Genomic DNA, 57,671 nt, shown 5'->3' with positions numbered 1-57,671 from the left:
TGTTAGTTGTGCTGATTTGCATTACGGCATGTAGCAAAGAAATTGATAACTGGAACTATCCCACTTCGGTTATATCGGGTCAATTCCTTTATAAGGGGCAACCTCTGCAACTAATGGGAACTGCCTCGGATGTTACGGGGACAAATATGCTTCAACTAAATCAGGTTGGACCAGAAAAGTGGGATGTCGGGTATATTAAAATGTTTGGCAGAGAAGATGGTACATACACTATCAATACATTTGATGGGGATTACTATCTAGTAATTACACCCGGTAAAGGCCCTTGGGTTACCAATAAAGATACATTGCGTTTTTCATTAAAAGGAACTAAAACTAATGTCAACTTTGAAGTTACACCTTACTTTTGGTTATCTAATTATGCCACTGAGGTCAGTGATTCCACTTACAAAGCAACATTTAATTTAGAAAAAAATGTTTCAACAGCTGTATTGGAAAAAGTAGTAATATATTTGGGCGTCACGTCAATTGTTGATAATACTTCCAAAGTATATGAAAAGGCATTTACTAATTTATCTGTTGGTAATAATAGTATTTTCCTTGATTTAAAAACACTTACAGCATCTCAAAAGGTTACTTTATCCAAAACAGGATTTATATATGCACGTATAGGAGTTAAGACTGTCGGAGTAACTGACCTTCTTTATTCAAAGACCCTAAAGCTACAGCTTTGATAATTATGATTAGCATATTAATTCTGCATAAAGAGACTGTCCGAAAAGGACAGTCTCTTTTGTTTATCTAATTTTATGTAATTATCGTTTAAGATACGGGGTACAAAAAATACAGCTTATAAAAAATTATTTTCCTTGTTTTATCATCATCTCTAAACTCCAATTAAACGTAGCTCTACTTTTACTTTAGAATTTCCTGATTGGATAGAGAAGAACTAGACTCGATATTTTTTGGAACATATTAATTAAAAATAATATAAAAAAAGTTATATCATGATTTTTGTTAGTGTTTTGCCATTTTCTTAATAATATATTTATTGACAATTTGTTTTTTACTTATTGGAATCTTAATTATAAAAGCATTTAATTGTGTAGTAAAACTGTTGAAAAATTTACTATTCTATTATTTGTTAAACTAATTTTAATAATGACCACGCAAGACAATCTACTATTATTAAGCCAAGAAGCACTAGATATTCTGATAGATCCTGTTTGTATATTGGATTCAGAATGTACCTTTGTTTTTTTTAATAAGGCTTATACTGTTTTTTTTAAAGAATTGTATGGTTATTTCCCCGAAATCGGAAGCAAAAGACTTACAGATACTGATACTTTATTTTCATCCGTTGCACCAACTAATGTTAGCAGGGGCTTGAGTGGAGAAAGGTTTAAAACTACACATGAAGCTAAAGGCAAATACTACGAGTTTTATATTAATCCTGTTTTTAATTCTAATCAAATTGTAACCCATCTTATCATTTATTCCAAAGATGTTACTGAAAAAGAACAACTGATTCGAAAGGTATATGAACAAGAAGAAAAATATCAATATGTGATTGAAAATGTACATGAAGTGCTTTTTCAAACAGATATTGTAGGGAATTTGACTTTTTTAAATAAGGCTTGGGTAGATATTTTGGGTTATAATATTGAGGAATCTAGTAGTAAGCCTTTTTATGCATTTTTGCATCCTGATGATATAAAAAAAAATATATTACTTTTTAGGTCCTTAGTCAACCAACAAAAAACTTCTTGTTCTCACATCGTTCGTTTTATTAGTAAGACTAATGAAATAATATGGATTAAGGTTTTTATTAGTCTTTTAATGAATGAGAAAAAAGAAGCTATAGGTACAACAGGTACCTTAAGAGATATTACTAATGAAAAATCAAATGCACATTTTAGCGAGTTACTATCAAGTAATGTGCGTGATTTAATTTGTATTTGTAATCTTCAAGGTCAATATCTATATGTATCTCCTTCATGTAAGGAGGTATTGGGTTATGAACCCAAAGAACTAATTGGTAAAAATGTGTATGATTATTTTTACCCTGAAGATATTGAAGGTGTACAAAAAAAACATGAACGTTACCTTTTAGAAGGTAACATGGAATCATTAATAGAGTATAGATTCCTTAAGAAAACAGGAGAATATGTTTGGATGCAAACATCTTATAAAATGTTTTTTGATGAATATAACCTTGAAGATAGAATAGTTAGCTCGAGTAGAGAAATAACCTTGAAGAAAAAAGCTGAAGAAAGTATGATGAATGCTCTGAAAAAAGAAAAAGAGTTAAATCAACTAAAAACTAGGTTTGTGGCCATGACGACCCATCAATTTAAAACACCACTTTCCACTATTTCTTCATCAGCTGAAATTATAGAAATGTTTCTTGAAGAACAGAAAGATAATCCTATTAAGGAAAAGATTAAAAAGCAACTTAATACTATCCACACTGAAATTATTAGTATCACTAATTTGATGAACGAAACACTGTTTTTAGGCAAAATTGAAGATGAAAATAGGGATGTTCAAAAGATGGAAATAGATTTAGTTTCTTTGATATATTATGGAATTGAACGACAAAATAGACATCAAAAAGATGGTAGAAAGCTAGTTTTCGAACAAATCGGAAAACAAAGAAAGGTATTAGCAGACCCTCAACATTTAGAACATATAATTGACAATTTGTTATCCAACGCTTTTAAATATTCTCCGAAATGTGAAAGCCCGATAATAACATTATGTTTTAAAGAAAACGAATACGTAATTGAAGTAAAAGATTATGGTATTGGTATTCCAATAAATCAACATAAAAAAGTTTATACATCTTTTTTTCGGGGTGCAAATGTTGGGGGAATTAAAGGCACAGGTTTAGGATTACTGATTGTCCATAACTTAGTGAAAATGAATGGAGGAGAAATTACTTTTGAAAGCGAAGAAAATGTTGGCACAACTTTCCGCATAACTTTTCCCTATTCTTAATTGAAAATATCAAATCTCCATTAATCCATAGTAATTTCTAGCTATGGATTTTATTCTTATAAAATCTCTTTCAAAATTTGGAAGATATGGAAGTGGATGCAGAGCAATTAGATGTTGTGTCACGAGAAACAAGTGAAACACTCCTCCTATTATCAAACCTCATAATCACGATGGGAATGTTTTTATAGAAGGTTAGAACTCTAATCTCATGTAAACTTTAAAAATTTAAACGTATATATCATACCGTACATATGCACTTTATGTTTTTTTATACATTAAACTTTTTTAATAGCAGATAGTCTTGTGCAAAACGCAAATTTCCTAGTCAATAATGAGAAAGTTACTAATACGTAATTACTAAAATTATATTTTTAGACAGTACTGGACAATACGGTGCTACTATTTATTTTACCGAATAATGGTTATTATTTTATTTGTTTGATTTAAAATAATGGTCATTATTTTAAATATTTACTATATTCTCTTATATTTGTAAGGGAAATGTAGTACATTGATAAAGACGAATCTATGTTTAGAGAAAAGATAAACGAATTAGCCAATTGGAAAATAAAGCTGTCAAGAAAACCCCTTGTGCTAAATGGAGCTAGGCAAGTCGGAAAGTCTTGGTTGGTTCAAAAATTTGGAGAGTCGTATTTTACAGGAAAAGTAATTACCCTCAATTTTGAAAAAAGGCGAGATTTACACATCATTTTCAAGCATAATTTTGATGTAAACAGAATACTTCTAGAACTTGAATTTGCACTTGGTATCAAGATAGATATTACGAATGACCTGCTTTTTTTTGATGAAATTCAGGCTTGTGCCGATGCATTGGGAAGTTTGAGGTATTTTTATGAAGATAAAAAAGAATTACATCTTATTGCGGCAGGTTCACTATTAGACTTTGAATTTAGGAATCAGCCTTTCCCAGTAGGGCGGGTAGATGTGATGAGTCTAACACCCATGACTTTTTATGAGTTTTTGTTGGCTCGGAAAAAAGACTCAATCGCTAACATTCTTAATGACAAACCTACTATTTTGCCAGAGGTTGTAACAAGTATTTTGAATGAAGAAATCAATAATTATTTCGTCGTTGGTGGAATGCCCGAATGTGTACAAAGCTTTGTGAATAATCAGAACTTTAACGATGTCCAAGAAATTCAAGATAATTTGTTATACGCTTACGAGCAGGATTTCAAGAAGTATAAGCCCACTGTAGATGGAGATGCGCTGAATGATATTTTAGAAAAAAGTGCTTCCCTAATAAGCAATCAGATTATCTATACACATTTATCTGACCGTTTTTCAAGCCCTACCATCAAAAAAGGCGTAGAAGTATTACGAACTGCTCGTTTATTAAATGCCGTTCAAAATGTATCTATTGCTGGTCTACCGCTTAGTCCGTCTGGCAAACAATTCAAATTATTTCATCTTGACATTGGTTTATTATTGCGAAAAAGTAAGCTGTCTTTTCAAGATATTTACTTAAAAAAGAACCTCACTGCTGCTTTCAATGGCATGTTAGCAGAACAATTTGTGGCACAACAAATGATTGCTTCGCAAAAAGAAGAACTCGTTTATTGGGCAAGAACCAGTCCAGGAAGTAGTGCTGAAGTAGATTTTGTCATTGTAAGAGATGGCAAAATAATCCCGATAGAAGTAAAGTCTGGAAGAAGTGGTTCTTTAAAAAGCTTACATTATTTACTAGAACATCATCCTCATATTTCACAAGCCATCATTTTTTCAAACGCTCCATTTGGTATTCAGGAAAAATTATACTTCATACCTATTTACTGGGCAGGGAAAGTACAATTCCCCTTAGTTTAAAAGTGTTTGAGAAACTATTATTCGCTCTATGAGCATTGACATTTTAAGCATAGTCCTTGACTGTTTTTAATTGTAGTGGATGGTTAGTGCGTCTCAATTGATGAAGGGGAAACGCAATTAATCTCTTTTCATAAAGTGCATTTAAACGCACATTTTGCATATTATCAAAAATAATTTTGTATTTTTATACTAATAAACGCATTATGATGCACAAATGGATAAGCAAACTTTAGGAGAACAAATAAAAAACAGGCGTAAAGTATTAAAGATACGCCAAGAAGACTTAGCAGAAATCTCGGCTGTTGCTTTGCGAACAATTGTATCAATTGAACGCGGAGAAGGAAATCCATCTTTAGAAACATTGTTGAAATTAGCAGAAGTATTAGGGATGGAATTACAACTGAATGTAAAACTATGAGAAAGGCAAAGGTTTATTTTAAAGGAACTCCTGCGGGAATTTTAGCAGAAGATAAAAACGGATTTGTATTTAGATATGAGGATGATTACTTCCTACATTCGACGTTCAGACCTATAAGTATGACTATGCCCAAAAGCCAACAAGTGTATCACCATCCTACTCTTTTTCCAGTTTTTTTTAATATGCTCCCTGAAGGAGCAAACAAAGCAACACTTTGCCGTTTACTAAAGATTGATCAAAATGATTTTTTTGGATTATTACTTGCCACCGCTCAATATGATACTATAGGAGCTATAACCGTTATTCCTATTTATGAATAATTTAGATTTAAAATATTGCCCCTCTACCCTCAAAGAAGGATTTGATTCCTTTTCTCCGTTGGCCTTACGACGCCTTTTTAATGGTAAAAAAATAAGTCATTATCTACCCTTTTCTTTAAATTCACCAGCCGAAAGTACCTTTAAAATTCAACGAATTTCTATTTCGGGGGTTCAGGAAAAAGTATCTCTCTTGTTAGATAAGCATAAGCTTCGCTTGGTTGAAGTTAGTGAGCATGGACAGTATATTTTAAAACCAATTCCTAGTAGTCGTTTTAAAGCAATTGAAGAAATTCCAGCGAATGAACACCTGACAATGCAAATAGCCAGACAGGTTTACAAAATAGAAACAGCAGAAAACACAATGATGTTTTTCCCTGATAATCAACCTGCTTATCTGACCAAACGATTTGATTATCATTCGGATACTACTAAATTGATAGTAGAAGATTTTGCCACGTTAGCTGGAAAATCAAGTATTAAAGGTGGAAGCTCAATGAAATATGAGGGTAGTTATGAAGAGATGGCAATGCTCGTGAAAAAATATGTAGTGGCTTACTCAATTGAGATGGAAAAGTTTTTCCGCTTAGTATTATTCAATTACCTGTTTTCTAACGGGGATGCTCACTTGAAGAATTTTTCATTGATAGAAAGCCTTAATGGAGATATGATTCTAGCTCCAGCCTATGATTTGCTTTGTACTCGTTTACATGTGAATGATGACGATATGGCAACAGCCGACGGTTTATTCTCGGATGATTTTGAAACAGAATCTTTTAAAGAAAATGCCTTTTATACTTATGACGATTTCATGTGTTTCAGTAGTAAAATTGGAATAAATGAAAAACGAGCGAAGCAAATCATCACTTTTTTTCAAAAAGATTATCCGCTTATTCATCAGCTCATTAAACATTCGTTTCTGTCAGAAGAGAGTAAAATAGTTTACACTAATTTATATTTTAATAAATTAAGGCGCTTAAACTATCTGTATTCAAAGCACTAAAAATTAACACAATCATGCTAATATTCAAGGATATTTATACTATTTATGGATAGTTGTGATAATTATCAGTCATATTTCATAGAATATTTCATGATAGCACTAACAACTAATTCAAACGTTAGCGGACGAATGATGTATTCTATAATGCATGGCGTTAACGTTTTTTCAAAATTTGGCAAGGCCTTCGGAGATGAAATAACGATTGTATTATTAGAAAAAGCTAATTTTTCTAATAATACAATCATCTCTTGAGGTGGACTTTCAACACTAATAAATAATAAATCCACAGGCTTTTCATGCAGGAATTTCTCTACATCATCAAATGAACCAGACCATTCTCTTTTTAGGAAGGTTATCCTGTCAAGATAGTCTATCAATTGGTTTTCTAAAATTGTATTTTCGTATAGGATTCCGTAGCTGTCCATTCTGTAATTAAAATTTAAAAGAGTAAGTTTTCTATCATCTTGTCACGATAGTAATAGTAGTACTTCCTGACTTAAAGTGTAAATTGATATTTGAATAATGATTATTATTAAGGGTAGAAACAGTTTTTTTTGCAAGATTTAGTTTTGAATTTTTCATAGTTTTTGCTGTTTGAAAGGTTATATATTTAATGATGACACTAAATAACACAAAACCGCAAAAGCAATGAAAAAAATTAGAGCAACTAGGTACTTGCTTAGATAAAGTAGGTATTAAAGGAAGACAAACTAGACCAATTCTAGTTGTAGCTCGACAAAAAAAGTTTGTTTTTTGTTTTCTATTAATAACTTATACTTATCTGGATAAAGTAATTCTAGCCTTTTTTTGACATTAAACAACCCTATTCCTCCTTGTACTTCTTCGTGCATGATATGAGTCGGTTTGCTATTTTCAACACTGAGAATGACGGTTGATTTTTTCATCCTAAAATCAATTTTTACCCACGAAGCCTTCCCAGTATTACTCACCCCATGTTTGAATGCATTTTCTACAAATGAAATAAAAATCAGTGGGGGAACTTGATAATTACCAAAATCACCATCCATCGTAAGTGTGATATTCACCCTACTTTGAAAACGAATCCGCTCTAGTTCGGTATACTGTTGAATAAATTCTACCTCACGTTTTAAAGATACTTTTTCGCTCTCTGTTTCATAAAGTGTATAACGCATTAGTCCCGACAATCTTACTATAATATTGGCAGCGGTCTCGTCTTTTTCAACGATAAGTGAGTATATACTATTGAGTACATTAAAAAGGAAATGAGGATTAACCTGCGATTTTAAGAAGTTCAGTTCAAGGTTGAGGTTATCACGCTGTAGTGAAATCGTTTTGTTACGAGAAGCAATAATTATTTTGACGAATTTTACAATCAGCGGGGGGAGAATCGGTAATGTTTCATTGTATATATGGATAAAAAATAATTTAGAGAAAAGAATTGACCCCATCAATCCGCCTTCATTAATCATGTTGGCATATCGCTTATAATAAAGTGAAGTCTCAAAATTATTACTAACGGTCTCAAACATATAATAGGAAATTACCGAGTCTAGAAAGAACATAATGCCTATTCCTATCAAAAAAAGAACCCATCTATTCCCTTTCATGACAAGCGGGAGCAATAGATAGGCAATTATATAATAAGCAAACATTGATTTAACAACCAAGAAAACAGTATGTACTAAGGCCGCTTTAGGATATTCCCATCCAGCAAGATTAAAGCCAAAACTAGAGAGAATAAGGGCAGTAATAACCCAAAATATTACATGAGTCCAGATACGTGCCGAGGGGGAATAGAGTGAAAAATATACTTTTGCTTTGTCTAAAAAACTTTTATTCATCTTGTATAATGGATATAAAATAAACAAGTCGATTTCGTCAATACAAGTTGAGAAAAATAATTTTCTGGCTTGTATTAATAAAATCGACCGTCAAATGTTTTCTTGATAAATACCAAGTTATCATAAACCTTCTACTAAATCAAGGTTTTGCTTTTAAAGTATTCTTTCAGGCTCTCTCGATAGCTACTACCAATATCTAGCTTCCTATCGTTAGACATTTCAATCATGTTGCCTTCAATACTTTTCATGGCTGCTAAGGAAATAATAAAAGAACGATTGATGCGTAAAAATTTTGATTTAGGTAATAATTGTTCAATACGGGTCATCGTCATGTATATGACGATAAACTTTGTTTTGGTATGTATCTTCAGATAATCCTTCATCCCTTCAATGAAAATAATTTCATGGGGATAAATTTTCACGAGCTTTTTATCTTGCTTTACTAAAAGATATGTTTCTTCTTCTGATTCCTCTTTGTTAATGTCTTTGCCTTCCAAAGAAACAGTGGCTTCTTTAGGCTCAGGAGCAACAGTGGCATTGTTTTTCTTATCAATCATCCGTTGCTGAATCTTATTGATTGCCTTTAAGAATCTATCAAATGGAAAAGGTTTTAATAAGAAATCAGCCACATCGTGTTCGTAACCTTCTATAGCATGATAAGAGTAAGCAGTAGTAATAATAATCTGTGGACGAGTATTGGTAAGTGATTTTAAAAATTCTAATCCAGTCATTTCTGGCATATTAATGTCTAAAAAAATAATATCTGGCTTTTTTTCATTAATCATCACAAGTGCATCCATTGCTGTAAAACACTTTCCCACACATTGTAAATATGGAATTCTATTTACAAATTTTTCAATGAGTTCTTGTGCTAAGAGCTCGTCATCAACAATTAAACAGGTTAATAAATTTTGCATAACTATTTATGGAATAATAATCAAATATAGCAATAATAGGTGTTAAATGCAAAAAATACTTTATTAATTGAGAATCCGTGTGCCATCTTGCTATCTATTAAAATTTCCTCCAGTAAAACGACTCAATAAACTTTTTTCATCTAGCATCACTTCTGCTGTTCCGATAAGGTAATATTGAAGCGGAATTTTTTTTCCATTGGTAGTATTCATCCCGTTCGTTAGTTCAACAGATGCTCTATAATTGTTATCAATAGCATACGGCACTACGGCGGTTATCTTCCCTTCTAAATAGCCAAATTCATTAACAGGATAGGGGTCTAGTTTTATTTGTACCCGTTGCCCTACTTTAATCTGCCCAACGCCTTTTATGGGTAATGACAATTGTACACGATAACTAGACATAGCAGGCGTTACTATGATGGTTGATTTATTAGGGTTATTGTCAGTAGCCCTTAGTATTATCACACGTCCTGCTACAGTAGATACTTCATAAAATTTCTCATTGGTCTGTACATTATTTTCAATAAATAATGTATCTCCTTTTTTAACAATCTGAGAATCAACGACAGTCAATTTATACTCCAATGGTGGCGTTGCCATCCATGATACTTTTTTAGGTTGTATCGTTGTTGTTATCAGGGCGTTTGCCTGAGCAACATCTGGATAACTAACCCAATATGAAGTAAGAATGAATACAAACAGGATTGAGAATAAGACAGTAATACCCCATCTAACAATCCAATGTGGAACAAGCCCGATAATTTCTTGAATCTCTTCGCTCCTGAGTTCGAAACTGCTACTTTGCTCTGGCATGGTTAATTAATAGTTTATGATAAATATTATTGCTATGCTGTTTCTAAGTCTAATTGATTTTTGACTAACTCATAATAATACCCCTTTTGTGAGGCTAGCTCTACATGGGTTCCTTTTTCTCTAATTTCGCCATTTTCCATGACAATTATCTGGTCGGCATTTTTTACGGTACTTAGTCTATGAGCAATGACGACGACGGTTCTACCATGAAAGAATTTTTCTAGGTTCTCCATGATAATATTTTCATTGTTGGCATCCAAAGCACTGGTAGCTTCATCAAAAAATAAGTAAGTTGGATTTTTATAAACAGCTCTAGCAATGAAAATACGTTGTTTTTGTCCGCCACTAAGCCCCGAACCTGTGCTACCAATTTTGGTGGTAAAACCCAAAGGAAGTTTGCGTAAATAGTCTTGAATATTGGCCACTCTGACGGCATTTATCAATTTCTTCTCGTCAATTTTTTCTCCATCTACCGCAATGTTTCGGGTAATAGTATCTGAAAAAATATAGCCATCTTGCATCACAGTCCCACATTTTTTTCTCCATTCACGTGCCGACAAATCGTTCAAATCGTTGCCATTCACCAATATTTTGCCATTGTTTGGTGGGTAAAATTTCAATAACAACTTCAATAGCGTAGTTTTTCCACTACCGCTTGCACCCACGATGGCAGTTACTTTTCCTGCGGGAATATGTAAATTAAGGTTTTTGAGAATCAAAGGGCTTTGCGAACTTCCATACCTAAATGAAACATCTTCAAGGGTTATTCCTTTTCGAGCGTTAATCATTCCATTTAAAATTTTGCCTTCGCTAATTTCTTCTATGAAATACGTTTGATCTTCAAAACTATCATCAAGCTCGCTTGAAAATATTTTACCCATCAATTGCTCTTCATCTGCCTCTTCATCGGGGCGATTATGAATTTCTGCCAATCGGTCCAAGCTTATTTGGGCATCCTGAACGCTTCTCATAAATTTAATAATCTGTGTAAGAGGGGCATTCAACTGTCCAATAATATAAGAAATACTAAGCATTACCCCTAAAGTAATATGGTTGTTCATTACTTCTGATGCCACCATATACGAGATAATGATATTTTTTAGCTGGGTCAGAAACGTTGAACCTACTTCTTGATATTGTTCAAGAGACAAGCTTTTGATATTGATTTTGAATAATTTAGCTTGGATTCTTTCCCATTCCCATCTACGCGCTTTTTCGCAGTTATTCAATTTTATTTCCTGCATACCCGTAATCAATTCATAGATACTATTCTGATTTTCTCTTAAACTCTGAAATCGTTTATAGTCTAAATCTTTGCGTTTTTCTAAAAAAAGTACAACCCAAATAATTGAAGCAACACTCCCAGCTGCAAAAACAACTAATATAGAGGTACTATAAATCCCTAATATTATCGAGAAAATAATGAGGTTAATAAACGAGAATAATGTCTGAAGGGTTGAACCCGTCAAGAAAGACTCTATCCTATGGTGGTCATTAATCCGCTGAGAAATATCTCCCGTATTTTTTGATTCAAAATAACTAATGGGTAATCTCATTAGTTTTAGTAAAAAATTGGAAATAATAGACACACTCATCCGAGCATTGATGTGTAACAAAATCCAATTTCGAATCATATCAACGGCCATACCACCCAGAAAGAGAAGTAGTTGGGAAATTAATATCAGTTTTATAAATTGGTGATTTTGCCGCTGAATACCGTAATCTACCATGCTTTGTGTCAAGAAAGGGAAAATCATTGACAGTAAACTGCCGAACAGCATTCCAAGGATAATTTGAACCAAGTATTTTTTGTAGGGAGTCATGTATTGAAACAGGAACTTGAATCCCATCGACTCCTTTTGTTTTTCCTCAACAGTTTCGTAGAATTGATTAGTCGGTTCTAATAGTAAGCTCACTCCTTTATTGTCGGAAGTACTGACCCACGATTTCATAAAGTTTTCCTTATCAAGCCACACTAAACCGTGGGCTGGGTCTCCTAATAAAATCCTATCCGAATTATTTTTAGAAAAGGGTAACTTAAAGTTAGGGCGTTTCATATCATAAAGCACCACAAAATGCTCTTGATTCCAGTGAAGAATACAAGGCTTGGGTACTTCGTCAAACAATTGCTCGTAAGAAAGTTTAGCTCCGAGGGTTTTGAATCCAATTTTTTCGGCTGCCTCACTAATTCCTAAAAGACTGACTCCTTGGCGTGTAATAAAAGAGTTAGCTCTAAGGAAATCAAGCGGATAATCAACACCATAATAAGCTGATATCATCTTGAGGCAAGTAGGTCCGCAGTCCATATAGTCGAGCTGACGATAAAATTTATATTTGCTGCTGGCTATCATAAGTTCAAGTTTTTTAAATGTTATTATACTTTAATTCTTCAAATGACAGATAAGTAAGCTCGCTCTCCTCAACAAATTCAATAGGCAGGTAATCAAGTACTTTGTTCTGAACATGAGTAATCAATTTCATTAAATCCAGACAGTACACTGAAGGATTATCAAAACCGTTATGTTTGCTATAGCGATGAGCCACGAACCCTCCCCCACATACTTCCACAATCGGACAAGCTTGGCATTTTGAACATAAGTTGTCATGGCCATTGATATATCTTTGTGCAAGGTCATCTTCCAAAGATTCCTCTAACGTATGTGTATGAATGTTATAACCCTTTTTGGTAAAGCCATCACCACAAACTTTAAAAGAGCCTGTTACCTCAATAGAACCATCGGTTTCAATGGTTAAAAATTCAGCTTTTCTATTTCCAATGTATTCAAAGCCCTCATCAATACCAATGATGATTTTCACGAGTTGTTCAAAAAAGATAATCTGTGGTCCATTGGTATTATCAGAGAACCACAAATCAAAAAGAATAATCAACCAATCTGCGTATAGTGTCCTATCATTTATACCATCCGCATAACCCAGAGGAAGTTTTTCATAAGAGCAGTCAGGTAATAAAAAATCGATTAATTGAACCTTATATTCTTTCAAAAAATAAAAGAATTTTTCTGCATCTGACTGAATATTAATGACCGACAAAACTCCAGGGATCTTATGAAGATAAGCCGACTCAGAGGCAACCTTAAACCCTTGCATGACTGAATGAAATGAGCCATTCCCACTGTGGTTTATTCTATATTTATCATGGCTCTCTTCATAACCATCAATGCTGATACCTATCTCAATTTTTAGTTCACTAAATACTTTGCACCATTCTTCAGACAACAATATTCCATTGGTTTGGATAGCAAAAAAAAGCTTAGTCTGGATAGGAAGCTTTTCTTTTGCTTGTGCTACAAAGTATTTATAAAATTCCTTTGAAATAAGCATAGGCTCACCACCGTGAAATATAAATTCAAACGTCTTTAAATCATTTGTTTCACAATGCAATCCGACTTGTTCAATAACTTTATCAACTGTATCAATACTCATGAATTTAGGTTGACTTTTGAAAGACTCATCCCCCACATTGTACATATAACAATAAGTACAATTTAGGTTGCAACGGCTGGCAACTCTCATAATCAACACTTTGCAAATGGATTTATCTCTCATAGCTAACTGATACGTTAATTAAAATTACTATTCTGCTGGCGGTGCTGCTGGTGGTGGCTCTGTAGGATCTGGATTTTTACCTCCATATTGACGAAAACCACCTAAAACATCCTCAGAAATAATCTGGTTTTCTTCAGTATTAAAATGTTCTAATGCCTTCTTTTTAGCATCTTTTTCATCCTTTTTGATGAAAAATTTTTTCTTTGCCATGTTATGATATTATTTAACTTGGTGAATACCTTATTTTAAATTATCGAGTAAAATTGCTGCTCTTCCCCAGTCAATATCCTTAGATTTATCATCGTACATGGGTGTATATTCTCGGTCTCCACCACGCACCTGCAGCGACATTTCATCTGTCAAGAACTCAATCGGTTCTGCATTTTTCGGTCTGTTAAGCATCTTCTCTATTAGGTTTCCAACTGTTTGTCTCATAATATTTCCTGTTTAAACGGTTATTTATTAATTGAAAATTCGTTTTTTACTACATATTTTTGAAACCAGTTATTGATTTCTGCATATACTTGAAGAAGGTTCTCTTTACCACGATAACCATGTGATTCATGTGGTAGATTAACATACCTTGTCGTCGCTCCTAGCCCTTTCAAGGCTAAAAAATATCGTTCACTTTGTAGGGTAAATGTCCCAGGGTTATTATCAGCATCCCCATGAAAAAGCAATAATGCGTGCTTCATTTTATTAGCATTTTGGAAGGGCGAGATAGTATTATACATCGCTGGACTTTGCCAATAATTTCGTTCCTCCGTCTGAAAACCAAAGGGCGTAAGCGTTCTGTTATAAGCACCACTACAAGCAAAACCTGCTTTAAATAAGTTGGTATGCGTTAATAGGTTAGCTGTCATAAAAGCACCGTATGAATGCCCACCAATAGCCACTTTGCTGGAGTCTACCACTCCTAAACGTACTCCTTCGTTAATGGCAGCTTTGGCGCTTTCCGTAATCTGCTCGATAAAAGTATCGTTTGCTTCTTTTCCTTCTTCGCCAATGATGGGAATTTTCACATTATCCAACACGGCGTAGCCCTGCGTAACAAAATAGATGGGCGAAAGAATGGGCAATCGGACAAATTCATTAGACGAAATATTTTGCTGGCTTGCCCCCTCTTTTGATTTATATTCCTCTGGATAAGCCCACATAAGCGTAGGCAAAGGTCCACGTGCAGGCTTATAGTCAGCAGGTAAATAAAGCTCAGCCGTCAAATCTATACCGTCGGAACGTTTATATTTCAATACCTTTTTTTGTACATTTTTAAGCTGTGGATATGGATGTTCAAAATTGGTTAATGGTGTAATAAAAGATGAATCTGTCGACAAATCTCGAATATAATAATTAGGGTTTTCAGTTAGGGATTCTCGTCGGGTAAGGAATTGCATTTTGTCTCTATTCAAGACAGAAATGGCATATTCATAGTGGTTTTTATCGCATTGCCATAGTCTTTTGGTTTCGCCAGTAGCTAAGTTTACCTGATCGATAAAAGGTCTATTTCCTTCTGGCGTTGCTCCTGCTCCAAAAGTCAATATCTCATCATTGGCTGAAATAGCCATCGTAAATTTCCCAAATTTGTTTCTTAGTACTTCTGGATTACCGGGTTGATTATAAATATCTTCCGCTGAAATATCATACAAAAGACGAAGTTCTTTTTTAAGAGATGGGTCAATCACCCGACTAATATATCGACGAGTAGCATTCCAGTATTCCGAGGTCATCGCAAATTTCTCGTTACCCCACGACATGTAACTAACCCTATATTTTGATGTCAGCACTTCATCAGGATTGCCCTCAAATGGATAACTCCACGAATACATTTTATCCCTAACATCTGTTACTCGTTTTGGGTCACCACCATCCTGTGCTTCCAACCACCACAATGAAGCCTTCACGTCTGGTCGCCAAGCATGCCCTCTAGGAAGTTCGGTTACGGCATCATACCCAATAGGAATATTCTCTTGCAAAGGAATATCTGCTATATTTTTCAAAAAACTGCCGTCTTTCGTAAGCCATATATCTACTTTCTCAGGGAACCTGTACATCGGTAACGTATAAGAGTACGGACGTTGCACTTTTTTAGTCATTAGACAAGTACCATCGGGAGATACGCTGATGTTTTTATAAACAGCTACCCTTCCTATTTTTAATATCTTTCCCTTTACAAGGTCAGTCTTAACAATCTGAGATTCACCATAATAGTCAAATACGGCTTGGTCGTATGGGCTTTTCAATAAATCTTGATAAGTACGCGAAGCACTCTTTTGTCCGTTACTTTCTTGTATTACTGGCCCTTTTACGATATTTAGTTTTGTTGGCGGATCCATTCTTGAAGGAACCGTCAGCACCATAATATTTTTGCTGTCATTCAGCCACTCATAGGGCGAATCGAATACTGAATTAACCGTAATTTTTTCAATCCTGTGAGCGTCCAAGGTTTGCATATCCACATACCAAAGCTCTACACCGTCAGGTCTGTTATGCGTAAAAGCAAACTTTGTTTCATCAGGCGACCATTTGATATTAGCAATCAATGGATTTTTAGGTAAGTTTTTTACCTCAACTTCTACTTTAGTATCAATAAACAGGATTTTAATTGCTGTTGCAAAGCGAATCCTGCTTGGTGAATTACTTTTGGGATTAATCCTCATCCCAGCCACTCTGATTTCAGGCTCAGCCAATTCTGCAACCGTCGGCAAGGCATTGTTTTCTAAAATAAGCAAAACGTTCCCTTTAGAGTTAGTTCTGACTGTTGGGGTAATTTTTCCTAACAATAAATCTTCAATAGCTTGTGGGGGATGCTGATACACGCTCTCCTGACCCATACAAACCATCGTGCTGATGATGATGGTAAATATTAAGATTAACTTTTTCATTATTCTAATAGTTTAGTGATACAATTAGCTATTAATCAATACAGTATGTTGTTTTTTTCGAGCAATCTGAGATTTATAATACTTATCTAAATAATGATAGATTACTAGTTCATGCAGGCGTTGTTTGGAAATAAACAAGCGATTCAAATACATGTGTATTAGGCTAGGCAACATCTCCTGAAAGGTCATAACGCTAGTTTGATTTGCTTGAATTTCCCTTATTTCCGCTACAATTTTTCTATTTTCGGCAGAACGTTCTTTAAAAATGGCTATCGCATCGGCTACTCCTTCATCAAATTCATTCCCATTCATCAGTTGGTTTATTGCTGAAGTTTGAAGCCTATATTTATCGTTCAACTGAACATTTAAGGCATTGTTGCCATTAAATTCCTGAAAGAAACCTGCTTGTAGATTCTTTAGTAATTCGGCTTTTTGCGTAAGACTAAATTCAAAATCATCCAACAGGGCATTTACGCCATATAGCCCAAATAAATAGCGGTATTTTTCTCCTTCATCGCTTCCATCCAGTAAATCTATAAAATTGACAATGGCTTGACTATCATGATAAAAAAGCTGTTCACATTGTTCTATCGTCGTATCTCCATACCGTTCAATTTCACGCTTATACGTATCAATCTGAATACTGTTTACTATTTTCTGATCTATATATGGCGCTAGTTTTTCATGTAATAGCGTAAGAATATATTGCCAAAACTGGGCATTTTTTCCATTGTGGAATCTCAAACGAAGGTGCTCGTCAGTATCTTTAAATCTGAGAAAAAACCATTTGTCTATTACACCATCATTCACCAATTCTTCACAAAGCGGTTTAACAATTTTTGTCAAAATCTTCTCAATTGACTTTGTCCCAGTATAGATTTTAACATAAAACCATTCACTGCCCGGCACAAAAATTCTTCGAACGTTACTATCTATACGCTTTGGAATCATTTCTCTCTTTTTAACGTGAAGTGTTTTGAAGGCAAGTAACATTTCGTTACTATACTTTCCGTTTTTATCTTGGATAAAACAATTATCAGGGCTTGACAGAAACTCACTTAGCGTAGCCATTCCTTTCTTTAAAATCTTATGATGTAGAATTTGTAGTGAGGTCTCACTCTCAAAATCTATCAAGAGCTCATTATCTCCTTCAGTCAAAACTACGTAGCGAGGAATATTAAGGTCTTTTTGCAGATTGTCCCAAAAAGTTCTATCAGGCAGATTTTTTCCTGCTAAAGCTGGATGTAGTTCTGCATATAGTTTCCATTTAGCCTTGCTAACGATTATATTTTTATATTCTACACGCGGTAGAAATGTTTGTTCATTTAATATTCCCCAGTCCCAGCTAACAGTGCTATTTAGCCCATATCCTTGTAAATCACATAGAAATTTATAAATCCCCAAACCTCGTGAATAATTATGTGCCGTTGTAAGGCGTGGAATCACTTCCTTATTCAGTTTTTTTGAACGCAAAACCACTTTTCTGCCATAAGGTACTGAGACCATCAAATCATCTAAGGCAATTTGAAAAGGTTTTTCTACAGAGGCATTGCCCAAAAACGGAATTTCATATTTTCGAATGGCTGGTCTCATCAAAATATTCCCTATTCTAGCCTCTGGCAGGTGTACCACTTCTGCATAAATAGCCTCTGGATTATGTTGTTCTTCGTATTCCAAACACTCCTTTACTTTAGCTGTGATTTTTTCATCACCATGACAAAAACGAGCAAAAAGGTTTCCAGCCGATGGCCCTGAAGCCACAGACATCAAAAATTTAAAATTCCCAGTATCAATTGCCTCTGCTGATGGAGCCAATACAGAACCAAAAGCATAAAAGCTGTCAGGTAGCTTTATACCGTCTTTTATCGCCAAAAATGGCTCAAAATCCTTGTCAGTAAGCATTATAGTAGTACTTCCCTCCTGCTTTGCCTGTAAAAACTTGCTAAATTTTATTCTATCAATGTCTTCCCAATTGGTAGTTTGTTCCCTTGCTCTCCCTTGAATCCGTAAATCATCTACTAAGGGTGCATTGTCGGCTTGCCCTCCAAAAACAGCGCCATACCCTACTCCTGTTTCTCCATCAAGTGCCAACAATAAAGGTACTTCTTCTTCTTCATAACGGGCATAAAAACGTTTTTTGAAACTCTCTAAATCTGCTCCATTATTTTTTCGAGTCCACAAAAATAGCTTTTCAAGTGAACTTGATAGTTGTTTCGTCACCGTTTTACCGATTGAATTATTAAGCGTTTCATAAAACAAATCAGTCTGTATTAAATCCTTGCTAGATGTTTTTACAAAATTCTCTGAGATAATCCTTTCAATTTCATGGTATTTTGAAACAGAATTATCTTGGATTAATAATAATCTTTTTATTTGTTGAAGATGCTTGGATATTTCCGCTGTGCCTTGTAAAGTGACCATACGGGCCATCAAAACATCAAAGAACTCATCTCCTGTGGTGGTAGGTTCCAATTCACTTACTAATATCTGAGCATCAATCATGTCTTCAACAAAGGCAATTGCTTCGTTATAATTTACTTCGTTTGAAACAATGCTTTGTGCTAATTCTGATAACCTAGCTCCATTTTTTGCTTTTGTAAGAATACTTTCAAGGTATTCCGAAAAAGCCACAGACGTTAAGAAACAAGAACGTTTTTTATGTTGAACACGACATTCAGCATAACGATAGGCATCAGCCACTTGATAGATACTACTATTGGTGAAGAACAAAAGTTGATGGCGAATCTCTTCACGATTAACAATCAACTTTGCTACTTCTTCCACATAATTCATGTCTAATCTTGAGCTTTTCCTAAACTTAGCGTTTTCGGCAAACCGAATATCAGTCGAGTCTTGAATATCACCAATTGTACAACCTGCAAATAAGCCATAGGGCGTACAACGGGTACTCATGCGCACATAATATTTGTAAAGTGACAACAGAATTTTACGAACGTCACTCGGATTTTGATTTACACCATCAAACCATTTTTTGAATTCAGCATAAAAATCTGGTGAGGCAATATAAATCGCTTCCTGTAGAATAGCCTCTGAGAACAACTCACGTAGGTTTTCTTCAAGGGCTTCCTTGCTTCCATGAATAATTTTATCATTGAATTCCATCAATTTATCTACCGACAATAGTGGAGTTCGGAGTAAATAAAAGTCGTGTGCTTCAAAATTCTGCATAATACTGCGCGTTTATAATTTGTTTTTATAAGAAAAATAGGTAACATTACGCTTGAATAATTAAAAGAAAGACGACTCCTGTTATTGGCATTGTCGAGATAGCCGATAACCAACATTCGTTATTCTAAGCCAGGCCTTCTCCAAAAGGTTTGGCTTTTTTATATTTAGAGGTTTTAATTTTAAATAATTCGTAATCAATACCTTGAATTAATATCCATTACGAACACTTCATGGTTTAGATAATTTCAATTGTTAAATAGGTTTTTCGGAAATGATAAAGCCTTAATTACAAGAACAGGCATCACAAGATTTACTCTCGTTTATCTCTTCAAAAGCATCCTTTGGCTTTGGTGTATGAATACAAGTAGCAGTGTTTACACTTCCACCTACAAGAGCATCCATTTGCATAGCATCTAATTTGCTTACGATTTGACGATCAAGGGATAATTTTTTGTCGAAGGTTATTTGTTTCTTTTTCATAGTGATTTTTGTTTAGAAAATTGAAAGAATGATGGTTAAAGGTTTTTCGAGTAGCTACTATCCTGAATACTATACCGAATAGTAGCCATCATACAGTGTAACTTTTTTTAGTGATTACAAGAACAAGCATCACAAGATTTTGCAGCTTCAGCTTCCAATGCTTCTTTTGGAGGATGCCCAATACAAGTAGCAGTATTTACACTTCCACCTGCAATGGCGTCCATTTGTTGAGCATCTAATTTGCCCACAATTTCTCTGTCAAGCGATAGTTTTTTATCAAAGGTTATTTGCTTCTTTTTCATGATTTTTTATTTGAAATAGTTAAATAGAATTTAATCTAAGTGTACTGTAGTGGTATTATGGTTTTGGACCATTACAAGAACAAGCCTTGCAAGATTGTGCTGCCAACTCGTTGTCATCAGCAGCTTCTTTGTACACACACGTCGCTGTATTTTCGCTACCACCCACAATCGCATCCATTTGTTGAATGTCTAGCTTGCCAATGATGCTTTTATCAAGCGATAATTTTTTATCGAAGGTTATTTGTTTCTTTTTCATGATTTCAATTGTTAAATGTTGTTAGAATCAATAAAAAAGTATCCAAACAGCGTTGGTTTAGACAGTTACCTAAGGTTGAAATCAAATGCACAGCATTGATTTTCAATATTTTATTCTTAACAGCAAACGAATTTTGTTTAGATACTCAGGTATTTTTTAATATTTCGTAGGACTGTTACATGAACATGCCTTACAAGATTTTGCTTCGAGTTCTTCAGCAACGGCATCCACACAGGTAGCAGTGTTTACACTTCCACCAACAAGGGCATCCATTTGGGTGGCATCAAGCTTACTAATAATGCTTTTGTCCAACGATAGCTTTCTCTCAAATGTGATTTGCTTCTTTTTCATGATGATTGAACGTTTTGGAGTGAAACATTAGCAGTATAAGCAATACCCAAGAATCAGGATATTGCTTACACAATGCTTTAAACTATTCTTTAGCAGCTTGTGCAGGTGCGGCAGCTCCGTTACAAGAACAAGCAAGACATGACATTTCATCATCATCTTGTTCAGACTTACCACAAGTTAAGCTTCCGATAGTCACACCACCGTCGATTTTGTTCAATTGATCATCACTCAATTTTGAAAGAGTTTCTTTGTCGAGGTTTAACTTCTTTCCTGTTGAAATTTGTTTCTTTTTCATGCTGTTTGAATAATTAAAAGATTAGAAATAAATAAGACGACTGTCGACATCGTTGAGTCAAAATTGAATACTTGAAGGGGCTATCGAAAACTAATTCGACTAAAGCATCATTTATTCCGACGAATCTTTTGTAAATCAAGGCATTTTAGGGAATAGTCAGTCTCCAAAACATATTTCGTCTTATTTTCTCCATATAATCTCGTCTTCGTCTAAAGTCTTAGCCTAATTGGTCTAAAAAAATTCTTATACCGCTTTTCTATTACTTGTTTTGATGTATCAAAATCAACAAAAGAAAAATTTATCTAACAGGTTGATAATTAGGAACTCTTAAATAAAACAAATTATGAAAAGGAACATCAGGTATTCAAAATGGCTAATTGTTATAGCCTTCATGAGTTGTAATGAACTGTATTCTCAGACAGAAATTTCATATAATGCTACAAAAGCAACCTTTGCTACTTCTACCCCTCCTGCTGGCGGTGGCAAGGCGTCTGGGATTTTATTAGATGAAAAAAAACAACCTATCCCTTTTGCTACAATTAAAGTTTGTAAAGCTAAAGACTCAACCTTTGTAAAAGGGGTAGTAACTGCTTCAGATGGCGCATTTAATGTTGAAAGCCTGCCGTTGAACCAATATTTAATTTCAATTTCTATGATTGGTTATCAGCAAACGGCAGTTGCTTTCAATATTGATGAAAATAACTCAGACATAAAATTAGTGCCTATTGAAATGAAGCTCGATAGCAAGCTGTTGAACGAAGTGGTCGTAAAATCTAAAAAGCCACTAATCGAACAACAATCTGACAAAATAATATTCAATGTTGAAAATAGTGGTTTAACAGCCGGTAATAATACCCTTGAGTTACTAGGGAAAGCACCGATGATTTTTTTGGACCCAGCCAGCGAAAATATTTTACTCAAAGGTAGATCTGGCGTAAAGATTATGATTGACGGCAGAATGACGAACCTTTCACAATCTGATGCTAACGCATTGTTAAAAAGTATGCCCGCCGATGAGATTTCTAAGATTGAAATTATTACCAATCCCTCTGCTAAATATGATGCTGCTGGTACCTCTGGAATTATCAATATCATTACTAAAAAAGGACAATCTTTAGGCACAAACGGCTCGTTCTCTATTGGTGGCGGATATAGTGGTTGGTACCATGAAAATGATTACGGACGGGGTAATACAAGCCTTGTCCTGAATAATAGAACTGAAAAAGTCAATTTATATGGTTCATTAGCCGCCTCTACTAATCGCTCTTTTTCTGAAAATACAGGTTTTGACGAGTATTATGATAGCAGTGATAAAATCCTTAATTATCGCCATGAAAACCAAAATTTGCTAACGTATAAATCTAACAGTCAGAGCTTTAAATTGGGGATGGATTGGTTTTTGAATAAAAAAACCACGATAGGCTTTTTGACCAATGGCTTTATGTCGGCCCGTACAGATCATGACGATGCCAAGACCTTAATTTTAAAAGAAGGGAAAACGCTGGAAGTCACTAATTTAAACAGTCAAGACGAAACTAGTAAGAACCATAGACTCAATTTTAACACCAACTTCAAGCATATCTTTGATGCCAAAACTGGTCAGGAAATTTCGGCTGATTTTGACTATTCTACTTTCGCCAGAGAAGCAAACAGTACCATCAATAATTACCTAAAAAGTAATGAAGGCGAAATCTACAGCCCACTGCTTCTGCGTAATACATTACCTATCAATGTAGATATCGTAGCTGGAAAAGTTGACTATATTCATCCTCTAAGTCAAAATGCGAAACTAGAAATGGGAATTAAAATGAGTGACGTTGTAACAGACAATAATGCTCAATTCGAGATTAATACTAATCAGGTTTGGCAAAATGATGCTAGTCGATCGAATCATTTTAAATACAGCGAACGCATTCATGCGGGGTATGTAAACTATTCAACATCTTTTAGTAAATACCAACTTCAAGTAGGCCTTAGGGTAGAACAAACTATTTCTTCGGGTAATTCTATCACAACCAATACTGTGGTTGATAGAAACTATACCCAGTTTTTCCCTAGTTTTTCTATCATGGATGCCATCAACGATAATCATAGTCTATCGCTTTCTTATAGTCGCAGAATCGGTCGCCCAACTTATGAAGATTTAAACCCTTTTATTTTCATTTCTGATCGTTACAGTTACCAACAAGGCAATCCATATTTGAAACCCTCTTATACTACTGCCGTAGAGTTGAGTCATACTTTCAAAGGGACTTATACCACTAGCATTACCTATGAAAATACTGTTGATTTACCGCTTGAAGTAATGAGAAGAGAAAGTACCGATAATAGAATTGTATTAAACAGAATGGAAAACATTGCTTCTGGAAACTTCTACGGTGTAAATTTTAGTGCCTCACAAAGTGTGACAAATTGGTGGACCATCGATACCTACGCAGGTGGATTCTATGGATCTTATAAAACCACATTAGCAGGACAAGAAATTAGTAATGCAAAACCTTATTATATGGCTACGATCTACAATAGTTTTACTTTGCCTAATAACTGGACATTTAGATTATCAGGCAATTATCTATCGGCTCTTGCCTATGGCGTAATGGTTCAAAATTCTCAATATCAAGCAGATATGGGATTTAGCAAAAGCTTTTCAGAGAAAAAAGCCATTTTAAAAATCAGCTTTGACGATATTTTCAGAACTGCTCGCGGATATTATACTTCTCGTCTACCAGGGCTTGCCTCAAGCAGTACCAATCACTGGCAAAGCCAAATTGTTAGGGCTTCGTTTACTTACAAATTTGGTAGTAACAAAATCAAAGCTGCTCGACAAAGAAGTACTGTAACTCAAGAAGAACAAGGACGAGTGAATATAAAAGACTAAGCGATGGCACCAGTAAAAAGATATTCGGTAAAGCAAAAAATAGAAGATATCGCCACATGTTTAGCCTTAGACGAAAATCAAATAAAAGGCTTTGGTTATGGAAACGGGAGGCTTGGTATAGCAATCTTCTATCTTTATTATGGACACTTAACAGCCGACAATGCGTATGCTGAAAAAGCCGAACTTTTATTCTCACAAGCCTTTGATGAACTGAGAAACGAAAAATTTGAAGGTCATTTTTTTGAAAAGGATTTAGCTGAGTTTGGCATGTTCATAGAGTTTACTCAAACGGCAAATTGGTTTGATTTTGAAGCAGCTGAAATCCTTGAAAGCATTGACGAGGTACTTCTTAATCACCTTGAACATGCGATAGAAAGAGAAGATTTTGATCCTTTTTCTGGCGCATTAGTGGCAGGAAACTATTATAGTTTTCGTTTAAAAAATACAGATAAAGTAGTACCCTATCTTGAAAAGTTGGTACATGGTCTTTATCAAAAAAAGAACATTGATTCAGACGGCAACTGGTTTTGGAAATCTAAGTTAACAGACCCAAACGGGGTAGTTTATACAGGCATTAGTCACGGGATGGGAGCGATTTTGGCACTTTTAGCCAATTCGTACGAACATAATATTTTGCCTGCTTTGTGTGCTGAAATGATGTTAAAGGGAAGTCATTTCCTATTGGCTCAAGCAAAAGATTTTGAAAAACAAGGTTATTATTTCGACGATATTGTTGGGCAAGCAAACGGTATTTCACGATTGAGTTTATGCTATGGAGATTTGGGAGTATGTTACGGACTTCTAAGAGTTGGGCAAATTTTAAGCAATGATGTTATTTATACCAAAGCAATGAGCATTTTAAGAAACTCTATCTTACGTAGTTCCCTTGAACAAACAGGGGTTCGTGATGCTGGCTTATTGTATGGTGCCTCCGGTAACGCTATGATTTATAACAAGATATTCAGGCTTACAGGTGACAACGTTTTTCTAGCAACTGCTCATTACTGGCAACAAAGAGCCATTGAATACGGACAAGATACTGCTGCCGATTCAACAGCAGGTTTTTTACCTCATTTGAACAGAATGTACCTTGCCACCAACGTTGGTTTTCTACAAGGAATAGCAGGCATTGGTTGTGCTTTTATTCAAACTGTTTGTGATGATGCTCCCAAAATGGATAAATTAATTTGGTTACTCTAAACACTCCGAAAATATGCATACTTCATTTGAAATAGAAACAGATATTGATCTTATTGAGCACCATTTAGAAGATATTTTGGGACTTATTGAAGCAGACAAAAGTGATAAGTTTTCGCTTTTCAGAGGCAACATTGGGAAAGCCCTTTTCTATTCTTATGCGTTCAAATATACTAATGACATCAATCATGGTATGAAAGCCATTAAGTTGATTGAAAAATCTGCCAACCATTTATTGACAGGTCAAATTAAAGCACAAAACATTCATTTATTATCGACAGGCTTTACCGGTTTTGGGTTAGTCATCAATCAATTAAAGCGAGATGAAATATTTGATTTGGAGCTTGAAAAAGAACTTGCCGCTTTTGATAGTGTGCTGTATAATACTGCTTTGCAGGAAATACAACAAGGAAATGTGGGGTTTATGCTAGGACCAATGGCAGCCGTTTACTACCTCTCACAACGAACACTAGCAAATCCTGCTATCGAAAAATACCTTGAAACCATCGTTGATGCCCTCTGGAAAGTAGCTATTCGAGACGATAAAGGGTTGCGTTATATCAATACTTTTAGCTCTACTGCAAAGCCTCGTTTAGATGATACCGTGCTTAATCTTAATCATGGTTTTTGTGGCATCGCCTTGGTTTTATTAGAAATCTACCGTCTAGGAATATGTCAGTCAAAGATTTATACGATTGTTAATGAAGGTATTCATTTTCTTTTGTCCTGCAAAAGACCTATTGATTTTGCCAAAGGACATTATAGCTTTTTCCCAACCTGTATCGATGAGCAATCACCTATTGATTCAGAAAAAAATCAGCTGTATTATCATGCTATTTTAGGTTGGTGCAATGGTGATTTAAACCAAATATTATTGCTATACACCGCAGGGAAGGCGTTTAAGAATCAATCTTATATCAATATTGCCGAAGAAGTTGGATTGGCATCCATGTTGAGAAAAACACCTGAGCAGACTAAATTAAAGAATCCTTACTTCTGTCATGGTACATCAGGAGTGGCTCATATCTATAAGCGAATCGCTGAACGTTCGGGGAATGATGCCTATTTAAGCGCTCATAACTATTGGATTCAGCAGACATTCGATTACATTACCGAAGCCCAAACTAATAATAGTTATGTTGAAAGTGCTGGACATTTGATTGATGGAGCGATGGGAATTGGGCTATCATTACTATCGCATATTTCAGAAGAAGAATTGAAATGGGATAACCTCTTATTACTATGACCACAACAAAAAAAATATCATTTGGCGTGCTCGACTTCGGGTATAGGGCAAAGAATATCAACAGCCTTTCAATTATTGAAGATGTTATTGAATATGCCTCTTCAGCTGACGATTTGGGGTTTTCTAGGTTCTGGATTTCTGAGCATCATGACCCAAATGCATTATTGGCGTGGAGCAATCCACAACCTATGATACCCATTTTGGCTGGTATTACCAAGAATATTAAAATAGGCGCTGCGGGCGTATTGATTGGTATTCACAATCCTTATCATGTAGCTACGCAGTTTAAGTTATTATCTAATCTTTTCCCAGGAAGAATAGATTTGGGTGTTGCCAGAAGCGTAGTGAACCCTTTTGCCATACAGTGTGTCGAACAGCGAGTAGACGTTGATAATAATACGATGTTGGAAACAATTCCTGAAAAAATAAAAAACCTTTTTCATTACCTCGTTGATGAAGATGAAATTTATAAGAATGGAACAGGCGTGGTGATTCCTCCTTACAAAGGAGCCATTCCTGATTTATGGATGCTAGGGTCATCGTATAAAAGTCTTGATAAAGCCTTAGAATTAGGCGCAAATTTTTCTAGGTCTATCTTCCACCCGGGGTCTGATAAAGAATCGAGACTAGACGAATTACACATTTTTAGAGAACAGTATTTGGCAAAACATGGTCGTTTACCCAAAATAAACCTCTCTATTTCTGGTTTTTGCTCGAAAACATCACACAAGGCACAGAAAATCATCAAAGCTCAGAACATGACTCCAGAAAGGCACACGATAGGATGTCCAAATAAGTTTTTTGATGAAATATCTAAGCAACACGAAATGTTTGGTATTGATGAAATTATTTTAATGAATCCCTCTCATAATCTTACTGATAGAATTGAGTCTCTACAATTTATCAGTGAATTATTTCATTTGAATTAACCCCTCATCCAATGATAGATTTACTTGAATTATCCATAGAAAAAGAGCTAACTGCAGAAGAATCTTTGCTTAATCGCATTTCAGATGCCCTTTATGATACTACTTTTAACAACCATTCTCTTCTATCTGGTTCCATAGGTAGCCTCTTGTATGCCTCCTATTTATATAAATATCAACACGAAGAAAGATGGGGAGATAAATTGATAGATATTTTAGAAACGATTATTTCTGAAATCAACGATGTTTCTACGCCACACTTACTGACAGCACCATTGGCTTATGGAGCTTCAGGATTGGGAATGGTGATGAACATCTTGAAAAAAAATGAAACGATTGAAATAGAATATGACGAATATCTATCATTTTTTGATGAGTTAGTCTGTGATGGTATCGTTAAATTACTCGATAATAAATCTACAGATTACTTGTATGGATCAAGTGGAGCAGTTAATTATTTATGCCAAAGAACACACAATGACGCTGTGAAAATATGCTTAGAGCATACTGTCGATAAAATAGAAAGCCTTGTGGAAATGAGACAAAAAGGCATAACTTTTCCCAATGCTCATTTGAAAGTCATGCATGCTGATAATTATGAAATTGACTTAAGTTTATCTCATGGGCAGTGTGGCGTATTGCTTTCTTTATTAAAAATTTATGAAAAGGGTATTGCTCAAGATAAAATTAAAGCATTGGTAGAAGGTGGAATAGATTTTCTGTTGAGTACGATGATGCCTATTGATTTTGAGCAACACAAATATTCGTACTTTCCTCTGAAATTCGATGATAGTCAGCCTTCAGATGCGATGGTCAATCAAGGTTTTTATGGAAACAGATTAGGCTGGTGCTATGGTGATTTGAATCAGGTAATACTATTGTATCGAGCTGGGCAATTGCTTAATAACCACACATGGATACTTCTAGCGGATGAAATTGGATTGTCAATAAGTCAAAGACTTTCGCAAGCAAGTACGGATATGAAAGATTCACATTTTTGTCATGGAACTTCAGGATTGGTGCAATCTTTTAAATCGCTATACGCTATTACGGGATTACCTATCTATCAACAAACCGCTCAATTTTGGTATGCCGAAACACTAAAACATCTTGAAAAAGAACTTTTGTATTACAACACCAATAAAGCTGGGGAGTTATTAGAAGGTTTTGGAGCAACGGCTTTAGTATTAATCGCTGAATTACATGCAGATAGTTCTCAGGAATGGGATGCTATATTTTTACTTTCTTAAACCTTTATCACGATGAAAAAAATAAAAATAGGTTTACTTGACTTTGGCATTAGAGAAAATAAAATGAATAGCCTTCTCAGAGTGCAAGACCTAATCGAATACGCTATTCATGCAGAAGCCTTAGATTATTCAAGAATATGGCTTGCTGAACACCATATTGGTGACCCAACCCTGACTTGGAATTGTCCTGATTCACTTGTGCCTATTGTAGCAGGTATGACTGAAAAAATAAGAATAGGTGTAGCAGGTATTCTTATTGGCATTCACGACCCTTATCATGTAGCTTGTAGCTTCAAATTATATAATAACCTTTATGGTGATAGAATTGATTTAGGCATGGCAAATGGTGGAGTTAGCCAAGCCGTGGCCAATAATACCATCAAGGCAGATAAGAAAGAAGTGCATCTCTCTTTTGAGCGTAAATACAAAGAAGTGGTACATCTATTGCAAGAAGAAGATACCCTTTTTGAGAATGACCAAATTGTTATTCCTCCTTTCAAAGGGGTTGTGCCTCAAATATGGTCGTTGGGGGTTGGCTATGGCAATAGCATGACGCGTGCCATAGAAACAGGCTCTAATCTTTCTCGTTCTATCTTTCATTTTGGCTCCGACTTAAACTATCAAAAAGAGAAATTAAGTGAGTTTAAAGAGCTTTTTTATCAAAAACATCATAGAAAACCACAAGTCAATATGGTGTTTTCAGGGGCATGTCACGAAACTACCCAAAAAGCAAAAAGGGTAATCAAAGGCCTAAAATTAGGATATGATATCAATTTAGTAGGTTGTAAAAACCTCTTTCAAGAAACCCTTTTATCTTTCCAAGAAAACTATGGTATCGATGAAATGATTTTTATGAATGTAGCCATGAAACCATCTGATAGATTAACTTCAATTGAGCTTATTAATAAAGCTCTCAATTAAAACATTACAATTTTTATATATTACAGGGTTATTTATTCAGCATCAAAAGTTTAATAAATAACCCTATAATATATAATTTAGTATTAAACACCTGTTCGTCCTCCTTCAGCAATAGGAAAATGACTCCTATCACTAGTTGAGTATTATTCTATATCAAGTTCTACGTCTTTATACATTTCGGCCCGCCAATCTCCCGAAATCCGCTAGGCATATCCTGCCATACAATTAAGTCAACTTATCCCATCAAAACTCGTAGAAATACTAGCAACATCTCATATTCAAATGTAAATGGTTTGGGTACAATTTTGGTTAGGTACATCTGAACAAGGACTGGATGTATTTGATATTAATACGGTGCATTATCTCTTGGGAAAAGGCTCGAATACTTAGTAAAACTAGCTTTATTATTGGTATAGTATCCTCAACTTTATTTCCATGATAACTATACTATTCTGAAAACTAAGAATGGTAGTGAAGCACTAGAAATAATTGCTAATACTCCTCTACATTTCACAGAGCTATTTTACGAAAAGCTTTCTAAATTAACTCTTCCATACTATACTAAAAGTAAAGTGGTTGTAAAAGTAAATTCAAACGTTAGCAAAGCTCAAAGATATTGGCGTTGAGTATATTTTTGATTTAAGTGATACCAATCTAATCATTAGAAAAATCTAGTTGTTCTACTTTTATATTAGTCCTTTCCACAAAAAACATTATGCAGTCAAATTATAAAGTTCGCCAATAATTTAGCTAAAGAGACTAATTGTGATTTATTGATAAAAAAACAATTAACTTAAATCAGTCTTCCAACAATATTTCCAAAAGTGTCAGTGTTGCTCTTTGGAAACATGAGTCATAATAATGCGATATTAAAATGTTAAAGTAAAGGAATGTGAATTATCTGTTATTATTAAAGCCTTTGGATATCCTGTAAGAATAACGATAGCTGATTATTTATAACTGATGATAGTTGTCTCTGTGGTGATATGGAAAACGAATTACATTTGAATCAGCCCTCTATTTCACAACATTTGAAAGAACTTAAAAATGCAAGAATAATTAAAGGTAATTCTGTTTGTTACTGTATCAATTAAACTGCCATTGAAGATTTAAAATACTTTAATAGTTTTTTCAATTAACTTGAAAATAATAATTAAAACCATTGTTAAAACAAATAAAAATATAACACTATCAGAAATCAAAGCAATATTAGCAACTGCTTAAGAAGTAAGTTTTGAATTAGAAAATAGACAAAGAGTGTCTGTGCATCTTCGCATAACAGCAGTGGAGTTATCACCAAAAATTTTATTGATTGTGGCGGAACGGTGCGCAATGAAGATGGGCAAATTTTTAGTTGTGTAATACCAATGTTTTTGACCATCATCAAGTTCTTCAAAAACCTTTAGTGATTATTGCGTTATCTGAAAAGGTTTTAGGTTGTCACTAATAAAATGCTTTTTTCTGCAATTGAATTGTATGAAAGTTTTCTAAAAATGTTATTAGTGAATGGTTGCCCCAAAAGTAACGGTGAATACTTCAAGTGGTAGGAAATTTCTAACATACGTAAAGGATAATAAATAAACCCTCAAAAACAATTCTACTAAAAGTATGTTGTATCATAGGACTTAAAGCCAAATACATGAAAAGAAGTGAATTTCCACAAAAAACTTGCCCTGTGTGTAATCTGCCATTTACGTGGCGGAAAAAATGGGAAAAACATTGGGCTGACGTTAAGTATTGTAGTGAAAAATGTAGGAGGAATAAAAACACAGCGCATACAAACAATTAAACTCATTTCCCCACATCAACTATTTCAAGGTAGTCTTTTATTTGCTATAGATGATTCAATTTATCTAGTTGAAGCGTTTTTATTTTTCAGACAATACAATTCCCATGAATAAAGCTTTCTACAGAGTTAGCATAAAGTATTATAAAATTTCTTACTCAAAAAAATCTGTAAACTATGAACAAGCCAGTGAACAATAGTAAGATATGAGAAAATATATCCCTCTGATAGAGAGGATCGAACCAAGAAGTATGGGGCTTTGCTAAAAAATACAAAACTTATTACACTGGTCAAAGCCTTTTATAAATGGGATGAAAGTAAAACATGCAATACATCATCATGCCAACGAGTACCTTCCTAGTCTATAAATAATCTGTTTGTGGTTAAAAATATAAGCCTTGTGTTTGGTACATAATTCATGCTTTGTTAAATAATATTTTATTGGGTTTACTATTTCCCCGTCTTTTCATAAGGTGCGTCTACAGGCTTAGATTCTGGTGAACCTTTTTGACGCAAATAAATACTCAAAAATACAATAGATAACACCGCTAAAAATTCACTCTGCCAATTTTGAAACGATTCAAACCAAAAGCGACTTCCGACAAGATACTTTGAGAATGAAATAGCCTCTTCGTGGTTTAAGAATTGCTCTTGTCTATAGACTTCATAACTTCCACAGGCATGTAAACTAAAAGAGATGGTAAATAATAAAGCATATGCTATCGTAAGAGAGTTTTGATAAAGTTTCAGCCATATACCTCCTTGCTTAACAGCCCAAGGAGCATTTGGATGAACTTTGGGTTCTTTATCTTCACTCTCCTCCCCTTCTAATGCTTTGGATTCAGCAGAACCTTTTTGTCTGAGAGAAATCGTAAATAATACATAAACTATCATCTGAAAAAATTCGCTTTCCCAGTTTTCAAAGGTGGCCGATAAAAAATGTCCTGTTTGAAGATAAGCTCCAAATGTTAAACTAGAGGCTCCATGTTCGTTTAATTCTTGATTATGTTCTTGCCATCCAGTAAGAGCCTGCCCTAGCCAAAAGAGCAAAAAACAGCCTAATAAGGCTAATGACAATCCATTGTTTCTCCAAAAAGAATTATTTTTCTTCATAATCTAAATGTTTATTTTATTGATAGATTAAAAAATTATACCACCAAGAAATGGTGGTATAATTTTTTAAAGGTTTTATGAAAACTAAACTTATATGATATGAAAGCGCAAAAAACAACTAAGGATAATACTCCCGGAATCAATAATAAAACTACTTCTGAGATGGTATTTATTAGAAATAATTATCGAGGGTCGGGTAAATTGACAAACAAAATAGCCTTTATTACAGGAGGAGATAGTGGTATTGGGAGAGCAATTGCCCTGCATTTTGCTAGAGAAGGTGCTAATATTGCTATTCTTTATCATCCTTCAGAGAACAAAGATGCCAATATCACCAAAGAACTTATTGAAGATGAAGGAAGAGAATGTTTCTTGATAGGTGGGGATTTATTAGACCCATCTACTCCAAGACGAGCGACTCAAGCTGTCATCAAGCGTTTTAACAAATTAGATATATTAGTTAACAATGCGGGCATACAACATCCTCAAGAGGATTTTACTAAAGTAAAATCAAAAGATTGGGAAGAAACGTTTAAAATAAATGTCTTCGGGTCTTTCCACATGGTTCAAGAAGCCCTAAAATACCTCAAAGAAGGTGGTTGTATTATTATCACTGCTTCTGTGGTGGCTTATCAAGGGAATGGCCATTTGATTGACTATTCTTCCAGCAAAGGTGCTTTGATTAGTTTTACCAGATCGTTGTCGGCTAGTTTAGCACACAAAAATATACGTGTAAATGCTGTTGCACCCGGACCTATATGGACGCCATTGGTTGCTTCGACATTCCCAGATCAGAAGAAAGAAGACTTTGGAAAAGATACACCCATGCAACGGGGCGGACAACCTTGGGAAGTAGCTACAGCTTTTGTTTTTCTAGCCTCTGAAGATAGCTCATATATAACTGGTCAAGTGATTCATCCTAATGGTGGAGTCATCATCAATACTTAAATACAAAACTATAATCATCTAAAAATCATTTATATGCCTTCTATCCTAGTAACAAAAAGTAGCAAACATTTAGTAGCAAACCGCCTAACGATTGCTTTTGCTGAAAGTGCCACTGCAGGAAGAGCTGCTGCTGAGTACTCGATGGTAGAGGATTCGGGGAAACTACTGAAAGGTGGATTAGTTTGCTATGATGCTTGTCTTAAAGAAACTATTTTGGGTGTGCCTACCGAAATGATTAAAAAATATACTCCAGAATCGGCCGAAGTAACCAAAGAGTTGGCTCATAGATTAAAATCCTTAATAGATGCTGATGTTCAAGTAGCGATTACAGGGCTTACTAGTAGTGGGGGAAGCGAAACACTCCAAAAGCCTGTTGGTACGATGTTTATTCATCTGGTAACGAAAGACAAATCTATCGGAATTAAAGAAATCTTTAAGGGGTCTCCTGAAGAAATTGTAATGCAAACCATAGACCAAGTTGCCCAACTTTTGTTGACGTACGTATAAACATAGGGTTAATTTTCGCTTGTTTTTTCATAAAAAATAATTGAAAAGGTATAAAATAAATAATAGGTGTAGAATTAGCATAAAAAATAGGTAGAGGTTTTATTCGTTTTATAAATCAGCGCTATTTAAGCTGGTACTTTATCTTTCTTTTCTCGTTGCCAGAAACGATGTAATGCAATAGCATTTATAAAATCACCAGCTAATGCTTCTATCGAGTTGTTGATAAATACACCTTCCAGTATCTCAGACACATCCTTATAATTTTCAGGAATTTTGCTTCCAAAATAGGTAGCCTTTAATACTGGCAAGGCAGCTGAATCGGCCGCAATTGCTTTACAATGCTTGAAGGTTTCATTCAGAAAATGAATCGCATCGGCATCAGCTTCTAGATAGGCCACACTATTGGAACCCCCGGGTACGTATACCGCATCATATAGTACTGATGCAGCTGTTAGAAAGCTCTTATCTACTTTTATTTCTTGATCATTTTCTGTAATAACGACGCCTAATTTTGGTGCAATTATTTCCACTACAGCCCCTTGAGCTTGCAAAATACTCTTCATCGTTTTGAGTGAATTTTCACTGACTCCGTCTGCTACTAGGAAGGCTATCTTACGGGTGAGAATAGAATTCTTCACGGTGGATGCCATACTTAGAGCTTCTGATTTCTCTAATGAACTCTTTACGATAACAGGCTGATAAGAAGCCACATCTGCATCAGCAGGATAACTCTGATTTAAAGGTGTTTCTAAGGCAGAAGGAATTGATATTCCTAAATTGTAGGCCACTTTTGCAGCCAATCCTTTGTCTATATACCAAAGCATTTTGAGCATTCTTTTACGAATATATTCCGCTTTCACGTTTCCTAATTCAAAGCTCAAGGCATCTACGATATGATTTTTTTCATAATCAGATTGACTGTTGAAAAAAAGTGTAGCTTGACTGAAATGGTCAAAAAAGCTTTGACTACGACCACGAATCTTGTGGGCTTCAATGCGTTCATTATGGCTAGTAAAGCCTCCTTCACTCATTTTAGCCTGAAAAGGGCATCCACCACTTAGGGTGTTAGGGTCATAGCTTGTTTTGCTATGATTAATTGTCTGTCGCATATGTCCATCTCGCTGATTATTATGCACTGGAGCAATTGGGCGATTAATAGGAATTTCGTGAAAATTTGGACTTCCTAAACGAGTGAGCTGAGTATCGGTATATGAAAACAAACGTCCTTGTAAAAGAGGATCATTGGTAAAATCAATACCAGGGACAAGGTGTCCTGGGTGAAAAGCCACTTGTTCGGTTTCAGCAAAAAAGTTATCAGGATTTCTATCCAATGTCATTTTACCAATTTTCATTACTGGTACTAGCTCTTCGGGAATTAGTTTAGTAGGGTCTAGCAAATCAAACTCGAATTTATGTTCATCTTCTTCGGGAACAAGTTGAACACCAAACTCCCATTCAGGAAAATTGCCACTTTCAATCGCTTCCCATAAATCACGGCGATGAAAATCAGGGTCTTTCCCTGAAATTTTTTGGGCTTCATCCCAACTTACCGAATGTACTCCCAACAAAGGTTTCCAGTGAAACTTTACAAAGAACGCCTTACCTTGCTCATTGATAAATTTAAAGGTATGCACACCAAAGCCTTCAATCATGCGTAGACTTCTAGGAAGGGCACGGTCGCTCATTACCCACATAATCATATGCATACTTTCGGGTAATAATGAGATAAAGTCCCAGAAAGTATCATGGGCAGAGGCTGCTTGCGGAATTTCATTATGAGGCTCTGGCTTAACTGCGTGAATTAAATCAGGAAATTTGATAGCGTCTTGAATAAAGAAAACAGGGACATTATTACCTACCAAATCATAATTTCCTTCTTCAGTATAGAACTTAACAGCAAATCCTCTGACATCACGTGCTAAATCACTTGAGCCACGCGAACCAGCAACGGTTGAAAAACGCACAAATACTGGCGTTTTTTGAGCAGGGTCTTGTAGAAACTTAGCTTTTGTATAAGGAGCCATAGATTCATAAACCTGAAAATACCCATGTGCTGCTTCTCCCCTTGCATGAACAACACGTTCTGGAATTCTTTCATGGTCAAAGTGCGTAATTTTCTCTCGAAGTATAAAATCTTCCAGTAAAGAAGGCCCTCGTTCTCCCGCTTTCAGTGAATTTTGGTTGTCATTAATCTTTAATCCCTGATTTGTAGTAAGGAATTGATGTTGACTATCTTCTTTATTACTGTCAAGGTCAGCTTGTTTTTTATTAGTTGATTTTTTCATTTTTCTAACGGATGAGATTTTAGTAGAATAAAACACACTTAAATACCTTTATTACCAGCCAATAACTTCCAATTAAAGTATTTTAAAAGATTAATTGGGAGCCTTATAACAGAACTCTCTTCGAGCATTGATAATATACCAATGCTCAAAGAGAGTCTCATTATTACCTGACTTGAGTTACGATTTGCCTATACCTCTTCTGCAGCTTCAATATTGATTGAACTTTCTGCAATGTTCGATAATGCACTATCGGCTTCTTTCTCTTCTTCTAAGGTTTGGCTCAACAAATGCGCTGCCTCTTTTTCTCCAAGTGTGTTCGCAAAAGCTACCAATGTTCCATAAGTGGCTATTTCGTAGTGTTCCACTTTTTGGCTTGCAGCAATAATACCTGCATCACGCACTACGCCTTCTTGCGTACTTTCCATAATTTCCTCTGCTTCCTTAATCAACCCTTCTATGGCTTCGCATTTCTTGGTTTGTGCTTTTAATCCTAATACTTCAAATACTTTTTCCAGTCTATCCACCTGACCTTCGGTAACTGTCAAATGTTCCGTAATGGCATCTATCAATTCTTGGGAAGTAGCTTTTTTAGCCATTTTTGGCAAAGCTTTCGTCAATGCTTTTTCAGCATAATAAATATCTTTTAAGCTGTCTTCAAATAATTCGCTCAGGCCAGTAGCCACATCTGATTTTTTTTGTGTGTTTTTCATTTTTTCTTCAAATTAAGTTTGAATAGATTGCTTAATAACACAACATGCTAACGTTCAAGCACATGAGTGTTTTGATTAAATAGTAAAAAAATATATACCACATATTATTTATATCGTATAATGAGTAAGAAGTACCCCCAAACGTATTAGTTATTAATACAATGTGGTATAACTACCTCATTTGATGTCAATTAATAATGCTTATAAATATCCACAAGTAGATATGCTAAACTAATAACCGTTACCCAAATAGGTTTCTTTATTAATCGCTATAAACAGCATGAAAATCATTTAAACTTCGTAGTCACTTTGTGCATCTTTTTGAGTTAAAACTATTGTGTATGTTTTACAAGACCCCTTTTGCCTATATTTGTCATAACGGTATAGTGCAATAAGAATATTAATCTTTTTGGAATAAAGTAACCTTGGAAAGGGTTATACAATAACATAGTCCAATTACTGGTATATAAATATTATACGTAACCTTAAAAACCTTGATAAAGAATGACAAACGAACAGAAGGCGATAAGAACAACTTATTTTAGTATAATAGGGAATTTAGCCTTGGCCATTGCAAAAGGATTTGCTGGATTTTTTGGAAACTCGTATGCACTGATAGCAGATGCAATTGAATCTACCACAGATATTTTTTCTTCTATTCTAGTATTATTTGGACTTAAATATGCCAACAGACCTCCTGATAAAAATCACCCTTATGGACATGGTCGAATAGAACCATTAATTACCTTTTTAGTCGTTGTTTTTTTAATAACCTCTGCCGTAATTATTGCTCATGAAAGCATACATAATATAGGCACTCCACACGAATTACCAAAAGCGTGGACGTTAGTAGTTTTAGGAATAATAATTATTTGGAAGGAAATATCTTATCAAATAGTCATTAAAAAGAGTAAAGAAACCCATAGTTCTTCATTAAAAGCAGATGCTTGGCACCATAGAAGCGATGCAATAACTTCTATTTCTGCATTTATAGGCATTTCTATTGCGTTGTACTTTGGAAAAGGTTTTGAATCGGCCGACGATTGGGCTGCACTCTTTGCATCAGGATTTATATTATATAATAGTTATTTAATCTTTAGGCCAGCATTGGGTGAAATCATGGACGAACATGTATATGATGATTTAATAGCCGAAATCAGAATAGTTGCCATAACTGTAAATGGCGTAGTTGATACTGAAAAATGCTTTATCCGAAAAGCAGGTATGAAATACCATGTAGACTTGCATGCCACAGTAGATGGGAACTTAACCGTAAAACAGGGGCACGATATTGCACATCATTTAAAAGACACATTGCAAAAAGAATTGCCTCAACTTGGACAAATTTTGATACATATTGAGCCTAATAATATATAGGAAAAGCTATATCTTGATTTAATATGCGATGATATGATTCCAAATGGCTATACATCATTCCATTCCAACTATAACCCGTAGCTGTATATACGTGCTTTTCATCGCTATTATGTTTTAAAGAGAGAATTAAAAACTATACCAGAAAGACTTTTCTTTTAGAGCAATTCACAAATTTCTTTTCTGTCCCATTGCCTCTAAATACCGATACACAGTTGCTCTTCCAACACCTATAATACTAGCAATTTCATCTGCTGATTTCTTTTGTTGATACAGCATCACTGCCGTTTCTGCTTTTTTTAACGCATCAGAACTTAATCCCTTTTTTCTTCCTCCAGTACGTCCCCTTGCTCTGGCTGAGGCCAAGCCTGCTCTGGTTCTTTCACGGATGATATCGCGCTCAAATTCTGCCAACGAAGCAAAAATATTTAGGAATAATCTCCCTTGAGCACTCGAAGTATCAATCGTATCTTTTATGGATACAAAATGGATTTTCTTATTTTCCAGCATTTCGATTAACTGAATTAATTCCTTTAATGACCTACCTAAACGATCTAGTTTCCAGACAATAAGTGTATCTCCTGCTCTCAAATTATCTAGTAGTCTTACTAGTTGTGGTCGCTCCTTCCCAGAAGATACTTTTTCTTGGTAAATTCTTTCACAGCCAAATTTTGTTAAGTCATCTGTTTGTAAATCTAAATTTTGGTCTTGGGTAGAAACCCTAGCATATCCTATCTTCATATTTTGTATCATTAACCATTAAAATATCACATCTTGATATTTTGTTTTACAAGATAACAATTTGATACAAGATAACACATAAAGTTAGCGAAAATAGTAGCAAGCATTCTTGTCTCATCAAACGGTCGTTTAATGAGATTAGAAATATTACGTTTTTTATCATCTCAAAATAACTGCATTATCTTTTAATTCATACTGCTCTAGCGAAGCTCCTATCACTTTTGCCTTTTGGAAACAAACCTCCAAAGGAATAGGGAAATAGTCTAATTAATTTCAAATACTATATAGGTGAGATATTAAGCTTTTTACTAAGATAAACCACTACAATGCTTAGATAAATTAAACAAAGCCGTAATTTTGAAAGCTTGCAAAAAAACAATAGTCTATTAGTAATAGTAATTTAATTGACCGCTACGAAGTCATCTTGACTTTTTCCTAGAATTGCTTAAAAATAAAAAAAGGTCGCTGATATTTGTTTTGTGAACCATACCAAAGCAACCTTTTTATGTACTACGTACTCAGCAAAGGTATAATAGAATCGGAAATAATTTGTGATTTACCTCTGAGAAAATGAGGGTTTAAGCACAAAGTTCCGACTTATGAAATCATTAGCTGTATTCTTTATAAGCTAAAGGCTGGGATTTAACTTTTTGGAAAGCATAAGCTCTTTCAACAATTATTCTGAAGAATTTATTTAATATCAAATATTGGTCAGCAAGGATGTTTAGGATAGTAAAAGATGTATATTCTACTTTACAATCTTCAAATGTTTGAATGTTTATTTGGCATTTCTTACCATATATAAATGTCTGATAATCAGAAATAAATATTGAATATACATAGAAATTAGTTGATAAATCATTACCTCCTTTATCTATATACTAACCTTATAGTTTACAAGTTCCATTCTACATGATTAACGTTAAGTTTGTAAATTCATTTAACTTGCAGCCTGTCTTTATGTTTTATTATTCCAATTTATTTGGTTTAATTTAATCATTTAAAAAAATTAAATATTGGTGGTGTTAATCTTTTTGAAATTAACAAACTATGAAATAGCCTAGTAAAATTAAATAACTAGCTCAAAACTTTTCAAACCAATTAAATTTATCATGAATGATTTTTGTTTTTTCTTCTTGAAGATAATTCAGATAAGCTTTTGCTACTGGGGAGAAGTTTTTCCCTTTTAGCCAAATTAAATGCCAAGTAGTAATAATGGGTAATCCGTTGACTGCAATGATTTGTAAATCTCCGTTGAGGATCTCATTTTTTATACCAATCAATGGCATAATTGAATAACCTAAACCCGCAATTACTGCTTGCTTTACTGCTTCGTTGGAAGTCAGTTCCATTTTTTTTCTAACCGAAACTTTATTCTCTTCAACATATTTTTCCATCGTATGTCTTGTTCCCGAGCCTTTTTCTCTATAGATAAGGGGTAGCGTCTCAAAAATATCTTTTTCGTAATTTTTATTGATAAAGGATTCTTGTGTGTTACCTACCAAAAATAATTTGTTTTGCATCAAAGCAATTTTTTCAATCTGTAATTTGTCAGGTAAGACAGATACTAATGAAAAATCTACTTCATTACTCTCTAAACTTTCTAATACTTTGGCTTTATTGGTTACATCCAAAATCAATTCTATGCCTTCATGTTGTTTCAAAAAATCAGTTAAAAAGTAAGGAATTACATATTTTCCTGTAGAAACTACAGAAAGTTTTAGCCGTCCAGATAGCTGTCCTCTATAAGCCAATGTTTTAAAATTAATGGCATTTACTTCATCCAAAATTCGCTCGGCAGCAATAGCTATTTCTTTTCCAAAATCTGTGATAAATAGCTTTCTTCCAACTACTTCTGTCAATGGAATATCGAATTGTTCTTGAAAGTTTCGGAGTTGAATCGACACCGCAGGTTGCGTTAAATGCAACTCTTCCGATGCCTTTGTGATACTCTGTGTTTGGGTTACTTTCAAGAATACTTGTAGCTGATGCAAAGTATAATTCATAAATATATTTAATGATTATCATTACAAATATAAATAAAAATATATGAACGACATTTTAGACTTTTGCAAAGTCAAAAAATAAAAGCAAATCAACATGACACGAATCACAGTAGCAAAAGGCGATGGCATTGGGCCAGAAATTATGGATGCCACTTTAGCAATCATCTTAGCAGCAGGAGCGGCTATTGAAGTCGAGGAAATTGAAGTAGGCGAAAAAGTGTATTTGGCAGGAAATACGGCTGGTATCGCTAAGGAATCTTGGGATGTAGTGCGAAGAAACAAAGTATTCTTGAAAGCTCCCATTACTACTCCGCAAGGCGGCGGTTATAAAAGTCTGAATGTAACTACTCGTAAGTTTTTAGGGCTTTACTCAAATGTTCGCCCTTGTACAAGTTTACATCCTTTTGTAAAAACGAAGCACCCTGCAATGGATATCGTGATTATCCGAGAAAACGAAGAAGATTTGTACGCAGGGATTGAACACCAGCAGACAGATGAAGTAGTACAATGTTTGAAATTAATTAGCCGTCCGGGCTGTGAGAAAATAGTTCGTTATGCTTTTGAATACGCCAAACAATACGGACGTAAAAAAGTGACTTGTTTCACCAAAGATAATATCATGAAACAAACAGATGGTTTGTTCCACCAAGTGTTTGATGAAATAGCCAAAGAGTATCCAACAATAGAAAATGAACATTGGATTATCGACATCGGAGCGGCAAAAATGGCTGACACACCAGAAGCTTTTGACGTAATTGTAATGCCGAATTTGTACGGCGATGTACTCTCGGACGTAGCCGCACAAATTGCAGGTTCGGTTGGCTTGGCAGGTTCGGCCAACATTGGTGAAGAATGTGCCATGTTTGAAGCTATTCATGGCTCGGCTCCAAGAAGAGCAGGACAAAACCTTGCTAATCCTTCAGGATTGTTACAAGGAGCGATTATGATGTTGAATCACATAGGCAAAACAGCCGTAGCAGAAAAAGTACAAAATGCTTGGCTAAGAACTATCGAAGAGGGTATTCATACTTACGATATTTATAAAGAAGGAATCAGTACACAGAAAGTAGGTACAAAAGAATTTGCTGAGGCAGTGATTGCTAATTTGGGTAAACAGCCTCAAACCTTTAAACCTGTTAATTATTCAAAGGGAACAGCATTGAATTTACCGAAGTATCAGCGGAAAACTCCTGCTAAAAAAGAACTGGTTGGGGTAGATATATTTGTACACTGGGCTGGTACAGATCCTAACGAATTAGCAGAAAAAATACAATTATTAGATAATGACGATGTAAAACTTTCGATGATTACCAACCGTGGCATTAAGGTTTGGCCAGATGGTTTCAAAGAAACATTCTGCACAGACCACTGGCGTTGTCGATTCAAATCAACCATGAGTCACCATATTCAAAAACAGGATATTATACAATTATTGTATGATGCTAATGAATTATCTATCGATACAATCAAGACAGAAAACTTGTATGAATTTGATGGAAAAGCAGCTTTCTCTTTAGGTCAAGGACAATAAAATACAAAGGAATGGAAATACAACTTATTCTTGGTCGCTTCAGTGCCAAAGAAGCCCTCGAACTCATCACACAGATGATTCACGTTAAAATTAAATATCACGAAGGTAAAATTTCTTCAGAAAGTAACGAAGAAGATATTAAAAGACGTGAGTCAAGAATCAAAGAGCTTCAACATGATTTAGCCGAAATTCGCAAGTATGTGCAAACACAAGGCGAAACCGTAAATATAGATGCTAGGATTCTGATTTAATTCATCATAAAATGTTTGAAGGACGGACATTACTGATTGCAACTAAACATCGAAAAGAGCAAGTAATAGCACCCATTTTAGAGGAAGCATTAGGGGTAAAATGTGTTCTGTCGGAGAATATAGATACAGACGTATTGGGAACATTTACTGGAGAAGTAGAAAGAACGAATAGTCCTTTAGAAACGGCAAGAATGAAATGTGAATTGGCAAGAGAAAAGGATAAGTTTGATTTGATTTTGGCAAGTGAAGGCTCTTTTGGTTTACATCCATATTTGTTTTTTGTGATAGCAAATGAAGAAATGTTGTTATTGAAAGACTATCAAAATCAAATAGAAATAACTGTAAACGAGATTTTTACAGAAACAAACTTTGATGGTGCAAGCATTCGTTCAGAACAAGAATTAATCGACTTCGCCCAAAAAGTACAGTTCCCCAGTCATGGTCTTATTCTTCGACCTTCCAAAGACAATTTCACCTTAATGACCAAAGGAATTATAGATTGGCAAACCCTGAAAAATGTTTTTCATAGCATCTATAACAAGTATGGATTTGTTTATGTAGAAACAGATATGAGGGCAATGTATAATCCGACAAGAATGAAAATGATTGGGGAAACGACGCAAAAACTGGTTGAAAAAGCCAAAAGTCTTTGCCCGATTTGTCAGACACCCGGTTTTGGAATTACAGGTTTTCATTCGGGGCTTCCTTGTAGGATTTGTTCAATGCCCACACGTTCTATAAAAACGGTGATACTTAGCTGTCAAAAATGTTTGTATCACACAGAGCAAATATACCGAGAAAATGAACCAACAGAGGATCCTATGTATTGTGATTTTTGTAATCCATAAAATGTATGATTGAAGTAACAAAAGATATAAACAGAGCAGCCCTTTTTTTAAATAATAACGAAGTAATAGGTATGCCAACCGAAACAGTTTATGGATTGGCAGGGAATATTTACAGTGAACAAGCAGTAAAAAAGATTTTTGAAGTAAAACAAAGACCTTTCTACAATCCGTTGATTGTACATATAAAGTCGGTCGAGTACCTTGAAAAAGTAGCTGTAGAAATACCAGAACAAGCCATCGAATTGAGTAATCATTTTTGGCCTGGGCCACTTACTTTATTATTAAAGAAGCATCCGACTATCCCCAATATCATTACCGCAGGTAAAGAAACTGTTGCTGTTAGGATTCCCAAACATCCAATAGCTCAGTCGCTTTTAAACCTGCTTGATTATCCGCTTGCTGCACCAAGTGCCAATCCATTTGGTTCGATTAGCCCAACAACCGCAGAACACGTAGCAGAGTATTTTAGTGAACAAATACCTGTAGTATTGGATGGTGGGGCATGTGAAAAAGGCTTAGAATCAACCATTATCGGATTTGTAGATAACCAAGCGGTTTTATTCAGACATGGAGCGATTTCGATAGAAGAAATAGAAGAAGTAATCGGTAAAATAGTGATTAAAACCAGTGCCAAAGACCAACCAGATGCTCCGGGAATGCTTTTGAAACACTACGCTCCGCAAACGCCCACCTTTGTTACCGACGATGTTCAGAGTATGATAAAATCCTTTTCGAGAAAAAAAGTAGGCTTAATCTTATTTAAAGAAAGGCTAGAAAAGTTGGAATTGTGTCAAGAAGTGCTATCTACAAAAGGAGATTTGCAAGAAGCAGGAGCAAATCTGTATGCAGTAATGCACCGATTAGATAAACAAAAATTAGATGCAATCATTATAGAAAAACTACCTAATATCGGCATTGGACGAAGTATAAACGATCGCTTAGAAAGAGCGAGATTCAAATAAATATATAAAAGCATAATTCTTAAATCCTTACAATATGAACTTACAATTACTAATTGAAAATTTAACCAATCCAGCACTGCTGTTTTTTGTGTTGGGCATCATTGCTGTACAACTCAAGAGTGATTTAGAAATTCCGCCAAATTCTTCTAAATTCATTTCGCTATATCTCTTGTTTTCTATTGGTTTTAAGGGTGGGCAAGAGTTGGCTCATAGTCCATTTAATCTTGAGATTATTTGGGCTTTACTTTTTGGTGTTTTATTGGCATGTATTATTCCATTTTATAGTTTCTTTATCTTGAAAAAGAAGCTAAGTATTGAAAATGCAGGAGCAATTTGTGCGGCATACGGCTCGGTAAGTGCTGTAACTTTTGTAACGGCAGTGTCGTTTTTGGAAATGCAAAAACTCACGATGAATGGCTATATGGTTGCTGTAATGTCGGTGATGGAAGCACCTGCAATTATTGTCGGTGTGGTTTTGATACGTATTTTCGGCAGTAAAAGTGATACACCACAAAGTTTAAAAACAGTGATAAAACACTCTTTAACCAATGGAAGTGTACTCTTGATTATTGGAAGTTTAATTATCGGTTTGTTGGCAAGTGAGCAACAAGCACAAGGTATAAAACCTTTTACCACGGATATATTCAAAGGGTTTTTAGCGATTTTTCTTTTAGACATGGGAATTATTAGCGGTAAGAAAATCAATAATTTTTATCAATCGGGTTGGTTTACAATACTGTTTGCAGTGCTGATACCTCTTTTTAATGGTTGTTGGGTAGCTATTGCCAGTGGTTTTATTACGCACGAAGTAGGCAATAGATTCATCTTTGCTATTTTGGCGGCAAGTGCATCTTATATTGCCGTACCCGCTGCCATGAAAATAGCAGTACCAAAAGCAAATCCAGGTTTATTTTTACCGATGGCTTTGGCAATAACTTTTCCATTCAACATCACTTTCGGAATGCCCATTTATCTAGCAATTGTTGAGTATTTCTAAATATATATCGAAGCTGTTTAAACTTTCAGTTTCTGAGGTGAAAGTATTGTATTTTTGAATTGATTTTTTCAAAATTTGCGAAGCATAGCATCGCTACGTTGAGTAAATTTTGGAACAAGCTATTCTAAAAGACTTAGTTTAACCCGAAAGGGAAAGTTTAAACAGCTTCATCATTAAAAGACGTGTTACTCCTCTGAAATTATCAAGTATCATATTAAATACCACACAAAATGGAAAAATTTGAACTTTTAAAATTATTAATAACAAAAGTTGAAAAGTACTACGATAACGAAGAAACGAGTAAAAGTTTAGATGCCTTTCTAATTTGGCTTATCATTGATAATAATAGAGATAGTATTTCTTTTGATAAGTTACACGATAAAACCGATGTTGAAAATAATATAGAAATGCTTAATAGTTTATTACATCGTTATGCCAAGATGTATTCTAAACTAGTATTAGGGTACTCTACGAATCTTAGTTTGGAGGAGTTTTCATTTTTGTCGAGGTTGTTAAGTTTGAAAAGCTGTACTAAGTCTGAGTTAATAGATATAATGGTTTATGAGAAGTCAACAGGGCTTGAAATAATAAAAAGGCTTATTAAAGCAAACCTTATTTCTGAAGAGTCAAACCAATCAGACAAACGAAGTAAACAAATCAATTTAACAGATACAGGCAAAAAAAAACTTTCTAAAGCTTTTTCTCAAATGAAGATGGTTTCGATAGAATTGACGTCTATTTTGGATATAGCTGAAAGAAGTACACTTTATCATATATTACTGAAATTAGTAAAGTATCACAGGCAACATATTGATATCAATATTGAAAGTTTGAGAAAGAAATGTAGCATAATTACACCCATCAGTTAACAATTATGATTAAAAGATGAATAGATGAGGACATTATATTTAATATTGCTTACATTTTATTTATTGATAAATAATTCTCAGGCTCAAGCATTTGATTTAGGGACTTGGAGTATATTGAATGTAAAATACAATCTCAATGAAAAATGGAGTGTTTGGGGCGAAGGACAAATTCGTTCACTAAAATTTTTCACTAATTTTCACTACTATGAGTACAAAGGAGGTATTAATTATAAGTTTTCTAAAAACGTTGTATTAACCATTGGAACAGGTAGTTATCAAACCTATAGAGAAGGGGGAGATTTTGTTTTACCTAAAAATAATGATGAATTTAGAATTTGGCCATAGGTTATTCTATATCAATCCATTAATAAAATTAGGATTGAGCAACGATATAGAACTGAATTAAGATTTACAAGTAATGGTTATCGAAATCGATTTCGATATAGGCTCGGATTGTTATATCCTCTAGGCAAACAAAGAAGTGAATACAGCCCTCTACAGATTAATTTAAGCAATGAAATCTTTTTTACCGATAACGAACCATATTTTGAAAGAAACAGGATGTTATTTTCTATCAATTACAAACCTACAAAAGCCTCAACAATACAAATCGGCTATTTACACCAATTTGATTATAAGATTGATGATGAAACAGGTCGAGATTTTCTTCAAATAGGTTACTTTATTGATATATTTCCAGTAAAATCATCTAATAAAACTATTAATAACGACATAAATGATAATTAGAATCTTAAATTTATCTATATAGGAATAGTATCACAGACAGTATGGTAAATATTTTATTTAACTTAATAATTATAAAACCAAAATATTGGCTGTTTATATAAGATTTTGAGCAAATTTAAACAGAGAAAAAAAGAGGCCAATCGTATATACTAAACGTTTTTATATGATTGACCTCTTTTAACTAATTATTCTGAATCAACTAATGCAACATTTTTATTAAGCATCACGTATTCAGATGGCGATATGTTGTATTTTGCTTTAAAAGCTCTAGCAAAATAATTTGGATTTGAAAAGCCCACAGAGTATGCTATTTGGGATATTTTTATATCATTCTTTTGCAAAAGCGTAATTGCTTTCTTCAATTTTTGCGACCTTACATATTCCACTGGAGTCTCACCAGTAAGGCTTAAAACTTTGCTGTAAAGTGTTCCTCGACTAACGAACATGGCTTTGCTCAATTCTTCTACTGATAAATTGGGGTTTTCGATATGTTCTTCCACATAACGTGAAAACTTCAACAAAAACTTTTCGTCTTCTGAGACAAACTCAGCTTCAGGGGTCTCCAATTGAATATGCTTACTGTATGTATTTTTCAATAAACTATTCAAACTAAGCAAGTTTTCTATTTTAATGTTGAGCAAATGAAAATTGAATGGTTTCGACAAGTAATCACTTGCCCCTGATTCCAATCCTTTCATTTGGTCTATTTCATCAGATAAAACAGTCAACATAATAACAGGAATATGCTTGGTACGATTATCACTTTTAATTTTGCGTACCATCTCTACACCATCCATTCTTGGCATATTTACATCGCTGACTATTACCTGAGGATGGCATGACAAGGCCTTTTGCCAACCCTTTATACCATCGGCGGCTTCTATTATTTTATATTTTGTTTTCAGACTTTCAACCAAATAAGCTCTTAAATCGTCATCATCATCCACAATCAATACAACAGGCATATCAATTTTAGGAGGCTCATTTTTAGCAAACCCACCAATCAAATCAGAGGTTTCATTTGAAACGATTGGAGAGGTAGATTGCTGAAAAGTAATTGGCAAAAGTGGCAGAGATATAGTAAAAGCACTTCCTATATCTTCCTCACTTTCTACTTTAATGGTTCCACCGTGAAGTTTGATAAACTCTTGAGCGATTGAAAGACCTATTCCACTTCCCTGATTTAATATGTCAGCGCTGTTATTTACTTGGAAAAATCTTTCAAAAATCTTGTCGGTCATTTCTTTTGGCAATCCGATGCCAGTATCACGTAGAATCAACCTGATACCTGTTTCGCCATCGCCTGCAATTTGAAGGCTAACACTTCCGCCTTCATTGGTGAATTTTATAGCATTAGAAAACAAGTTGATTAGCACTCGTTCTAATTTATCCTTATCAAAACTAGTATGGTAGTTACTATATGAACTTACAAAATGTAGAGAGATATTTTTCCTTACAGCTATATATTTGAAAGAATCTACAATTTCCTGCGCGAATGTAATCAAATCGCCATCTGTTGCGTGCAGCGTCAATTCATTGTCTTCAATTTTTCTAAAATCAAGCAATTGGTTTACCAAATTCAAAAGTCTTTTGGCATTGCGACCTATCAAATTAAGCATTTCCAGCTTTTCTGTACTTTTCTCTTGAAACATCAAGTTCTCTATCGGATTCAAGACAAGTGTCAAAGGTGTTTTTAACTCATGGCTCAGGTTCGTCAGGAATTTAATCTTAATTTGCTCTAACTCTATTTTTTTCTCTGCTTCGTGTCGTTCCTTTTCAATCATATGTTTTACCTCCAAACGTTCCTGTTCTCTGGCAAACTTATTCTTGAATTTTTCAATAGAACGTTTTCTGATAGCCCAAATGGCTCCTGAAACCATGATACAATAGAAAAAATAGGCATAATACGTCCGCCAAAACGGAGGCTTCACAATAATATCAATAACTTTTTCGGGTGTCTGCCATGAGCCATCCTCACTATATGCTTTTAGTCTGAAGATATATTTCCCTGGGTCAAGGTTAGTATAAACAGCCGTATTGGCCGTTCCTACTTGGTTCCACTCTTTGTCGAATCCTTCTAATTTATAAGAATACCTATTTTCATGTGGAGCTGTGTAATTGAGGGCGATAAAGTCTAAAGAAAAATTCTGTTTATAACTCAACACCATTTCTTTTGCTGTCGAGATGTGTTCAGTTATTTCGGCATTTTCACCAGGATTTATTTGTTTGTTATTAATCTTCAAACTAGTAATTACCAGCGTAGGAATATTCTTTTTCTGGAAAATACTAGCAGGATTGAAGTAGTTAAAGCCTGCCAGTCCACCAAAAAACAATTGTCCGTCTGAAGTTTTCAAACCAGCCCCAATATTAAAGTTGCTCTGCTGAACGCCATTATAATGTGTGAAATTTCTAAATACCTTCTTGTCAGGGTCAAATGAACTGATGCCCTTATTAGTACTTATCCATATTTTGCCTTTTTCATCTTCCAAAATTTTGTAAACAACATCATTTGACAAAGAATTTCTTTCATCAAAGCGTTCAAATGTTTTTGTTTGAGGCTTATATAAACAAAGCCCACCTCCCCATGCACCAACCCATATTTTGCCAGAACGGTCACAGTAAATACTCTGGACTTTGTCTATCGGGAGTCCATTCCTATCGTGGTTTAATACCTGAAACCGTTTCTCACTTGGATAATAAACAGCTATTCCTGAACCGTTTGAGCCAATCCAGATATTCCCCATTTTATCTTGCTCAATAGTGGTAATAAAACCATTCAAAGGGAATTTCTGAGCAGATGCTAATTGAAAAACTTTATCAGATGATTCCATTACATCCCGCTGTGGGTCGTATAAATAAACCCCATTGCCATTTGTACCTAGCCAAATTTTCCCATTTTTATCTGCTTTTATGCAGTTGATAGGTATGTTTACATCATCCGTGTTGCTTTTTGGAAGGTGAAAATACCTAGAAGCACCCGTTGCCATATTTATGGTATATAAACCAACTTGATATGTTCCTACCCAAAGCGTATTACCAACAGATTGTAAAGCGATAATAGATGCTCTATTTGCCTTTTTATCTTTTAAATCATAACGTCTTATTAGCCCTGTTTTTCTGTTAAATACATTCAGCCCTGCACCTTCTGTTCCAATAAAGATATCTCCAGAAGGACTTTCGGAAAAGGCCATTATTGAACTGCCCGTCAATCCGTTAGGATCAAAGGGATTGAATTTTTTATAGTTAAAGAACGCCAGATTCGTATCATATTTATTTACGCCACCTTGATGAACACCTATCCAATATACACCATTATTATCAATGTAAATATCCCTAATTGATCGTCCAGAAGTACTAGGCGTAAAGCCATCTTGCTCTACAATCGAACTTTTGACACTGATTGCCTTCTCTGTTTGCGGATTAAATATGTCGATGCCTATTTCTGTACCTACCCAAAGCTGCCCGTCTTTATCAAATACTACCTTAATTATATGATTATTGGAAAGAGAATTAGGGTTGTTTGAATCATGTTTGTAATTGCGAAACGTACCCTTTTTTGTGTCCATTACATTTATTCCCCCTTCTTCAGTACCAATCCAAAGTTTACCATACTTGTCAGCCGTGATGCTCTTTATATTGTTCCATGAAATACTTGCTGGATTATTCGGGTTGTGTAAAAACCTTGTAAATCGTTCGCTCTTTCTGTCATAAACATGTAAACCTTCGTCGGTACCAACCCAAATGTTGTTATGACTATCTTCAAATAGTGAGCGAATCATATTTGAATTTAATTTTGTGGTGTTTGAAGGGTCTGCTTTAAAGACATTAGTTTTTTTCGAGACTGGATCTAGCACAAATAAACCAGAATAAGTTCCAACCCAAATTTTGCCCGAATGGTCAGCACATAATGATATAATCCAGCCTAGCGTACTAAAATCGTAATTAGTAAATGAATTCAAATTCAGATTATAAATAGACAAAGTCAGATTAGTCGCCACCCAAATGTTACCAGCTTTATCCTGAGTCATGGCTGTTATTGGGCCACTTCCGATACTTGTACTATCGTTTTCTTTATGGCGATATTCAGTAAAATTTTGACCATCAAACCTATTGAGTCCATCTTCAGTCCCAAACCACATAAAGCCATTCTTGTCTTTTACAATGGCATTAATGGAATTGGAGGTGAGCCCATTTCTGCTACTGAAATTAATAAATTTATATTCTTTCTGTTGCCCGTGAATCCAGTGAGCAACAAAAATAAAAATTAATAAAAAGTAACATTTCTTCATTTTTACAGTCTTTAACACATCAACCATCGGTTGGATGTTTTCATTATAGTCATTGCCCAATTTAACATAATTTTATTTTAGGCCCTATCTGTTGCTACTGTTAGTAGTATTTACAAAAGCTAATTATTCATAAATCTTACTCTTAGTTCAAAATTTTGTTATAATCAGCATGTGAAACAAACAGACGAATTAAGGTAAGCGTTTATTGTTGCATTTAACAAATAAGCTAATATTTCTTGATTTTAAAAATAGTGGTTAGGTAAATTACTCATACCCATTTATTGAAATAATCCCTAACAAATTGCTAGGGATTATAAACGAAACGGGTAGTTATATATTAATGGATAGGGTTATATAGTAAATAGTGGTTTATTTTTAAAGGATAAACACTTCTCCTTATTATTTCATATTTGCTTTGATAGATTCAGCTACGTAAGAATAAGCTACTTTTCTTACATAATCTTTTGTCCATAGACCAATCGGCTCATCTGCTCTCCAGCTTGAATTGGCAGGGCTGTCTAGTGGACTCCACAACGTGATACCGTATCTCTGTGCGGCAGGTATAAGCTCAAAATATTTGTCGATAACATATTTATACATTTCAGCCTGTGCCTGATATTGTGCCTGAGTTGCATTAGCTGTTTTCACACTACCTAAGCCAATATCCAATTCTGAAATTTTTATCACTTTCCCTGTAGCAGCTAATAGCTTAAACATATCGGCAATCTTGGTTTTGTCCGACTTGATATCAATGTGCATTTGAGTACCAATACCATCAACCTTTGCACCTTTTCCTTCGATATAGCTTACATAAGCGATTAATCCACGACATTTATCCAGATTATATTCCAAATTATAATCATTGATGAAAAGTATGTCACTAGCATTCCCGTATTTTCTAGCTAACTGAAAAGCTGTTACAGCATAATCTTTGCCCAAATAATCTTGCCAATAAAATTCATCAGTGGCTAAAGTTTTGCCTACTCCTGTTTTAAGTTCATAAGGTTTTCCATCGTCCATTGGTTCGTTTACTACATCCCATGCTTTTACATAAGGCTTACTTACTGCCAACATACCCGACATCCATTTATCTAATGCGCCACCTACAAGAATACTTTTCTCCTCAGCTGTTTTTTCAGCAATTGTGATTGCTCCTCCAGTTGCTTTTGAGCTTTTCAGCACTACATTATCAATGTATACAGTTCCTGCAAATTCACCATAGCTAAATACAAGTTTATTTCTATCCGCGGCAGTTGCTGTAGTGGAAACATCAACTAATTTCCATTCTTTCGTTACAGCTATTTGACCGAAACCATTCGAGGCGTAGCTTGGGCTTTGAAGTTCGGGCCTAATGATTCCTTCTGCAGTTCCTTTTACCCAAAATGATAAATTATATGATTCACCATTATTAAGGTTTTTACCTAAATCAAGTGCAGTCTGGGCATCCCAATAGTTTGCCGTCTTTGCAGGCATTGTTACATAAAATGCCTTCCCTTTATTATTATATCCGAGTCCATCAGCAGTAATACCTCTCGATGAATTACCACCATAACCTCCCCAACCTGAACCTGTCTCAAAATCACCATTGGCTACAAGATTAGTAACAACCGCTGTTCCTTGTGTATCATATACATACAGGTTGTTTACATCTATGTAATAGTTTACATTAGGTTTGTACCCTAAGTCAAAGTTAAGCTTGATAGATGTTCCCGTAAAATCACTTACTTGAAATCTTACTTCTTTCCAAGAAATACCAGTCGTAAAAGTAGCTGATGCTTTTCCAGTTTTCATCCAATCTACTTGAGGCGTATTATTTGTTAAACCCTCAAAAGAAATTCTACCTTCTCCTGCCACATCCGATTTAATGTAGCATACTATTTCATATTTGTGTCCAGCTACAACATTAATACTAGGACTTACCAATTGTAAAGCCGTCGCTGACGAAGAACCAGCGGTAGCAGTCAGTTTTATGGCTTTTGTTCCAGTACCCATTCCAGTATTATTCGCTACCGAAATACCTGCACCATTGTTTGTTGCATTCCAACCCGAAAGTACTCCGCTTTGCAGAGCGGAAGTATTCAGGTCATTAGGGAAAGAAGGCGCCGTAACTGTCAACGGAGCAATCACCCCTTTGAGGTAATTAGCATTTTGATTGGCATGCCAACATAAAGTATGGCCATACACAGCAATACCACCATCTTTGGCTGTTGCTAATAATTTACTGACGTTATCCAGTGCTAAGCTACCATCGGCTTGTACTACTGCACCATGCTTCATTTCATAGCCTAAAACTATTTCATCGAAGTTTTTATTGGCAAGTCTGTACATTACGCCCTTGTTAACATAGTCAGACAAGGAAAGAGCAACCCCAAACTTAAAATTGGGGTATGTAGTGCGATTGATATAAGATTTTAATGCAGGATAAGCATCAATATCTTCCTGAGCAGTAGCGCTTTCAGGTTTGATGACGCTAAACTCTAGCGCCTCATATTTGGTACAAGAAGTCACCATCAATGTGGTCAGACCTAGTACTACTTTATATAATTTATTCATAAAATAACTGTTCTAGTTAGACAAATTATTATTTTGTCACTGGCGAAAAGGTTTCCATTGTTACTGTACGATCACGCATAACGAGGGTATCTGTTGTAGATATATTCATTCCTGCCAGATTCACATCATACTTTAGGTATAATGCATCTCTGTCCTTATTCCCCCAACTGTTTTTCTCCCCTTTTTTCACAAATGTGCCACTACCAGTTGCAGTATAACCACTCGTTAATGAAGAAATTGTACACTTGTCGCTTTCAAATTTTAGTGATAATGTTATATTAACATTCTTACCATCTTTATCTTTAAAGACTACAGGGAACTCTAGCTCGCTTAAAGATTTGGTAGAAAGTTTGTTAACTTCATCTTGCTCTACGTATTGTGCATGGCGAACAATCGTTTTATTCAAAGTGCCTGTAACAACGTCCTTTCCACGTCTAAGATAGTTTCCATGCCAAGTATTCACATATTTAATAGCATACAAAATAAAGTGTTTGCCATAAAGTATTGAATCGGCATTAGTTACGCTAGTCATCGTTAAAGGAATAACATAGGTATTTTTGATTGATTTTGGATCTGCAAAAAATGCATCTGTCAATTGTACGTCTACTCCACCTGCCAATGTTCCTTTAGGAATAATAATCTTATCTGAGCCTAACGAGTAGTAATTAGTAGGCATAGGAAGCACCTCGTCTTTTCCTGTTCCAAATAGTAAACCGTTTTTTAGGAGTGAATTATCAACGGCTATTTTTATAGATACATCTTTTCTACTCTCATAAACTCCACCAGTTGAAGCATAAATCTGGCATTTATGTTGATTATCCAAATCAGTATTCACGTACGTATCCTCTCCTAAAGTAATTGTTCTTACAGGATACTGATAAGCGAAATATACAGTTTGGTATTTGTAATCCGGGAACTCATTTTCCGTATTGCAGGAAGCAAGTCCGATTAGGATTAGTACCGACATTAAAACTAATTTCTTCATAAATATTAAATTTTGTCAATAATAAAATTATAGCTGATTATTAATTCCATCCTTCATTTTGTTCAAGTGCAGGGAACTTCAGTATTTCTGAATAAGGAATTGGGCCGTATTTCATATAACTCTTGAATACTCTGTCTTGTACAACTGGGATTAAAGTGTAAACACCATTTTGGATACTCACACCTTTTGCTGGTTCTGTAAGTCCTGCATTCCAACGACGTAAATCCCAGAATCTAAATCCTTCAAAACAAAGTTCTAAGCGACGTTCATTACGAATCAAAGTACGCATCGTTTCCTTATTACCTTTTGCACTTTCCAGATAAGCATCGTTGTTGGTTGTACCAATACCAGCTCTTCTACGGATAGCTCTGATGATATCATAAGCTGAATAAGCATTTGTACCCGTACCCGTAGGTCCCCAAGCCTCGTTAGCTGCTTCTGCATAAGCCAACGCAATTTCGGTATAACGAATATGCGGTTTGTAATGACGCTGATTTGTGGCAGATGTAGGGTTAAGGTTTACATCTTGACGTAACAATTTTCGCAAATAATAACCCGTTCTTGTCGAAGTAGCCACTTTATTAAGCGCATCGTTGGTAGTACCATTAGCAGTAGTATTAATAGCCGTATTATTTACACCAGCGGTTGCACCGTTCACAAGCACAAACATTTTCAAGCGGGGGTCACGGTTAGTATATGGGTCAGCAGGATTATAGCCACTGTTAGCATCAGTAATCGGATACCCATTCAGCATTGGGAAAGCATCTACAAGGTTCTGAGACGGATTGATACGTCCGTTACCAAATAATGTTGGAGGAAAATTAGCTTGTTCTAAATCTCTATTTTCACCCCAGTTATTTCTCCACAATATTTCAGGAGGGTTAGCGCCATCCTTAAGATTAGCAATCTCCGTAGTATTAGTGTACCAAGTAAGACCACTTGCTACATTACTTGTTATAGCATTCAACCCTCCATTAGCATTCAATACATTGGCGGCATAGTTGGCGGCATCTACCCACTTACTTGTATTGCCATTATTAAATGATGGGCTGGCTGCCAGTAATGCAGCTTGTGCTCTTACTGCTTTAGCAATACGACCAGTAAATAAACCACTGAAAGTAACCCCGAATGCACGGTTATATTGCTCAATCGTTACCTGACCATACTTTGCTGGTATCAGAGATTCCTGTCCCAATGAAAAATTCTGATAGTCTAAAGGAAGCTTGACATCTGCACTATCTAAATCTTGATAAATTTGTTTCATACAATCATCAAAAGAAGCTCTTGGAAGATTATAATTATCAGAAGTAGTCTGTGGCTTAAGTAATATAGGTACTCCAAGCATTGCTCCGCTTACTCCTTTACCAGCGTGTGTTAGCAAAAGATGGTACATCAATAAGGCTCTAAGCCCATAAGCTTCTCCTTTAATTCTAGTAGAAAACAATCTGTTAGCAACAGGGTCAGCCACCCATTGAACCTTGTTTACTTCTCCAAGCATAATATTTAGGTATTGAATGCCTGCAAAACAATTTGTCCATTGGTTGGTGGGATTATTGTTTGCCGTCCATTGCCCCGTTGCCATTTTTAGATAGCCATTGTCTTGGTCATTACTTACAGCATCATCAGTTGCCACATCATTAAAAGACCACGAGTTCGTCGGAATTCTATTATAGCCATTCAGCAATATACCGAATGGAAATCTTGAGTCGCTTGGTAAATAAGCACTAGGGTCTAACTGCCTGTTATTCTCTATAGCAGGTTCTATTAGGTCTTCACATCCGGTCAGCAATACAGCAGCGCAAACCAGTAGTTTTAATATTCCTTTATTCATATAAAACATAGTATAATATTCAAAATATGATATTTTCAAAAACTTAGAAAAGGGCTTTTACACCTAAATTGAACAAACGTGTTTGTGGTGCACTTCCCACACTAAGTTCCATGATTTCACGATTGTCTGACACAGTTAGCAGGTTAAAGCCAGTGACATATAATCCAAGTTCACGTACAAAAGATTTCATCTTTAATACATCCGTCAAATCATAGGTTACCTGTACTTTACTCAAGTCAAAACGATTCGTTTTATAAATCCAGAAGTCCGATGGGCGATAGTTATTATCACTTGTCAAAGTGGTAAGTCTTGGATAGGTGGCTGTTAGTTTTGTTGCTTCCGTCCATCTATCTCTCACTACTGCAGAGTACTTATCTTCACCATCAACCCAGAAATAAGAGCTATTACGCATTCCATTAGCCCCAAAACGACCAACACCCATTGCGAAGAAAGTAAGCTTTTTCCACTGAGCAGTAAGGTTGATACCTAAAGTAAGCGGAGCACCAAACCAACCACCTTTTC

The 57,671-nt window shown here is 35.0% G+C and carries 49 protein-coding genes and 1 pseudogene (2 of these 50 running past the window's edge); 24 read left to right on the top strand and 26 right to left on the bottom strand.

The genetic code is table 11. The features are described from left to right. The 6 genes from J2Y60_RS11515 to J2Y60_RS11490 form a co-directional block, all read left to right on the top strand. A protein-coding gene (locus J2Y60_RS11515) for a DUF3823 domain-containing protein (RefSeq protein WP_309917595.1) crosses the window boundary here: on the top strand, positions 1 to 692 show its 3' portion. Its footprint begins 34 nt before the window's first position; the window shows 692 of its 726 coding nt (coding positions 35-726); its start codon lies beyond the left edge, outside the window; the stop codon is at positions 690 to 692. 427 nt (positions 693 to 1,119) lie between these two features. Next, entirely contained in the window at positions 1,120 to 2,958 is a 1,839-nt protein-coding gene (locus J2Y60_RS11510) for a PAS domain S-box protein (RefSeq protein ID WP_309917598.1), read from the top strand. A 528-nt stretch (positions 2,959 to 3,486) separates the two neighbouring features. After that, a complete protein-coding gene (locus tag J2Y60_RS11505; RefSeq protein WP_309917601.1) occupies positions 3,487 to 4,785 on the top strand; it encodes an AAA family ATPase in 1,299 nt (432 codons plus the stop codon). Positions 4,786 to 4,999: 214 nt separating this feature from the next. Beyond that, complete coding sequence (locus tag J2Y60_RS11500; protein ID WP_309917604.1) at positions 5,000 to 5,203, top strand: helix-turn-helix domain-containing protein; 204 nt, start codon at positions 5,000 to 5,002, stop codon at positions 5,201 to 5,203. Further along, entirely contained in the window at positions 5,200 to 5,523 is a 324-nt protein-coding gene (locus tag J2Y60_RS11495) for a HipA N-terminal domain-containing protein (RefSeq protein WP_309917607.1), read from the top strand. Before J2Y60_RS11500 ends, J2Y60_RS11495 begins: the two co-directional genes overlap by 4 nt. Beyond that, positions 5,516 to 6,523, top strand: coding sequence for a HipA domain-containing protein (locus J2Y60_RS11490; RefSeq protein ID WP_309917609.1), 1,008 nt, complete (start codon positions 5,516 to 5,518; stop codon positions 6,521 to 6,523). The genes J2Y60_RS11495 and J2Y60_RS11490 overlap by 8 nt, the downstream gene beginning before the upstream one ends. Before the next feature lie 65 nt (positions 6,524 to 6,588). Here the strand turns inward: J2Y60_RS11490 and J2Y60_RS11485 are convergent, their stop codons facing one another. The 16 genes from J2Y60_RS11485 to J2Y60_RS11410 form a co-directional block, all read right to left on the bottom strand. Next, on the bottom strand, positions 6,589 to 6,948 hold the full coding sequence (locus J2Y60_RS11485; protein WP_309917612.1) for a hypothetical protein: 360 nt from the start codon (positions 6,946 to 6,948) through the stop codon (positions 6,589 to 6,591). 34 nt (positions 6,949 to 6,982) lie between these two features. Then, positions 6,983 to 7,105, bottom strand: coding sequence for a hypothetical protein (locus J2Y60_RS11480; protein ID WP_309994630.1), 123 nt, complete (start codon positions 7,103 to 7,105; stop codon positions 6,983 to 6,985). 128 nt (positions 7,106 to 7,233) lie between these two features. Then, the gene (locus J2Y60_RS11475) at positions 7,234 to 8,346 is read right to left on the bottom strand and encodes a histidine kinase (protein ID WP_309917615.1); all 1,113 of its coding nucleotides are present in this window, start codon (positions 8,344 to 8,346) and stop codon (positions 7,234 to 7,236) included. A gap of 134 nt (positions 8,347 to 8,480) precedes the next feature. Next, entirely contained in the window at positions 8,481 to 9,263 is a 783-nt protein-coding gene (locus J2Y60_RS11470; RefSeq protein WP_309917617.1) for a response regulator transcription factor, read from the bottom strand. Between the two features lie 90 nt (positions 9,264 to 9,353). After that, positions 9,354 to 10,076 carry an HlyD family efflux transporter periplasmic adaptor subunit gene (locus J2Y60_RS11465; protein ID WP_309917619.1) on the bottom strand — a complete coding sequence of 241 codons (723 nt, stop codon included), beginning with the start codon at positions 10,074 to 10,076 and terminating at the stop codon, positions 9,354 to 9,356. A gap of 32 nt (positions 10,077 to 10,108) precedes the next feature. Further along, complete coding sequence (locus tag J2Y60_RS11460) at positions 10,109 to 12,427, bottom strand: peptidase domain-containing ABC transporter (protein WP_309917623.1); 2,319 nt, start codon at positions 12,425 to 12,427, stop codon at positions 10,109 to 10,111. 13 nt (positions 12,428 to 12,440) lie between these two features. Further along, positions 12,441 to 13,610 carry a radical SAM protein gene (locus J2Y60_RS11455; protein ID WP_309959106.1) on the bottom strand — a complete coding sequence of 390 codons (1,170 nt, stop codon included), beginning with the start codon at positions 13,608 to 13,610 and terminating at the stop codon, positions 12,441 to 12,443. Between the two features lie 60 nt (positions 13,611 to 13,670). Next, on the bottom strand, positions 13,671 to 13,853 hold the full coding sequence (locus J2Y60_RS11450) for a hypothetical protein (protein WP_309917630.1): 183 nt from the start codon (positions 13,851 to 13,853) through the stop codon (positions 13,671 to 13,673). Positions 13,854 to 13,883: 30 nt separating this feature from the next. Then, complete coding sequence (locus J2Y60_RS11445) at positions 13,884 to 14,078, bottom strand: hypothetical protein (RefSeq protein ID WP_309917633.1); 195 nt, start codon at positions 14,076 to 14,078, stop codon at positions 13,884 to 13,886. A 20-nt stretch (positions 14,079 to 14,098) separates the two neighbouring features. Further along, entirely contained in the window at positions 14,099 to 16,525 is a 2,427-nt protein-coding gene (locus J2Y60_RS11440; protein WP_309917636.1) for a prolyl oligopeptidase family serine peptidase, read from the bottom strand. Between the two features lie 24 nt (positions 16,526 to 16,549). After that, positions 16,550 to 19,714 carry a lantibiotic dehydratase gene (locus tag J2Y60_RS11435; RefSeq protein ID WP_309917639.1) on the bottom strand — a complete coding sequence of 1,055 codons (3,165 nt, stop codon included), beginning with the start codon at positions 19,712 to 19,714 and terminating at the stop codon, positions 16,550 to 16,552. Positions 19,715 to 19,996: 282 nt separating this feature from the next. After that, positions 19,997 to 20,194, bottom strand: a complete 198-nt coding sequence (locus J2Y60_RS11430; RefSeq protein WP_309917642.1) for a class I lanthipeptide — start codon at positions 20,192 to 20,194, stop codon at positions 19,997 to 19,999. A gap of 107 nt (positions 20,195 to 20,301) precedes the next feature. Continuing rightward, the gene (locus tag J2Y60_RS11425) at positions 20,302 to 20,496 is read right to left on the bottom strand and encodes a class I lanthipeptide (RefSeq protein WP_309917645.1); all 195 of its coding nucleotides are present in this window, start codon (positions 20,494 to 20,496) and stop codon (positions 20,302 to 20,304) included. A 55-nt stretch (positions 20,497 to 20,551) separates the two neighbouring features. Further along, the gene (locus J2Y60_RS11420; protein WP_309917648.1) at positions 20,552 to 20,752 is read right to left on the bottom strand and encodes a class I lanthipeptide; all 201 of its coding nucleotides are present in this window, start codon (positions 20,750 to 20,752) and stop codon (positions 20,552 to 20,554) included. Positions 20,753 to 20,908: 156 nt separating this feature from the next. Then, positions 20,909 to 21,103, bottom strand: a complete 195-nt coding sequence (locus J2Y60_RS11415) for a class I lanthipeptide (RefSeq protein ID WP_309917650.1) — start codon at positions 21,101 to 21,103, stop codon at positions 20,909 to 20,911. A gap of 82 nt (positions 21,104 to 21,185) precedes the next feature. Further along, a complete protein-coding gene (locus tag J2Y60_RS11410) occupies positions 21,186 to 21,398 on the bottom strand; it encodes a class I lanthipeptide (RefSeq protein WP_309917652.1) in 213 nt (70 codons plus the stop codon). A 343-nt stretch (positions 21,399 to 21,741) separates the two neighbouring features. Here J2Y60_RS11410 and J2Y60_RS11405 point away from each other — a divergent pair, with 343 nt between their 5' ends. From J2Y60_RS11405 to J2Y60_RS11370, 8 genes are all read left to right on the top strand, one after another. After that, a complete protein-coding gene (locus J2Y60_RS11405) occupies positions 21,742 to 24,276 on the top strand; it encodes a TonB-dependent receptor domain-containing protein (RefSeq protein WP_309917654.1) in 2,535 nt (844 codons plus the stop codon). 3 nt (positions 24,277 to 24,279) lie between these two features. After that, on the top strand, positions 24,280 to 25,476 hold the full coding sequence (locus J2Y60_RS11400; RefSeq protein ID WP_309917657.1) for a lanthionine synthetase LanC family protein: 1,197 nt from the start codon (positions 24,280 to 24,282) through the stop codon (positions 25,474 to 25,476). A gap of 13 nt (positions 25,477 to 25,489) precedes the next feature. Next, positions 25,490 to 26,719: a lanthionine synthetase LanC family protein gene (locus J2Y60_RS11395; protein ID WP_309917661.1), complete on the top strand. Its 1,230-nt coding sequence runs from the start codon at positions 25,490 to 25,492 to the stop codon at positions 26,717 to 26,719. Then, on the top strand, positions 26,716 to 27,648 hold the full coding sequence (locus tag J2Y60_RS11390; RefSeq protein WP_309917664.1) for an LLM class flavin-dependent oxidoreductase: 933 nt from the start codon (positions 26,716 to 26,718) through the stop codon (positions 27,646 to 27,648). Before J2Y60_RS11395 ends, J2Y60_RS11390 begins: the two co-directional genes overlap by 4 nt. An 11-nt stretch (positions 27,649 to 27,659) precedes the next feature. Continuing rightward, positions 27,660 to 28,895 carry a lanthionine synthetase LanC family protein gene (locus J2Y60_RS11385; RefSeq protein ID WP_309917667.1) on the top strand — a complete coding sequence of 412 codons (1,236 nt, stop codon included), beginning with the start codon at positions 27,660 to 27,662 and terminating at the stop codon, positions 28,893 to 28,895. A 12-nt stretch (positions 28,896 to 28,907) separates the two neighbouring features. Further along, positions 28,908 to 29,816 (top strand): LLM class flavin-dependent oxidoreductase, encoded by a 909-nt coding sequence (locus J2Y60_RS11380; protein ID WP_309917668.1) that lies wholly within the window; start codon positions 28,908 to 28,910, stop codon positions 29,814 to 29,816. Between the two features lie 986 nt (positions 29,817 to 30,802). Beyond that, the gene (locus J2Y60_RS11375; protein WP_309917670.1) at positions 30,803 to 30,910 is read left to right on the top strand and encodes an ArsR family transcriptional regulator; all 108 of its coding nucleotides are present in this window, start codon (positions 30,803 to 30,805) and stop codon (positions 30,908 to 30,910) included. A 545-nt stretch (positions 30,911 to 31,455) separates the two neighbouring features. After that, positions 31,456 to 31,605, top strand: a complete 150-nt coding sequence (locus J2Y60_RS11370) for a DUF2256 domain-containing protein (protein WP_309917672.1) — start codon at positions 31,456 to 31,458, stop codon at positions 31,603 to 31,605. Between the two features lie 447 nt (positions 31,606 to 32,052). Here J2Y60_RS11370 and J2Y60_RS11365 read toward each other — a convergent pair whose 3' ends face one another. After that, the gene (locus tag J2Y60_RS11365; protein ID WP_309917675.1) at positions 32,053 to 32,715 is read right to left on the bottom strand and encodes a DUF6766 family protein; all 663 of its coding nucleotides are present in this window, start codon (positions 32,713 to 32,715) and stop codon (positions 32,053 to 32,055) included. Between the two features lie 99 nt (positions 32,716 to 32,814). On the opposite strand from J2Y60_RS11365, the gene J2Y60_RS11360 reads away from it, so the two are divergent. Both J2Y60_RS11360 and J2Y60_RS11355 read left to right on the top strand, forming a co-directional pair. Further along, on the top strand, positions 32,815 to 33,663 hold the full coding sequence (locus J2Y60_RS11360) for an SDR family oxidoreductase (RefSeq protein ID WP_309917678.1): 849 nt from the start codon (positions 32,815 to 32,817) through the stop codon (positions 33,661 to 33,663). A gap of 33 nt (positions 33,664 to 33,696) precedes the next feature. Further along, positions 33,697 to 34,170, top strand: coding sequence for a nicotinamide-nucleotide amidohydrolase family protein (locus J2Y60_RS11355; RefSeq protein ID WP_309917681.1), 474 nt, complete (start codon positions 33,697 to 33,699; stop codon positions 34,168 to 34,170). Positions 34,171 to 34,295: 125 nt separating this feature from the next. Here J2Y60_RS11355 and J2Y60_RS11350 read toward each other — a convergent pair whose 3' ends face one another. After that, on the bottom strand, positions 34,296 to 36,455 hold the full coding sequence (locus J2Y60_RS11350; RefSeq protein WP_309917684.1) for a catalase: 2,160 nt from the start codon (positions 36,453 to 36,455) through the stop codon (positions 34,296 to 34,298). Positions 36,456 to 36,643: 188 nt separating this feature from the next. Continuing rightward, entirely contained in the window at positions 36,644 to 37,165 is a 522-nt protein-coding gene (locus J2Y60_RS11345; RefSeq protein ID WP_309917687.1) for a ferritin-like domain-containing protein, read from the bottom strand. A 504-nt stretch (positions 37,166 to 37,669) separates the two neighbouring features. On the opposite strand from J2Y60_RS11345, the gene J2Y60_RS11340 reads away from it, so the two are divergent. Further along, positions 37,670 to 38,542, top strand: a complete 873-nt coding sequence (locus J2Y60_RS11340; protein ID WP_309917691.1) for a cation diffusion facilitator family transporter — start codon at positions 37,670 to 37,672, stop codon at positions 38,540 to 38,542. Positions 38,543 to 38,707: 165 nt separating this feature from the next. Here J2Y60_RS11340 and J2Y60_RS11335 read toward each other — a convergent pair whose 3' ends face one another. Both J2Y60_RS11335 and J2Y60_RS11330 read right to left on the bottom strand, forming a co-directional pair. Beyond that, positions 38,708 to 39,280, bottom strand: coding sequence for a recombinase family protein (locus tag J2Y60_RS11335; protein WP_309917695.1), 573 nt, complete (start codon positions 39,278 to 39,280; stop codon positions 38,708 to 38,710). A gap of 1,082 nt (positions 39,281 to 40,362) precedes the next feature. Then, entirely contained in the window at positions 40,363 to 41,286 is a 924-nt protein-coding gene (locus tag J2Y60_RS11330; RefSeq protein WP_309917697.1) for a LysR family transcriptional regulator, read from the bottom strand. Positions 41,287 to 41,380: 94 nt separating this feature from the next. Here J2Y60_RS11330 and J2Y60_RS11325 point away from each other — a divergent pair, with 94 nt between their 5' ends. The 7 genes and pseudogenes from J2Y60_RS11325 to J2Y60_RS11295 all read left to right on the top strand — a co-directional run bounded on the left by J2Y60_RS11325 (position 41,381) and on the right by J2Y60_RS11295 (position 47,491). Continuing rightward, positions 41,381 to 42,817 (top strand): NADP-dependent isocitrate dehydrogenase, encoded by a 1,437-nt coding sequence (locus J2Y60_RS11325; RefSeq protein WP_309917700.1) that lies wholly within the window; start codon positions 41,381 to 41,383, stop codon positions 42,815 to 42,817. Between the two features lie 11 nt (positions 42,818 to 42,828). After that, positions 42,829 to 43,068: a hypothetical protein gene (locus tag J2Y60_RS11320; RefSeq protein ID WP_309917703.1), complete on the top strand. Its 240-nt coding sequence runs from the start codon at positions 42,829 to 42,831 to the stop codon at positions 43,066 to 43,068. 11 nt (positions 43,069 to 43,079) lie between these two features. Then, a complete protein-coding gene (locus tag J2Y60_RS11315) occupies positions 43,080 to 43,916 on the top strand; it encodes a DUF6671 family protein (protein ID WP_309917706.1) in 837 nt (278 codons plus the stop codon). 5 nt (positions 43,917 to 43,921) lie between these two features. Continuing rightward, complete coding sequence (locus J2Y60_RS11310) at positions 43,922 to 44,878, top strand: L-threonylcarbamoyladenylate synthase (RefSeq protein WP_309917709.1); 957 nt, start codon at positions 43,922 to 43,924, stop codon at positions 44,876 to 44,878. A 34-nt stretch (positions 44,879 to 44,912) separates the two neighbouring features. Continuing rightward, complete coding sequence (locus J2Y60_RS11305) at positions 44,913 to 45,875, top strand: sodium-dependent bicarbonate transport family permease (protein ID WP_309917712.1); 963 nt, start codon at positions 44,913 to 44,915, stop codon at positions 45,873 to 45,875. A gap of 230 nt (positions 45,876 to 46,105) precedes the next feature. Next, positions 46,106 to 46,744 carry a MarR family winged helix-turn-helix transcriptional regulator gene (locus J2Y60_RS11300; RefSeq protein ID WP_309917714.1) on the top strand — a complete coding sequence of 213 codons (639 nt, stop codon included), beginning with the start codon at positions 46,106 to 46,108 and terminating at the stop codon, positions 46,742 to 46,744. Positions 46,745 to 46,768: 24 nt separating this feature from the next. Continuing rightward, positions 46,769 to 47,491: pseudogene (locus J2Y60_RS11295) on the top strand (DUF2490 domain-containing protein). A 185-nt stretch (positions 47,492 to 47,676) separates the two neighbouring features. Here J2Y60_RS11295 and J2Y60_RS11290 read toward each other — a convergent pair. From J2Y60_RS11290 to J2Y60_RS11270, 5 genes are all read right to left on the bottom strand, one after another. Then, positions 47,677 to 51,780, bottom strand: coding sequence for a two-component regulator propeller domain-containing protein (locus J2Y60_RS11290; RefSeq protein ID WP_309917717.1), 4,104 nt, complete (start codon positions 51,778 to 51,780; stop codon positions 47,677 to 47,679). A gap of 399 nt (positions 51,781 to 52,179) precedes the next feature. Further along, positions 52,180 to 54,333, bottom strand: coding sequence for an endo-1,4-beta-xylanase (locus tag J2Y60_RS11285; RefSeq protein WP_309917722.1), 2,154 nt, complete (start codon positions 54,331 to 54,333; stop codon positions 52,180 to 52,182). 28 nt (positions 54,334 to 54,361) lie between these two features. Next, positions 54,362 to 55,318, bottom strand: coding sequence for a DUF5627 domain-containing protein (locus tag J2Y60_RS11280; protein WP_309917724.1), 957 nt, complete (start codon positions 55,316 to 55,318; stop codon positions 54,362 to 54,364). A 40-nt stretch (positions 55,319 to 55,358) separates the two neighbouring features. Beyond that, positions 55,359 to 57,149 (bottom strand): RagB/SusD family nutrient uptake outer membrane protein, encoded by a 1,791-nt coding sequence (locus tag J2Y60_RS11275; protein ID WP_309917727.1) that lies wholly within the window; start codon positions 57,147 to 57,149, stop codon positions 55,359 to 55,361. Positions 57,150 to 57,192: 43 nt separating this feature from the next. Next, positions 57,193 to 57,671, bottom strand: the end of a protein-coding gene (locus J2Y60_RS11270; protein WP_309917729.1) for a SusC/RagA family TonB-linked outer membrane protein. 2,548 nt of this gene lie beyond the right edge of the window; only the last 479 of its 3,027 coding nucleotides appear in the window; its start codon lies off the right edge, out of view; its stop codon occupies positions 57,193 to 57,195.

Origin of the sequence: Arcicella sp. BE140 (assembly GCF_031456255.1) — a bacterium.
GTDB classification, from domain to species: domain Bacteria; phylum Bacteroidota; class Bacteroidia; order Cytophagales; family Spirosomataceae; genus Arcicella; species Arcicella aquatica.
This window is presented reverse-complemented; position numbering and strand designations above follow the sequence as displayed.

Bases quoted from the DNA above. Each gene is read 5' to 3' on its own strand.
- J2Y60_RS11390 (WP_309917664.1), top strand. From the start codon at position 26,716: ATGACCACAACAAAAAAAATATCATTTGGCGTGCTCGACTTCGGGTAT.
- J2Y60_RS11360 (WP_309917678.1), top strand. From the start codon at position 32,815: ATGAAAGCGCAAAAAACAACTAAGGATAATACTCCCGGAATCAATAAT.
- J2Y60_RS11485 (WP_309917612.1), bottom strand. From the start codon at position 6,948: ATGGACAGCTACGGAATCCTATACGAAAATACAATTTTAGAAAACCAA.
- J2Y60_RS11355 (WP_309917681.1), top strand. From the start codon at position 33,697: ATGCCTTCTATCCTAGTAACAAAAAGTAGCAAACATTTAGTAGCAAAC.
- J2Y60_RS11465 (WP_309917619.1), bottom strand. From the start codon at position 10,076: ATGCCAGAGCAAAGTAGCAGTTTCGAACTCAGGAGCGAAGAGATTCAA.
- J2Y60_RS11275 (WP_309917727.1), bottom strand. From the start codon at position 57,149: ATGAATAAAGGAATATTAAAACTACTGGTTTGCGCTGCTGTATTGCTG.
- J2Y60_RS11500 (WP_309917604.1), top strand. From the start codon at position 5,000: ATGGATAAGCAAACTTTAGGAGAACAAATAAAAAACAGGCGTAAAGTA.
- J2Y60_RS11370 (WP_309917672.1), top strand. From the start codon at position 31,456: ATGAAAAGAAGTGAATTTCCACAAAAAACTTGCCCTGTGTGTAATCTG.
- J2Y60_RS11325 (WP_309917700.1), top strand. From the start codon at position 41,381: ATGACACGAATCACAGTAGCAAAAGGCGATGGCATTGGGCCAGAAATT.
- J2Y60_RS11505 (WP_309917601.1), top strand. From the start codon at position 3,487: ATGTTTAGAGAAAAGATAAACGAATTAGCCAATTGGAAAATAAAGCTG.
- J2Y60_RS11385 (WP_309917667.1), top strand. From the start codon at position 27,660: ATGATAGATTTACTTGAATTATCCATAGAAAAAGAGCTAACTGCAGAA.
- J2Y60_RS11330 (WP_309917697.1), bottom strand. From the start codon at position 41,286: ATGAATTATACTTTGCATCAGCTACAAGTATTCTTGAAAGTAACCCAA.
- J2Y60_RS11425 (WP_309917645.1), bottom strand. From the start codon at position 20,496: ATGAAAAAGAAGCAAATAACCTTTGATAAAAAACTATCGCTTGACAGA.
- J2Y60_RS11405 (WP_309917654.1), top strand. From the start codon at position 21,742: ATGAAAAGGAACATCAGGTATTCAAAATGGCTAATTGTTATAGCCTTC.
- J2Y60_RS11305 (WP_309917712.1), top strand. From the start codon at position 44,913: ATGAACTTACAATTACTAATTGAAAATTTAACCAATCCAGCACTGCTG.
- J2Y60_RS11320 (WP_309917703.1), top strand. From the start codon at position 42,829: ATGGAAATACAACTTATTCTTGGTCGCTTCAGTGCCAAAGAAGCCCTC.
- J2Y60_RS11455 (WP_309959106.1), bottom strand. From the start codon at position 13,610: ATGAGAGTTGCCAGCCGTTGCAACCTAAATTGTACTTATTGTTATATG.
- J2Y60_RS11395 (WP_309917661.1), top strand. From the start codon at position 25,490: ATGCATACTTCATTTGAAATAGAAACAGATATTGATCTTATTGAGCAC.
- J2Y60_RS11420 (WP_309917648.1), bottom strand. From the start codon at position 20,752: ATGAAAAAGAAACAAATAACCTTCGATAAAAAATTATCGCTTGATAAA.
- J2Y60_RS11345 (WP_309917687.1), bottom strand. From the start codon at position 37,165: ATGAAAAACACACAAAAAAAATCAGATGTGGCTACTGGCCTGAGCGAA.
- J2Y60_RS11480 (WP_309994630.1), bottom strand. From the start codon at position 7,105: ATGAAAAATTCAAAACTAAATCTTGCAAAAAAAACTGTTTCTACCCTT.
- J2Y60_RS11495 (WP_309917607.1), top strand. From the start codon at position 5,200: ATGAGAAAGGCAAAGGTTTATTTTAAAGGAACTCCTGCGGGAATTTTA.
- J2Y60_RS11475 (WP_309917615.1), bottom strand. From the start codon at position 8,346: ATGAATAAAAGTTTTTTAGACAAAGCAAAAGTATATTTTTCACTCTAT.
- J2Y60_RS11285 (WP_309917722.1), bottom strand. From the start codon at position 54,333: ATGAATAAATTATATAAAGTAGTACTAGGTCTGACCACATTGATGGTG.
- J2Y60_RS11340 (WP_309917691.1), top strand. From the start codon at position 37,670: ATGACAAACGAACAGAAGGCGATAAGAACAACTTATTTTAGTATAATA.
- J2Y60_RS11415 (WP_309917650.1), bottom strand. From the start codon at position 21,103: ATGAAAAAGAAGCAAATCACATTTGAGAGAAAGCTATCGTTGGACAAA.
- J2Y60_RS11350 (WP_309917684.1), bottom strand. From the start codon at position 36,455: ATGAAAAAATCAACTAATAAAAAACAAGCTGACCTTGACAGTAATAAA.
- J2Y60_RS11315 (WP_309917706.1), top strand. From the start codon at position 43,080: ATGTTTGAAGGACGGACATTACTGATTGCAACTAAACATCGAAAAGAG.
- J2Y60_RS11335 (WP_309917695.1), bottom strand. From the start codon at position 39,280: ATGAAGATAGGATATGCTAGGGTTTCTACCCAAGACCAAAATTTAGAT.
- J2Y60_RS11280 (WP_309917724.1), bottom strand. From the start codon at position 55,318: ATGAAGAAATTAGTTTTAATGTCGGTACTAATCCTAATCGGACTTGCT.
- J2Y60_RS11290 (WP_309917717.1), bottom strand. From the start codon at position 51,780: ATGAAGAAATGTTACTTTTTATTAATTTTTATTTTTGTTGCTCACTGG.
- J2Y60_RS11450 (WP_309917630.1), bottom strand. From the start codon at position 13,853: ATGGCAAAGAAAAAATTTTTCATCAAAAAGGATGAAAAAGATGCTAAA.
- J2Y60_RS11435 (WP_309917639.1), bottom strand. From the start codon at position 19,714: ATGCAGAATTTTGAAGCACACGACTTTTATTTACTCCGAACTCCACTA.
- J2Y60_RS11310 (WP_309917709.1), top strand. From the start codon at position 43,922: ATGATTGAAGTAACAAAAGATATAAACAGAGCAGCCCTTTTTTTAAAT.
- J2Y60_RS11440 (WP_309917636.1), bottom strand. From the start codon at position 16,525: ATGAAAAAGTTAATCTTAATATTTACCATCATCATCAGCACGATGGTT.
- J2Y60_RS11365 (WP_309917675.1), bottom strand. From the start codon at position 32,715: ATGAAGAAAAATAATTCTTTTTGGAGAAACAATGGATTGTCATTAGCC.
- J2Y60_RS11460 (WP_309917623.1), bottom strand. From the start codon at position 12,427: ATGATAGCCAGCAGCAAATATAAATTTTATCGTCAGCTCGACTATATG.
- J2Y60_RS11375 (WP_309917670.1), top strand. From the start codon at position 30,803: ATGGAAAACGAATTACATTTGAATCAGCCCTCTATTTCACAACATTTG.
- J2Y60_RS11380 (WP_309917668.1), top strand. From the start codon at position 28,908: ATGAAAAAAATAAAAATAGGTTTACTTGACTTTGGCATTAGAGAAAAT.
- J2Y60_RS11510 (WP_309917598.1), top strand. From the start codon at position 1,120: ATGACCACGCAAGACAATCTACTATTATTAAGCCAAGAAGCACTAGAT.
- J2Y60_RS11470 (WP_309917617.1), bottom strand. From the start codon at position 9,263: ATGCAAAATTTATTAACCTGTTTAATTGTTGATGACGAGCTCTTAGCA.
- J2Y60_RS11410 (WP_309917652.1), bottom strand. From the start codon at position 21,398: ATGAAAAAGAAACAAATTTCAACAGGAAAGAAGTTAAACCTCGACAAA.
- J2Y60_RS11445 (WP_309917633.1), bottom strand. From the start codon at position 14,078: ATGAGACAAACAGTTGGAAACCTAATAGAGAAGATGCTTAACAGACCG.
- J2Y60_RS11490 (WP_309917609.1), top strand. From the start codon at position 5,516: ATGAATAATTTAGATTTAAAATATTGCCCCTCTACCCTCAAAGAAGGA.
- J2Y60_RS11430 (WP_309917642.1), bottom strand. From the start codon at position 20,194: ATGAAAAAGAAACAAATAACCTTCGACAAAAAATTATCCCTTGATCGT.
- J2Y60_RS11400 (WP_309917657.1), top strand. From the start codon at position 24,280: ATGGCACCAGTAAAAAGATATTCGGTAAAGCAAAAAATAGAAGATATC.
- J2Y60_RS11300 (WP_309917714.1), top strand. From the start codon at position 46,106: ATGGAAAAATTTGAACTTTTAAAATTATTAATAACAAAAGTTGAAAAG.